The 56035-nt window shown below is 73.7% G+C and carries 50 protein-coding genes and 2 pseudogenes (2 of these 52 only partly in view); 23 read left to right on the forward strand and 29 right to left on the reverse strand.

What is annotated here, in order from left to right:
• From ACIGEZ_RS29525 to ACIGEZ_RS29560, 8 genes are all read right to left on the reverse strand, one after another.
• Window positions 1–353, reverse strand: the 5' portion of a protein-coding gene (locus tag ACIGEZ_RS29525; RefSeq protein WP_399836958.1) for an acyl-CoA dehydrogenase family protein. It extends 793 nt beyond the left edge of the window; only the first 353 of its 1146 coding nucleotides appear in the window; it begins with the start codon at window positions 351–353; its stop codon lies off the left edge, out of view.
• 96 nt (window positions 354–449) lie between these two features.
• Complete coding sequence (locus ACIGEZ_RS29530) at window positions 450–1310, reverse strand: sulfurtransferase (protein WP_399836960.1); 861 nt, start codon at window positions 1308–1310, stop codon at window positions 450–452.
• Window positions 1311–1347: 37 nt separating this feature from the next.
• The gene (locus ACIGEZ_RS29535) at window positions 1348–2544 is read right to left on the reverse strand and encodes an MFS transporter (protein WP_399836963.1); all 1197 of its coding nucleotides are present in this window, start codon (window positions 2542–2544) and stop codon (window positions 1348–1350) included.
• A gap of 119 nt (window positions 2545–2663) precedes the next feature.
• Entirely contained in the window at window positions 2664–3914 is a 1251-nt protein-coding gene (locus ACIGEZ_RS29540; protein WP_399836966.1) for a styrene monooxygenase/indole monooxygenase family protein, read from the reverse strand.
• Entirely contained in the window at window positions 3911–5047 is a 1137-nt protein-coding gene (locus tag ACIGEZ_RS29545) for an LLM class flavin-dependent oxidoreductase (protein WP_399836969.1), read from the reverse strand. Before ACIGEZ_RS29545 ends, ACIGEZ_RS29540 begins: the two co-directional genes overlap by 4 nt.
• Before the next feature lie 100 nt (window positions 5048–5147).
• On the reverse strand, window positions 5148–5993 hold the full coding sequence (locus ACIGEZ_RS29550) for a TauD/TfdA dioxygenase family protein (RefSeq protein WP_399836972.1): 846 nt from the start codon (window positions 5991–5993) through the stop codon (window positions 5148–5150).
• A 12-nt stretch (window positions 5994–6005) separates the two neighbouring features.
• Window positions 6006–6998 carry an L-tyrosine/L-tryptophan isonitrile synthase family protein gene (locus ACIGEZ_RS29555; protein ID WP_399836975.1) on the reverse strand — a complete coding sequence of 331 codons (993 nt, stop codon included), beginning with the start codon at window positions 6996–6998 and terminating at the stop codon, window positions 6006–6008.
• A gap of 209 nt (window positions 6999–7207) precedes the next feature.
• Window positions 7208–8554, reverse strand: coding sequence for an aminotransferase class V-fold PLP-dependent enzyme (locus ACIGEZ_RS29560; protein WP_399836977.1), 1347 nt, complete (start codon window positions 8552–8554; stop codon window positions 7208–7210).
• A 353-nt stretch (window positions 8555–8907) separates the two neighbouring features.
• Between ACIGEZ_RS29560 and ACIGEZ_RS29565 the strand changes: the two genes are divergently transcribed.
• Window positions 8908–9876, forward strand: coding sequence for a LysR family transcriptional regulator (locus ACIGEZ_RS29565; protein ID WP_399836980.1), 969 nt, complete (start codon window positions 8908–8910; stop codon window positions 9874–9876).
• A 234-nt stretch (window positions 9877–10110) separates the two neighbouring features.
• Here the strand turns inward: ACIGEZ_RS29565 and ACIGEZ_RS29570 are convergent.
• A pseudogene (locus tag ACIGEZ_RS29570) lies at window positions 10111–11178 on the reverse strand (MFS transporter); the annotation flags it as partial.
• A gap of 257 nt (window positions 11179–11435) precedes the next feature.
• On the opposite strand from ACIGEZ_RS29570, the gene ACIGEZ_RS29575 reads away from it, so the two are divergent.
• The 6 genes and pseudogenes from ACIGEZ_RS29575 (at window position 11436) to ACIGEZ_RS29600 (ending at window position 18305) form a co-directional block, all read left to right on the forward strand.
• Window positions 11436–12203 carry a GntR family transcriptional regulator gene (locus ACIGEZ_RS29575; RefSeq protein ID WP_399836983.1) on the forward strand — a complete coding sequence of 256 codons (768 nt, stop codon included), beginning with the start codon at window positions 11436–11438 and terminating at the stop codon, window positions 12201–12203.
• A 34-nt stretch (window positions 12204–12237) separates the two neighbouring features.
• Window positions 12238–12465, forward strand: coding sequence for a ferredoxin family protein (locus ACIGEZ_RS29580; RefSeq protein WP_015038198.1), 228 nt, complete (start codon window positions 12238–12240; stop codon window positions 12463–12465).
• Window positions 12466–12479: 14 nt separating this feature from the next.
• On the forward strand, window positions 12480–13835 hold the full coding sequence (locus tag ACIGEZ_RS29585) for an ABC transporter substrate-binding protein (protein ID WP_399836986.1): 1356 nt from the start codon (window positions 12480–12482) through the stop codon (window positions 13833–13835).
• On the forward strand, window positions 13832–14698 hold the full coding sequence (locus tag ACIGEZ_RS29590) for an ABC transporter permease (protein WP_399836989.1): 867 nt from the start codon (window positions 13832–13834) through the stop codon (window positions 14696–14698). The genes ACIGEZ_RS29585 and ACIGEZ_RS29590 overlap by 4 nt, the downstream gene beginning before the upstream one ends.
• Window positions 14695–15453: an ABC transporter ATP-binding protein gene (locus tag ACIGEZ_RS29595; RefSeq protein WP_399836992.1), complete on the forward strand. Its 759-nt coding sequence runs from the start codon at window positions 14695–14697 to the stop codon at window positions 15451–15453. The genes ACIGEZ_RS29590 and ACIGEZ_RS29595 overlap by 4 nt, the downstream gene beginning before the upstream one ends.
• 48 nt (window positions 15454–15501) lie before the next feature.
• Window positions 15502–18305 (forward strand): annotated as a pseudogene (locus ACIGEZ_RS29600) (fumarate reductase/succinate dehydrogenase flavoprotein subunit).
• 9 nt (window positions 18306–18314) lie between these two features.
• On the opposite strand, the gene ACIGEZ_RS29605 reads toward ACIGEZ_RS29600, so the two are convergent.
• Window positions 18315–19169, reverse strand: coding sequence for a DMT family transporter (locus ACIGEZ_RS29605; RefSeq protein WP_399836994.1), 855 nt, complete (start codon window positions 19167–19169; stop codon window positions 18315–18317).
• 153 nt (window positions 19170–19322) lie between these two features.
• Here ACIGEZ_RS29605 and ACIGEZ_RS29610 point away from each other — a divergent pair, with 153 nt between their 5' ends.
• Window positions 19323–20438, forward strand: coding sequence for an AI-2E family transporter (locus ACIGEZ_RS29610; protein WP_399836997.1), 1116 nt, complete (start codon window positions 19323–19325; stop codon window positions 20436–20438).
• Here ACIGEZ_RS29610 and ACIGEZ_RS29615 read toward each other — a convergent pair.
• Window positions 20427–21314 (reverse strand): EamA family transporter, encoded by an 888-nt coding sequence (locus ACIGEZ_RS29615; protein ID WP_399837000.1) that lies wholly within the window; start codon window positions 21312–21314, stop codon window positions 20427–20429. The genes ACIGEZ_RS29610 and ACIGEZ_RS29615 overlap by 12 nt on opposite strands.
• Window positions 21315–21384: 70 nt before the next feature.
• On the opposite strand from ACIGEZ_RS29615, the gene ACIGEZ_RS29620 reads away from it, so the two are divergent.
• Window positions 21385–22239 (forward strand): LysR family transcriptional regulator, encoded by an 855-nt coding sequence (locus ACIGEZ_RS29620; protein ID WP_399837003.1) that lies wholly within the window; start codon window positions 21385–21387, stop codon window positions 22237–22239.
• A gap of 28 nt (window positions 22240–22267) precedes the next feature.
• On the opposite strand, the gene ACIGEZ_RS29625 is transcribed toward ACIGEZ_RS29620, so the two are convergent.
• The 8 genes from ACIGEZ_RS29625 to ACIGEZ_RS29660 form a co-directional block, all read right to left on the reverse strand.
• Window positions 22268–23182 (reverse strand): PhzF family phenazine biosynthesis protein, encoded by a 915-nt coding sequence (locus ACIGEZ_RS29625; protein WP_399837006.1) that lies wholly within the window; start codon window positions 23180–23182, stop codon window positions 22268–22270.
• Window positions 23172–24371, reverse strand: a complete 1200-nt coding sequence (locus ACIGEZ_RS29630; protein ID WP_399837009.1) for a CaiB/BaiF CoA transferase family protein — start codon at window positions 24369–24371, stop codon at window positions 23172–23174. Before ACIGEZ_RS29630 ends, ACIGEZ_RS29625 begins: the two co-directional genes overlap by 11 nt.
• Window positions 24372–24423: 52 nt before the next feature.
• Entirely contained in the window at window positions 24424–26349 is a 1926-nt protein-coding gene (locus tag ACIGEZ_RS29635) for a helix-turn-helix domain-containing protein (protein WP_399837012.1), read from the reverse strand.
• 101 nt (window positions 26350–26450) lie between these two features.
• Window positions 26451–27284, reverse strand: a complete 834-nt coding sequence (locus tag ACIGEZ_RS29640) for a 3-hydroxybutyrate dehydrogenase (RefSeq protein WP_399837015.1) — start codon at window positions 27282–27284, stop codon at window positions 26451–26453.
• A 55-nt stretch (window positions 27285–27339) separates the two neighbouring features.
• A complete protein-coding gene (locus ACIGEZ_RS29645; protein WP_399837017.1) occupies window positions 27340–27822 on the reverse strand; it encodes an NUDIX hydrolase in 483 nt (160 codons plus the stop codon).
• Between the two features lie 115 nt (window positions 27823–27937).
• Window positions 27938–29629 carry an apolipoprotein N-acyltransferase gene (gene lnt, locus ACIGEZ_RS29650; RefSeq protein ID WP_399837020.1) on the reverse strand — a complete coding sequence of 564 codons (1692 nt, stop codon included), beginning with the start codon at window positions 29627–29629 and terminating at the stop codon, window positions 27938–27940.
• Window positions 29630–29704: 75 nt separating this feature from the next.
• Window positions 29705–30280, reverse strand: a complete 576-nt coding sequence (locus ACIGEZ_RS29655) for a hypothetical protein (protein ID WP_399837021.1) — start codon at window positions 30278–30280, stop codon at window positions 29705–29707.
• 59 nt (window positions 30281–30339) lie between these two features.
• On the reverse strand, window positions 30340–31125 hold the full coding sequence (locus ACIGEZ_RS29660; RefSeq protein WP_399837024.1) for a glutamate racemase: 786 nt from the start codon (window positions 31123–31125) through the stop codon (window positions 30340–30342).
• Between the two features lie 58 nt (window positions 31126–31183).
• On the opposite strand from ACIGEZ_RS29660, the gene ACIGEZ_RS29665 reads away from it, so the two are divergent.
• The 5 genes from ACIGEZ_RS29665 to ACIGEZ_RS29685 all read left to right on the forward strand — a co-directional run bounded on the left by ACIGEZ_RS29665 (window position 31184) and on the right by ACIGEZ_RS29685 (window position 37317).
• Window positions 31184–32407 (forward strand): glycosyltransferase, encoded by a 1224-nt coding sequence (locus ACIGEZ_RS29665; protein WP_399837026.1) that lies wholly within the window; start codon window positions 31184–31186, stop codon window positions 32405–32407.
• A gap of 278 nt (window positions 32408–32685) precedes the next feature.
• On the forward strand, window positions 32686–33192 hold the full coding sequence (locus ACIGEZ_RS29670; protein ID WP_399837029.1) for a DUF6643 family protein: 507 nt from the start codon (window positions 32686–32688) through the stop codon (window positions 33190–33192).
• Window positions 33193–33229: 37 nt separating this feature from the next.
• Window positions 33230–34054: an MOSC domain-containing protein gene (locus ACIGEZ_RS29675; protein ID WP_399837032.1), complete on the forward strand. Its 825-nt coding sequence runs from the start codon at window positions 33230–33232 to the stop codon at window positions 34052–34054.
• Window positions 34055–34153: 99 nt separating this feature from the next.
• Entirely contained in the window at window positions 34154–34759 is a 606-nt protein-coding gene (locus ACIGEZ_RS29680) for a hypothetical protein (protein WP_399837035.1), read from the forward strand.
• A 149-nt stretch (window positions 34760–34908) separates the two neighbouring features.
• The gene (locus ACIGEZ_RS29685) at window positions 34909–37317 is read left to right on the forward strand and encodes a right-handed parallel beta-helix repeat-containing protein (RefSeq protein WP_399837037.1); all 2409 of its coding nucleotides are present in this window, start codon (window positions 34909–34911) and stop codon (window positions 37315–37317) included.
• On the opposite strand, the gene ACIGEZ_RS29690 is transcribed toward ACIGEZ_RS29685, so the two are convergent.
• Window positions 37287–39698, reverse strand: coding sequence for a hypothetical protein (locus ACIGEZ_RS29690; RefSeq protein WP_399837040.1), 2412 nt, complete (start codon window positions 39696–39698; stop codon window positions 37287–37289). The genes ACIGEZ_RS29685 and ACIGEZ_RS29690 overlap by 31 nt on opposite strands.
• Before the next feature lie 159 nt (window positions 39699–39857).
• On the opposite strand from ACIGEZ_RS29690, the gene ACIGEZ_RS29695 reads away from it, so the two are divergent.
• The 3 genes from ACIGEZ_RS29695 to ACIGEZ_RS29705 are packed head-to-tail and all read left to right on the forward strand — an operon-like array spanning window position 39858 to window position 41767.
• Window positions 39858–40781 (forward strand): DeoR/GlpR family DNA-binding transcription regulator, encoded by a 924-nt coding sequence (locus ACIGEZ_RS29695; protein WP_399837043.1) that lies wholly within the window; start codon window positions 39858–39860, stop codon window positions 40779–40781.
• Complete coding sequence (locus tag ACIGEZ_RS29700; protein ID WP_399837046.1) at window positions 40778–41212, forward strand: SRPBCC family protein; 435 nt, start codon at window positions 40778–40780, stop codon at window positions 41210–41212. Before ACIGEZ_RS29695 ends, ACIGEZ_RS29700 begins: the two co-directional genes overlap by 4 nt.
• Window positions 41213–41266: 54 nt before the next feature.
• Window positions 41267–41767 carry an SRPBCC family protein gene (locus ACIGEZ_RS29705; protein WP_399837049.1) on the forward strand — a complete coding sequence of 167 codons (501 nt, stop codon included), beginning with the start codon at window positions 41267–41269 and terminating at the stop codon, window positions 41765–41767.
• On the opposite strand, the gene ACIGEZ_RS29710 is transcribed toward ACIGEZ_RS29705, so the two are convergent.
• Window positions 41727–42848: a PLP-dependent cysteine synthase family protein gene (locus ACIGEZ_RS29710; RefSeq protein ID WP_399837052.1), complete on the reverse strand. Its 1122-nt coding sequence runs from the start codon at window positions 42846–42848 to the stop codon at window positions 41727–41729. The two genes, ACIGEZ_RS29705 and ACIGEZ_RS29710, sit on opposite strands and share 41 nt — an antisense overlap.
• A 203-nt stretch (window positions 42849–43051) precedes the next feature.
• Here ACIGEZ_RS29710 and ACIGEZ_RS29715 point away from each other — a divergent pair, with 203 nt between their 5' ends.
• Both ACIGEZ_RS29715 and ACIGEZ_RS29720 read left to right on the forward strand, forming a co-directional pair.
• Window positions 43052–43330: a hypothetical protein gene (locus tag ACIGEZ_RS29715; RefSeq protein WP_399837053.1), complete on the forward strand. Its 279-nt coding sequence runs from the start codon at window positions 43052–43054 to the stop codon at window positions 43328–43330.
• A 262-nt stretch (window positions 43331–43592) separates the two neighbouring features.
• Window positions 43593–44126 carry an ATP-binding protein gene (locus ACIGEZ_RS29720; protein WP_399837056.1) on the forward strand — a complete coding sequence of 178 codons (534 nt, stop codon included), beginning with the start codon at window positions 43593–43595 and terminating at the stop codon, window positions 44124–44126.
• 21 nt (window positions 44127–44147) lie between these two features.
• Here the strand turns inward: ACIGEZ_RS29720 and ACIGEZ_RS29725 are convergent, their stop codons facing one another.
• The 4 genes from ACIGEZ_RS29725 to ACIGEZ_RS29740 form a co-directional block, all read right to left on the reverse strand.
• On the reverse strand, window positions 44148–44516 hold the full coding sequence (locus ACIGEZ_RS29725; protein ID WP_399837058.1) for a DUF6083 domain-containing protein: 369 nt from the start codon (window positions 44514–44516) through the stop codon (window positions 44148–44150).
• Window positions 44517–44733: 217 nt separating this feature from the next.
• Window positions 44734–47283 carry an FtsX-like permease family protein gene (locus ACIGEZ_RS29730; protein ID WP_399837061.1) on the reverse strand — a complete coding sequence of 850 codons (2550 nt, stop codon included), beginning with the start codon at window positions 47281–47283 and terminating at the stop codon, window positions 44734–44736.
• Window positions 47280–48053, reverse strand: a complete 774-nt coding sequence (locus ACIGEZ_RS29735; RefSeq protein WP_399837063.1) for an ABC transporter ATP-binding protein — start codon at window positions 48051–48053, stop codon at window positions 47280–47282. The genes ACIGEZ_RS29730 and ACIGEZ_RS29735 overlap by 4 nt, the downstream gene beginning before the upstream one ends.
• Window positions 48050–48349, reverse strand: a complete 300-nt coding sequence (locus ACIGEZ_RS29740; protein ID WP_399837066.1) for an SHOCT domain-containing protein — start codon at window positions 48347–48349, stop codon at window positions 48050–48052. Before ACIGEZ_RS29740 ends, ACIGEZ_RS29735 begins: the two co-directional genes overlap by 4 nt.
• 161 nt (window positions 48350–48510) lie before the next feature.
• On the opposite strand from ACIGEZ_RS29740, the gene ACIGEZ_RS29745 reads away from it, so the two are divergent.
• Both ACIGEZ_RS29745 and ACIGEZ_RS29750 read left to right on the forward strand, forming a co-directional pair.
• Window positions 48511–49131 (forward strand): TetR/AcrR family transcriptional regulator, encoded by a 621-nt coding sequence (locus tag ACIGEZ_RS29745; RefSeq protein WP_399837069.1) that lies wholly within the window; start codon window positions 48511–48513, stop codon window positions 49129–49131.
• 12 nt (window positions 49132–49143) lie between these two features.
• The gene (locus tag ACIGEZ_RS29750; RefSeq protein WP_399837072.1) at window positions 49144–49728 is read left to right on the forward strand and encodes a DUF4865 family protein; all 585 of its coding nucleotides are present in this window, start codon (window positions 49144–49146) and stop codon (window positions 49726–49728) included.
• A gap of 90 nt (window positions 49729–49818) precedes the next feature.
• Here the strand turns inward: ACIGEZ_RS29750 and ACIGEZ_RS29755 are convergent, their stop codons facing one another.
• Together ACIGEZ_RS29755 and ACIGEZ_RS29760 are read right to left on the reverse strand one after the other, a co-directional pair.
• Window positions 49819–50643: an SAM-dependent methyltransferase gene (locus ACIGEZ_RS29755; protein ID WP_399837075.1), complete on the reverse strand. Its 825-nt coding sequence runs from the start codon at window positions 50641–50643 to the stop codon at window positions 49819–49821.
• Between the two features lie 10 nt (window positions 50644–50653).
• Window positions 50654–51886 carry an ROK family protein gene (locus ACIGEZ_RS29760; RefSeq protein ID WP_399837077.1) on the reverse strand — a complete coding sequence of 411 codons (1233 nt, stop codon included), beginning with the start codon at window positions 51884–51886 and terminating at the stop codon, window positions 50654–50656.
• A gap of 160 nt (window positions 51887–52046) precedes the next feature.
• On the opposite strand from ACIGEZ_RS29760, the gene ACIGEZ_RS29765 reads away from it, so the two are divergent.
• Both ACIGEZ_RS29765 and ACIGEZ_RS29770 read left to right on the forward strand, forming a co-directional pair.
• A complete protein-coding gene (locus tag ACIGEZ_RS29765) occupies window positions 52047–53327 on the forward strand; it encodes an MFS transporter (RefSeq protein WP_399837080.1) in 1281 nt (426 codons plus the stop codon).
• 70 nt (window positions 53328–53397) lie between these two features.
• A complete protein-coding gene (locus tag ACIGEZ_RS29770) occupies window positions 53398–54147 on the forward strand; it encodes a maleylpyruvate isomerase family mycothiol-dependent enzyme (protein WP_399837196.1) in 750 nt (249 codons plus the stop codon).
• A 14-nt stretch (window positions 54148–54161) separates the two neighbouring features.
• Here the strand turns inward: ACIGEZ_RS29770 and ACIGEZ_RS29775 are convergent, their stop codons facing one another.
• Both ACIGEZ_RS29775 and ACIGEZ_RS29780 read right to left on the reverse strand, forming a co-directional pair.
• Window positions 54162–54827 (reverse strand): response regulator, encoded by a 666-nt coding sequence (locus ACIGEZ_RS29775; protein ID WP_399837083.1) that lies wholly within the window; start codon window positions 54825–54827, stop codon window positions 54162–54164.
• Window positions 54824–56035, reverse strand: partial view of a sensor histidine kinase gene (locus ACIGEZ_RS29780; RefSeq protein WP_399837085.1) — the 3' portion only. 63 nt of this gene lie beyond the right edge of the window; only the last 1212 of its 1275 coding nucleotides appear in the window; the start codon falls outside the window, past its right edge — the gene reads right to left on this strand; the stop codon is at window positions 54824–54826. The genes ACIGEZ_RS29775 and ACIGEZ_RS29780 overlap by 4 nt, the downstream gene beginning before the upstream one ends.

Genomic DNA, 56035 nt, shown 5'->3' on the forward strand with positions numbered 1-56035 from the left:
GGGCCGCTCGGCTTGAGGGTGCCGCTGATCAGGGCGTCGGGGTCGGCGCCCCACACGTCGTCCTGGGCCTGTTCCGGGAAGAGCGCGACGCACCAGCTGTTGCCGTTCCACAGCGAGGTCAGCCAGCCGGCGCCGCCGTCGATCGCGGCGACGGCGGAGGCCAGTTCGAGGTGGGTGCGGAGCGACGCCTCGCCGCCGCCGTACCGCTTGGGCGTGGCGGTACGGAACACGCCGGTCTCCTGCAACGCCGCGACGCTGTCGTCGGACAGCCTGCGGTCGGTGTCGGCCTGGGCGGCGGCAGCGGTGAGTTGCGGCGCCAGGGCGGCGACGGCGGTGAGGACGTCGGAGCTCATCGCGGACCTCTTCCGGGTGGGGCCGCACCCCGTACGGGGTGCGGCGGTTCGGTTGTCTCGTGCTGTCTCGTTCCCTGCGGGGGGGGTGGTGCGGGCCTACTGCGGGGCGTCGCCGCGGACGACGGGCACGCCCATCAGGGAGCCGTACTCGCCCCAGGAGCCGTCGTAGTTCCTGACGTCGGGCCAGTCGAGCAGCTCGCTGAGGACGAACCACGAGTGCGCCGACCGGGCGCCCACCCAGCAGTAGGTGATGGATCCGCGCCCGGGGTCCAGGTCGCCGTAGATCCGGGCCAGTTCGGGCCCGGCCTTGAAGGCGCCGTCCTCGTCGAGGACGGCCTCCCAGCCGAGGTTGACGGCGCCGGGCATGTGGCCGGCGCGCTGGGCGACGTCGTGCGGGCTGTTGCCCGGTGTGAAGGCCTCGCCGGCGAAGCCGGGCGCGAAGATGCGGCCGGCGTACTCGTCGGGGGTGCGGACGTCGATCAGGTTCTTGGTGCCGATCGCGGCGAGCACGTCGTCGCGGGTGGCCCGGATCGAGGGGTCGGGCGTGGCGGCGCGGTAGGCGGTGGCGGCGCGGACGGTCTCCTCGGCGGTGAGCGGGAGGCCGTCGCGCTGCCACTTCTCCCGGCCGCCGTCGATCAGCTTCACCGAGCGGTGCCCGTACAGGCGGAAGTACCACAGGGTGAGGGCGGCGAGCATGTTGGAGTTGAGCGAGTAGAGGATCACCGTGTCGTCGTTGCCGATGCCCTTCGCGCTCAACAGCCGTTCGAACGCGCCGCGGTCGATGACGCCGAGCCGTACGCCGTCCTGGAACTCGTCCCACCCGATCCAGACCGCACCGGGGACGTGACCCTTGCGGTAGTCGGCATCGCTGTTACCGGTCTCGACGAACACCGTTCCCGGCTCGTCGAGACGGGCTGCCGCCCACTCTCCGGTGACGACGACGGATTCACGGGGCATGGTGCGCTCCTTTGCGGGTGGGAGGACGCGGGCGTGGTCAGGCCACCGAGACCTCGGCGTCGGGACCGGGCTTCGGGGCGGCCGCGGCGGTGCGGCGGTCCCGCTGCCAGGCGAACAGGCAGGTCAGGATGCCGAGTACGGTGATGCCGGCGGCCACCGGGTAGATGTCGCGCAGCCCGAGGCTGTCGGCGTCGATGATCCGGCCGCCGAGCCACGAGGCGAGGGCCGCCGCGAGCTGGTAGGCGGAGGAGTTCACCGCGAGTGCCAGCGTGGGCGCCTGCGAGGCGGTGCCCATGACGCGGGCCTGGGTGCCGGGCACGATGGAGAAGCCGAGCGCACCGAGCAGGAACACCATGATCGCGGAGCCGACGAGGCTGGCGCCGACCGCCCACATGCCGAGCAGGGCCGCGGTGAGGCCGGCGAGCAGGCCGACGAGCGAGGGCATCAGGGCGCGGTCGGCCAGCCAGCCGCCCGACAGGTTGCCGACCGTCGCGCCGACGCCGTACACCAGCAGCAGGATCGGCACCGCGGAGTCGCTGAAGCCCGAGATGTCGGTGAGCAGCGGGGCGAAGTAGGTGAAGACGATGAGCAGGCCCGCGTTGCCGACGACGGTGACGAGGATGGCCAGCTGGACGGGGGCCTTCTTGAGCACCCTCAGTTCGCCGAAGGCCGAGGTGCTCGTGTCGTTGGCGACGTCGGGCACGAAGCGGGTGACCATGATCAGGCCGAGGGCGCAGATGATCGCGATGGCGACGAAGGTCGCGCGCCAGCCGAAGCTGTTGCCGACGAAGGTGCCGAGCGGGGCACCGAGGATCATCGCCAGGTTCATGCCCAGGATCAGCTTGGACACGGTGGAGGCGGCCTTCTCCGGCGCCACGGTGGAGACGGCGATGACGATGGCGTTGGCGAAGAACGTCGAGGTCACCAGGGCTGTGATGAGCCGGGCGACGAGGGCGACGCTGTAGACGGGGGCGATGGCGGAGAGGATGTTGCCGATGACCGCGATCACCAGCAGGACGAGGATGAGCTTCTTGCGGGGGTACTTGGCCGTGAGGGCCGTCACCACCGGGCCACCGAAGATCATGCCGATGGCGTAGGCCGTGACGAGGAGACCCGCCGCCGGAATGGAGACGTCGAGCCCTTGGGCCACATCGGGCAGGATCCCGGCCACCACGAACTCACCCGTGGTGATGCCGAAGACGCACAGCATCAGGGACAGAAGACGGATTGACATTTTCCCTCACATCGAAATCAGTGGTTCGCTGCCGGCCGGCTGGGGGGAGGCCTCATGGTTCCGGGGCAGGTAGCGCGTAGGGGGAGGCGGGGCGCGGCCGGTCCTGGCCGGCGCGGCGTTCAGTCATGGGCCACGTCCGCGCCCGCGCGTCCGTCGTCGGTGCAGCCGGCGACGAAGGCCTCGGCGCCGCCCGGGTCGGACAGCACCGCCCACATGGCGACCGGGTCGTGGAAGCGGCTGACGAACGCGTCCGCGATCCGCTTGTCCGCGGCCGCCCGGCCGAACAGGCCCTGGACGTGCGGCGGGGGCGGCGCGAGGAACGCGTTGCTCCAGTCGACGACATGGCGGGCGTGGTCCCACAGCCGGTCCGAGGCGTCCTGGCAGAACGTGGCGTCGAGCGGGCCGTCGGCCGCGGCGATCAGGTCGGCGAGGGCGAAGGCGGTGTGCGAGCCGAGGTTGGCGCCCTGGGCGGTGAGCGGGTCGTTGGTGATCCACGCGTCGCCGATGGCGAGCGCGCAGGTGCCGTCGGCGAGGGCCGCCCAGCCGCGGCGGACGACCGGGGTGACGCCGCCCTGGGCCAGCTCGCCCGGCGCGATGAGGCCGAAGCGGTCGGTGTCCACGCGTTCGCGCAGGCTCGGCGCGTGCTCGGCGAGCAGGCGCAGCACCTCGCGCAGGAAGCCGGCCGGGTCGGCGTCGGCGTCCAGGTGGGCGGGCGCCTCCAGCGGGCCGCCGGGCACCGCCTCGAAGGCGAGGACGTGCGCCGGGCCGAGCCGGGAGAGGAAGGGGATCCGCAGGATCTCGCCGATCCCGGGCAGGAAGTGGATGTCCAGGGAGTGCGGCACGTCCTCGTGGATGCCGTGGTAGAAGCCGCTTGCCAGGATGCGCTGCGGGCCGGTGTACGGCGAGCGGGCGGCGTCCGCCGGGAACACGTCCCGCATGGACCGGTCGCCGTTGGCGACCACGACCAGGTCGTGCCGGCGGGCCGCCTCGTCGAGGCCGACGGGTCCGACGACGGCGTCGCCGCCGCGCCGGGTGAACTCGCCGAACAGGTGCGGCAGATAGAGGCGGAAGTCCACCACGCTCGACGGCGGGGTCAGCGCGGCGGCGAACTCCAGCTGCCCGCCTTCGCCGTGGAGGGTGATCTGCCAGCTGTGCACCCGGGCGTCGTCGGACTTCCAGGCGTGGACGCCGAGTCGTTCCTCGCGCGCCTGCGTCGGGGCGAAGCGGGCGGGGAAGTTCCTCGGCCGTGCGGCGGCGAGCTCCTCGGCGGTGTGCGCCGAGTACAGGGTCACCGGGATGTCGAGCTGCTGGAGGCGCAGGGCGAGCTGGAGCCCGGAGATCCCGGAGCCGATGATGCCGATGCGGGTCATGCCGTCACCTGCCCCGCGGCGGAGTCCGCGCCGAGTTCGCCGGCCAGCCAGGCGATGCTCTCCACCGTGTATCCGGCGGCCTCGGGCGAGGCGAGGGCGGACGCGGGGATCAGCACGGGCAGGGTCATGCCGGCCTCGGCGAGTTCGCCGATCCGGTCGCGCACGGTCTCCCGGCTGCCGACGATCGCGAGGTCGGTGACGAGCGCGTCGGGCACCACGGCCAGGGCCCGCTCGACCTCCGCGCGGGTCAGCCGGTGCGGCAACAGGTGGGAGAGCCCCTGGTAGTCCGTGCCGAAGGGGTGGGTGACGCCGTACTCGCGCCACTGCGCGGCGCCGGCGTGCAGCGCCAGGTACCGGATCGCCTTGGCCTGGCACAACTCCCTGGCGGCCTCGTCGGTCTCGGCCACCACGATCGGCACGCCGCCGGCGGCGACGATCCGGTCCGGGTCGCGGCCCGCGTCCTCTGCGGCCTCGCGTACGACGGCGAGCCTGCGGGCGTACTCGGCCGGGGACATCAGGTCCGAGGGCAGCCAGCCGTCGCCGTAGCGGCCGGCGAGCGCGGTCATCCGCGGGCCGCTGCCGCCCACCCAGAGCTCGGGGACGCCGCCGTCGGGTGCGCGCAGGTCCATGACGGCCTGGTCGAGGGTGAAGAACTCGCCCTCGAAGTCGTAGGGGCCCTTGCTGTCGAAGAACATCCGCAGGACGCGCAACGCCTCTTCGACGCGGGCCACTTGGCGGTCCGGGCGGATGCCGTAGGGCTGGAGGTTCTCCTGCGCGCCGGCGCCTATGCCGATGATCGGCGGCCGCTCGGTGAACTGGGCGAGGGTGAGCGCGGTCTGGGCCAGGACGGCAGGGTGCCTGCGGTGCGGGTCGGTGACACCGACCGCGAGCCGTACCGGCCCCGCCCCGGCGGCGAAGTTGCCGAGGACGGTGGCGAATTCGAGCGACAGGTCGGGGGTCGGGAGGACCGCCCCCAGATAGCTGAAGTCGGCGTCCCACGCCTGGCGCGGAAAGACGTTGATCAAGTGGTCGAACACGAGGAACGTGTCCATCCCCGCGGTGCGCGCGAGGTCGAGCAGTCCCCGACCGCCGTCGACCGGCCCGACGGCGTCCCACGCCAGTCCCACCCTCATACCCCGCTCCTCACGGCCGTGTTGTCGCGTTGCTCTGGTCGGCGCCGCCGGCCCCGGTGCTGGTTCACCGGGGGCGGCGGCGCGGTCTCCGGGTGCGCGGTCAGATGACCTCGACGCGCTGGAGGTGTCGCCTGGTCGGGCCGCTGAAGGCGTTCCGGCCGTGGATGAGCGAGAAGTTGTCGGCGATGAGGATGTCGCCGGCCTGCCAGTCGTGGTCGTAGCAGTACTGCGGCCGGTGCACGCGCTCGGCGAGGTCGGCGAGGAAGCCGTCCGCCTCGGCCGGGTCGACACCGTGCACCTCGACGTGCACCGGGTTCTTGTACGTCTCCTCCGACAGCGGCTCGGCGAACCGCAGCACCGGGATGCCGGTGGCGGGGTGCTGGGACACGAGACGCTCGGTGACCTGGCCGCCGTAGTGCACGACCTTCTCGGTGGAGTACGTCATGCTGACGCGGCTCCAGAGCTCCCGGGTCGCGTCGTCGGCGTCCTGGTAGACCCGGGAGGTGTCGGAGAAGACGGTCTCCCCTCCGACACCGGGGGTGACGTCCAGGCACTGGAAGAAGAACCAGCGGGGGTCCGCCTCGACGAAGGCGCCGTCCCAGTGGAAGGGCACGTCGCCGCTGTCGAAGAGGTAGTTCTTCGGGTTCTCCTCGACGACGAGGTCGACGACGTCACCGGGCTCCCACTTCAGGACCTCGCCCCACTGCCGGCAGTAGTCGGCGAACTCCTGCTTGGCGAGCAGCTGGAAGCCGCGCAGGACGACGACCCGGGACTCGACGGTCCAGCGGGCGAGCGTGTCGACCGGGATGTCCTCGATCCTGGCGCCGCCGCCGATCGCCTGCACGACGCGGCCGAAGGGGCGCAGCGGGGTGTGGATCAGCTTGGTGGTCTCGGTGGAGCCGCACGGGTAGCTCCGGTCGGCGGGCTGTGACACCGAATTCGACAAGGGATCGCCTTCCTACGTGGTGAGGGCCGACTGGGGGGCGACGAAGTGGCTCGGTCGGCCATTGCGCCAGACGAGGGAGGCCTCGGCCTTCTCCGCGTCCCATTTCTTGACCAGCGAGAGCCGGTTTCCGTCGTCGAGCACGACTCCGTGCCACGGCGTGAGCCAGGCGTCCCGGGTCCGCAGCAGCCGGACGCCTATCTTCTTGGAGTGCGGCGACTGCGGGTGGATGGAGAGCCGAATGGCCTCCGGGAACCGCTCCGCGACGACGTTGCTCCAGGCATTGCTGCGACTGATGGTCTGGTAGGCCCGTTCCTTGGACTCGTTGCGCAGGGCCGTCCTGGAGACGTTCTCGCCCTTGACGCCGACAGCGTCCTCGAACATGAACCGGTGGATTCCGTTGAACAGGTTCCGGGTGGCGCTGTCGTTGCGGACGCTTTCCTTCAGTTCCTCGACCGAAGGGGCGTAGTCGTCCTCCAACACCTGACGCAGTCTCGGGTAGTCGAATCCCCCGAATGCGTCGTCGAGCCCGTAGAGGTCGAGCGAGGACCAGTTGGCGGCCTCGATCATCTCGGCCAGCCTGAGCCGGTAGTTGGTCACCGCCTCGTCGGTCACGCCGACGACGTCGCCGAAGACGTGGCCGTCGGAGCAGATGGTGATCCGCGCGCCGGACGGGTGGAAGTGCTTGATGTAGTCGCACAGCGCCTGGAGGCAGCCCAGACCCATGTACTCGCCGAGGTCGGGCAGGTCACCCAGCACCTTGGTGCGGTTGGGCGACTTGGCCGGGAAGGCGGGCAGGACGAGGTGTATCGGCTGCGCCTGCCGTATGAAGTGGTCCAGCTTGGCCCGGTGCTCCTCGAGACACTCCTTGCAGGGCGCGGCTATACAGACCTCTCCGTCGACTCTCTCGCCGCCTGCTTTCTCGGTCCGCCGGAAGTGGTACAGCAGCTTGACGATCTTGTCGGATAATTCCGCGGAAGAAACGTCCCCGGTCGGGTACGCACTCAATTCGACTCCCCCGTCGCTTGGTAAGTGACACCAGAAATGGGAATGAAGAATCGCAGACGAATCCGATTCGCTTCACCCCCGGGACGCAGCCCACACTTCCACACGCCCGAGCGGGCCCGCAACAGTCGACCGATTAGATACGAGCGAGGACCGATAAAGGAAGTCTTATGGAACCCGAATTCCCCTCGGTTGCTCGGGGCAATTGCCAGTCAATGCAGGAACTCGGGCGCCGAGCGGGGGTCCGGCGCCGGCGCCCAGCCCTCGTGGTCGCGCCGGTAGGTCCACCGCGGTCCGTCGCGCAGCAGCTCGGCCAGCGCCGTGAGCAGCCGCTCGACGTGTTCGGCGGTGGTGCCGAGGCCCACGCTGGCCCGCAGCGCGCGGGCGTCGCCCCCGGCGCCGCCCACGAGTCGGTGCACGGCCTGGTGGGCGCAGAAGGCCCCGTACCGGATGCCGATCCCGTGCTCGGCGGCGAGCGCGGCGGCGATCAGCTCCTGGTCGACCGGCCCGCCCGACCGGTCCGCGACGGTGAACGAGACGACGCCGACTCTGGGATGGTCGGGACCCCACATCCCGAGCACCCGCACTCCGGGGAGCTCGGCCAGGCCCTGGCGCAGCCGGTTGGCGAGGGCCTTCTCGTGTCCGACGACGGCGTCCCAGCCTGCCGCGGTCAGGGTGTCGCAGGCGACGGCCATCGCGTGGGCGCCCACCACGTTCGGGGAACCCGCCTCGTGCCGGTGGGGCAGGTCCGACCAGGTGACGGTCTCCACCCCGGCGTCCTCCGCCACGCGCGCGGTCGCCCCGCCGCCCGCCAGGTACGGCTCGGCGTCGGCCAGCCAGTCGGGCGCGCCCACCAGAGCGCCCGCGCCGAAGGGGGCGTACAGCTTGTGCCCGGACAGCGCGACCCAGTCGACACCGAGGGCGGTCGCGTCCAGTGGCCGGTGCGGGACCAGTTGCGCGGCGTCGAGGACCACCCGGGCGCCGTGCCGGCGCGCGGCCGCGGCCAGTTCGGCCACCGGCCACACCTCGCCGGTGACGTTGGAGACGCTGGTGAGGACGACCAGACGCGGCCCCTTGGGCGTGGCGGCGAGCGCGTCGTCGAGCTCGCGCAGCGCGTCCTCGGGCCGGGCCGGCACCCCGAGCCGCCAGACCTTGGCGTCGCCCCAGGGCAGCAGGGCGGCGTGGTGGTCGGCGGCGAAGCGGAACACGGTGGTGTCGGGTGGCAGGGCGCGGCCCAGGAGGTTGAGGGCGTCGGTGGTGTTGCGGGTGAAGAGGACGGAGGCGTCGGGCGCGGCGCCGGCGAAGCGCCGTACGGAGGCCCGTGCCTGCTCGTAGACCCGGGTGGAGACCCGGGAGGTGAAGCCGGAGCCGCGGTGCACGCTGCTGTACCAGGGGAGCAGCCGGTTCACCGCGTCGCGGACGGCGGTCAGGCACGGGGCGCTGGCCGCGTGGTCGAGATGGGCGTACGGAACCTGTCGTCCGTCGACCAGCGGTACGGGCAGACCGGCGCCGACGACGCCCGGAATCCGCTCCGTCGGCGCGTCCACAAATGAGTCCATTAACATACCGACCCTCCAATGCCATTCATTTGGCACGGCTACTCGTCTTGCACAGAACTGTCGCAATGAACGCAAAGAGATTTTCAACGCGCACGATTGAGTGAGCCGTCGGAAGGGTGTATGGGCAGCCCCGTCCGGCCGCCGGCGGAGATCGGATCCACCCCCGCACCGTCACGTGATCGAACGATCCACGGCCGGACTAGGCCAAGCAGAATGGCTCGAACAGGTGACTCGCCCCCGTGCCCCGCGCTAGAGTGGTGGTCCATGCTGCCATTTGCGCAGCGACTCGGTCAACGGTTTATCGATTAGGCATGTGCAGGCAGCGTTAAATAAAACATTATGAATCTAGGGGGATGCTGGCCATGGAGGACCCGACTCTTCACCAGCTGCGACTGCTGCTCACTCTGGCCGAGGAACTCCACTTCAAGCGGGCGGCCAGCAAGCTGTACCTCACCCAGCCCGCGCTCAGCCAGCAGATCCGCTCCCTGGAGCAGCGGCTCGGCGTGCAGTTCTTCGCCCGCACCAGCCGGCGGGTCGAACTGACCGCCACGGGCAAGGCGTTGCTGCCGTTAGTCAAGCAGGTCGTCGACGCGACCGAGAACCTGCGCAACGCGGCCTCCCGTTCGGCGATCGGCGACACCCGGCTGCGGCTCGGCGTGTGCGAGAACGTCGCCCCGCTGGAGGCCACCCGCAGCGTGCTCGGCGCGATCAGCGGCCTGTACCCCTGTCTGGGGCCGGAGATCCACGTGTTCGACTTCGCCGAGCAGATGACGGCCCTGGAGAACGGCAAGATCGACGCCGCGTTCGTGTACCTCCCGGTGCCCGAGGGCCTGCACAGCGAGCCGCTGACGACCGAGCCCCGCCTGGTCGCCGTGGCGAGCTCCGATCCGCTGGCCCGGCGCTCCTCGGTGAGCCTGGCGGACCTGGCCGATATTCCGGTGGTGAGCCTGGCGTCGGACATGTTCAAGGCCGGCCGGGACTTCTGGGCGGCCGACCCCCGCCCCGACGGCTCCGCGGTCCGCTACACCGACCACCACGTCAGCCGCTTCGAGTCGCTGCTCTCGATGGCCTCCTTCGGCGGGGCCATCGCCTTCGTGCCGTCCGTGGCGGCGCGCCTCTACCCCCGCCCGGACCTGCGCTACCTCCAGGTGCGCGACCTGCCGGACTGTACGCTCGGCGTGGTCTGGCCCGCGACGGACCACGCCAAGCCGCACATCACCGCGCTGCGGGACATCGCCAGACAGGTCCACAGCCAGGCCGTGCTCGCGGGCAGCGTGCAGAACCTCACCCGGCTCCTCGAACTGGAGTCGACCTACTGCTGACCCGTGGGCCTCCGGTCGACCAGCAGCCCGCCGGCCAGTCCCGCCAGCAGCAGCCCGCCGACCCCCCCACCAGAGCGTGGTGGAGTAGGCGCCCAGCACCGCCCTGCCGACCGATTCGGTGCCCGGAAGGTAGTCCGTCAGACGGGCGGCGAGGATGCCGGCGAGCAGCGCCAAGCCGATCTCCCCGCCGACCTGCACGGCCGTCACGACGGTCGCCGCCGCCCCTCCGGAGCGCCGCGGGCCGGGCGCGGCCGCGCTGGTGGGAGCGGTCGCGACGGCGTACAGCGGCATGAAGGCCACGCCGCTGCCGAAGCCGGTCAGCAAGAGCCCCGGCAACTCCTGCGACACGTACGGGCCGGAGGCGTCGAGACCGGTCAGGAGCAGCATCCCGAGCGCGGCGACCGCCGACCCCGCCGCGATCAGGATCCGGGGCGCGACGCGGTGCAGGAGCCGTGCGGACACCTGAGTGGCGCCGACGGCGAGGGCGACGACCAGGGGAAGGAGGAGGACTCCGGTCATCATCGGGGCCTCGCCCCGCACGCTCTGGAGGTGGAAGGTCAGGGCCGGGAGTTCGACGACGACGCCGGCTCCGGCCAGGGCCAGGGCGAGCAGGCTGCCGGCCCGGCTGCGGTCCCTGAGGAGGTCAGGGTCCAGGAGCGGATGCGGCGTCCTGGTCTGCCACCACAGGAAGGCCACGAGCAGCAGCACCCCGCCCACGACGAGGCCGAGGACGAGAGGGACGGTCCAGCCGAGCGGCTCGGCCTTGGTGAGCCCGTAGGTGAGCGCGGCCAGTCCGCCGCAGCCGAGCAGGACGCCGGGTGCGTCGCAGCGGGCACCGGTGCGGCCCGCACCGTCGTGCACCAGGGTGAGGGCACCCACCAGTACGAGGACGGCCACGAGGATCTCGGCGAGCAGGGCGGCGCGCCAGCCGAGGGCTTCGGGCAGTGATCCGCTCGGGAGCGTCGCGAACGCCACGCCTCCGCCGGCGACGGCGGTGTAGATCCCGAAGGCCCTGCGGCGCTCCTTCGGATCGGTGAAGCCGGTGGTCACCAGGGCCAGGCCGGCGGGTGTCACCAGGGCGGCGAAGACGCCCTGCAGGGCGCGGGCCACGACCAGCAGGGTCTCGCCGCCCGGGGCGAGGCTGGCGAGGCCGGAGGCCACGGCGAGGCCGGCCAGGCCGACGACCAGGGCCCGTTTGCGCCCCATGAGGTCCGCGAGGTGGCCGCCGGGCAGCAGGACGGCCCCGAAGGCCAGGGCGTACGCGAGGTAGAGCGTGTTCAGCGCGTCGGAAGCGAGTCCCAGATCGGCCTGTGCGGTAGGGGCCGATCCGGGCCGGGTCGTCGGCGATCAACTGGTCCACGAGAGCGAAGGATAGTGCAACTCTCCTTGCCGGGTCAGGCCGTTGACGGTACCGCGGGTGTCCACCTGGTGGGAAGCATGGTGGCGGATCTTGCCGCTCCCCCGAGAAAGCCGCAGGTCACAGCGGTGCGGAGGGAACGTCAGGTGGCGCAATACTGTGGCAACACCATCGGCGGCCGCTCCCCGGTACGTTCCGGGACATGCCAGCCGAACCCGCCCCCGCCTCTCCGCCCGTCGCCGCCGCGCGCCGGCGACGGCTCCGTGCGGACCGGGCACGGCAGCTCGCCGACCTGCTGCGGCACCAGATCCTGACCGGGGGCTTCCCCGGCGGCGTCCTGCCCCTGGAGGACGTCATCGCCGCGGACTACCGGGCGAGCCGCAACACCGTACGGCAGGCTCTCGACCTGCTGCGCGGCGAGCAGCTCGTGGAACGGCAGCCCGGGGTCGGGACCGTCGTGGTGTGCGAGAAGTACCCGCACGGCCTGAACCGGCTCCAGGGCCTCGCCGAGACCCTGCACGAGCACGGCCGGGTCACCAACGAGGTCCGCAACCTCGGACCGGTCGCCGCTCCCGGTCCGGTCGCGCACCGCCTCGGCCTGCCCGAGGACGCCGACGTGCTCTGTGTCGAGCGGCTGCGGCGCCTGAACGGACTGCCGCTCTCGCTCGACCTGTCCTATCTGCCCATGGACGTCGGGGCCGAACTCCTCGGCTGCGACCTGGAGAACACGGACGTGTTCCGGCTCCTCGAAGCGCTGACCGGCGGCCCGCTGGGCCATGCCGAGATCACCCTGGAGGCCGTCAACGCCGACGCGCACTCCGCCGCCGTGCTCGAGGTCCCGCGCGGGGCGGCCGTCCTGATGCTGGAACGACTGACCTGTCTGCCCGGCGGACGGCCGGTGGACCTGGAGTTCATCCGGTTCCGCGGCGACCGCATCACCATGAGCGGCGTCCTGCACCGCTCCCTCTGAGCCCTCCCTCCTTCCCCCCTTCCTGGAGACAGCCATGCCTCTGGTCCCCCAGCGCGCCGACGTGCCCGTGACCATCGACGAGTCGAAGTGCATCGACGGCTGCACGCTCTGCGTCGACATGTGTCCGCTCGACTCGCTCGCGATCCGCGAGGCCGACGGCAAGGCGTACATGCACGTCGACGAGTGCTGGTACTGCGGCCCGTGCGCGGCCCGCTGCCCCACCGGCGCGGTCACCGTCAACATGCCCTATCTGCTCCGGTGAAAGGCCCCACTCCCATGCCCGGCAAGAAGATCACCCCGCTCCTCCCCCTCGCCCTGCTGCTGCCGCTGGCCACCGGCTGCGGCGGCGCGGCCGACGCCGACGACCCGGCGGGCCAGGGCGGCGCGCGCACGGTCACGGTCACCGTCGGCTACCAGTCCAAGACCATCAACACCGTCACCGCGGGCACCCTGCTGCGCTCCCTCGGCTACTTCGAGGAGGAGCTCGCCGCCCGCGGCAGGAAGGACGGCGTCACCTACGAGGTGGAGTGGCAGGACTACGCGACCGGCGCGCCGATCACCGCGCAGATGACGGCCGGGAAGATCGACATCGGCTCGATGGGCGACTACCCGCTGCTCATCAACGCGGCCCGCGGCCGGCAGCTGAAGCAGCCGACCCGCCTCGTCTCGGTCACCGGCTACAACCTGCGCGGCGGCCTCAACACCGTGGTGGTCGCGCCCGGTTCACCGCTGAAGTCATTGTCCGACCTGCGCGACAGGAAGGTATCCACCAGCGTCGGCTCGGCCGCCGACGGCACCCTCGTGCGGGCCCTGCAGCAGGCGGGCATCGATCCGGACAAGGGCATCCGCAAACTCAACCAGCAGCCCAGCGTGGGCGCTTCGGCCCTGAACGCGGGCAGCGTCGACGCCCTGTCCCAGTTCGTCGCCTGGCCCGGCCTGCTCGCCTTCCAGGGCCGCGCACAGGCCCTGTACGACGGCGCCGAGCTGAACCTGCCGACCTTCCACGGGGTGACCGTCCGGGAGAAGTTCGCCAAGGAGCGGGCCGGAGTCCTCGACGACTTCCTGAAAGCCCAGCGTCGCGCCACCGACTACCTGCGCACCCGGCCCGTCGAGGCGGCCGAGTCCGTCGCCAAGGAGACCGGGCTCCCCGCCGAGGTGGTCTACCTCTACAACGGCGCCAACGGCATCGCCACCTTCGACCCGCAGCTGCGCCCCGAGCTGATCGCCGCGCTGAAGCAGGACGTGCCGGTCCTGAAGGCGGCGAGGCTCGTCGGCGACGTCGACGTGGACGCCTTCGTCGACCGGGCGCCGCTGGACCGCGCCGCCGAGGCCCCCGCGTACCCGAAGACCGCCGCCGCGCGGTCCGAGCTGTGGCTGAAGGGCAGCGCCACCACCCGGGGCTTCGCCAGCCCCAAGGAGCTGCTCAAGGCGGTCAAGGGCGCCCAGGTGCGCGCCGCTTACGTGCCCGACGCGGTGACCGGCACGCTGTGGTTCGCGGACCGGGCCGTCTGGGTCGCCGACGGGACCGATCTGCGGGCCTTCGTCACTCCGGCCGGCGCCCGGGCGTACGCCGCCGCCCACCCCGGCTCCCGGATCGTCGACTACGCGACCGCCCAGGGCCTCGCGTCATGAGCGCCGGCCGGCGCCTGGTCCGGGCGCTCTCCCTCGTCGCCGCACTCGGCCTGTGGCAGCTGCTGACCGTCTACGACGTCAACCTGTGGCTGCGGTTCGAGCAGTTCCCCACGGTCGGCGAGGTCGCCGCCGCCTTCGCGGACCGGGTCGGCACCGACGCGTACCTGCAGGACCTCGGCCACAGCCTGCGCCGGATCACCATCGGCTTCCTGCTGGCGACGGTGCTCGGCATCGCGGTCGGCACGGCCGTCGCCCGGTCCCGGTGGGCCGCCGACCTGCTCGGCCCGATCCTGGAGGTGGCCCGGCCGGTGCCCGCCATCGCCCTGGTGCCGGTCGCGATCCTGCTGCTGCCGACCAACGAGCAGGGCATCGTCTTCATCACCGCCACCGCGGCCTTCTTCCCGGTCCTCGTGTCGACCCGGCACGCGGTGCGGGCGCTCGTCCCGGTGTGGGAGGAGGCCGTGCTCACCATGGGCGGCGGACGGCTGCGGGTGCTGTTCGCGGTGGTGGTGCCCGGCGCCCTGCCGGGCATCTTCGGCGGCCTGTCGGTGGGCATCGGCGTCTCGTGGATCTGCGTGATCTCCGCGGAGATGATCTCCGGCGAGTACGGGGTGGGGTACCGCACCTGGCAGGACTACACGGTCGTCGACTACCCCGGGGTCTTCGTCGGCATGGCCACCATCGGCGCCCTCGGCTGGCTCACCTCCACCGCGGTCGAGATGCTCGGCCGCCGCGTCACCCGCTGGCTGCCGCAGCCCGCGACCGGCGCCCCGAGGCCGGCGTTCCGGCGCGCCGCCCGGCGGGCGGCGCCCGCCCCCGTGCCCGTACCCCCACCCGTACGCGAGAAGGAGCCGGTCACGTGAGCACCGCACCCCCGCCCGCCGCGGTCGCCCCGCCCTCCGGCGCCGAACTGACCCTGCAGGGGGCCCGGATCGGCCACCCGGGCGGTGCCGCGGTGCCGGCCGGCGTCGACCTGCGGATCGCGCCCGGCGAACTCCTCGCCGTGGTCGGCCCGTCCGGCTGCGGCAAGTCCACCCTGCTGCGCACCCTCGCCGGACTGCTGCCCCCGCTCGACGGCCGGGTCGGCCAGGACGGCGAACCGGTCGAAGGCCCCGCGGCCGACCGGGCGCTCGTCTTCCAGCACGACGCCCTGCTGCCCTGGCGGACCGTCCGCGCCAACGTCGAACTCCCCCTGGCGATCCGCCGCGTCCCGCGCGCCGAACGGCGGCGCACCGCCGCCGACTGGCTGGACCGGGTCGGCCTCGCCGGCCACGCCCACAAGCTCCCGCACCAGCTGTCCGGAGGGCAGCGGCAACGCGTCCAGCTGGCCCGAGCCCTGGCCGGCCGGCCCCGCGCGGTCCTCATGGACGAACCCTTCGGCGCGCTCGACGCGCACACCCGGGCCGGCATGCAGGACCTGCTGGTGGACATCCTGCACGGCACCGGCGCGACCGTCGTCTTCGTCACCCACGACGTCGACGAGGCCCTCCACCTCGGCGACCGGGTGGCGCTACTCCCCTCCGGCCGGGTGCTCGACGTGCCGCACCCACGGCGGCGCGAGGCCCGGCAGGCGGCCGCGACGGCCGAACTGCGCCGGCACATCCTCGACTCGCTCTGAGGGTCCCGCCCGGGACCCCGCCGAGCACCTCCTTCCGAAAGGCAGCCCATGGACACGGCCGACACTGCGGTGGACACCCCCCTCGCCATCCCCGCCCTCTCCGACGCGACCGAGCTGACCTGCGACGTCCTCGTCATCGGCGGCGGCACGGCCGGCACCATGGCCGCGCTGACCGCCGCCGGACGCGGCGCGGACGTCCTGCTCCTGGAGAAGGCGCACGTCCGGCACTCCGGCGCGCTCGCCATGGGCATGGACGGCGTCAACAACGCGATCATCCCGGGCCGGGCCGAGCCCGACGACTACGTCGCCGAGATCACCCGCGCCAACGACGGCATCGTCGACCAGTCCACCGTCCGGCAGACCGCCACCCGCGGCTTCGACATGGTCAGGCGCCTGGAGTCGTACGGGGTGAAGTTCGAGAAGGACGAGCACGGCGAGTACGCCGTCCGCCAGGTGCACCGCTCCGGCTCGTACGTGCTGCCGATGCCGGAGGGCAAGGACGTCAAGAAGGTCCTCTACCGGCAGCTGCGCCGCCGCGAGATGCGCGAGCGGATCCGGATCGAGAACCGGGTGATGCCGGTCCGCGTGCTCACCCATCCCGGGGACGGCCGGGCGATCGGGGCGGCCGGCTTCCACACCCGCACAGGGGAGTTCGTGACCGTCCGGGCGGGCGCGGTGATCCTGGCCACCGGCGCGTGCGGCCGGCTCGGCCTGCCGGCCTCCGGCTATCTGTACGGCACGTACGAGAACCCCACCAACGCGGGCGACGGCTACGCGATGGCGTACCACGCGGGCGCCGCCCTCACCGGCATCGAGTGCTTCCAGATCAACCCGCTGATCAAGGACTACAACGGGCCGGCCTGCGCCTACGTCGCCAACCCCTTCGGCGGCTACCAGGTGAACCGGCACGGCGAGCGGTTCGTGGAGTCGGACTACTGGTCGGGACAGATGATGGCCGAGTTCGCGGCCGAACTCGCCTCCGACCGGGGCCCGGTGTACCTCAAGCTCAGCCATCTCCCCGAGGAGACCATCGGCGCCGTCGAATCGATTCTGCACACGACCGAGCGGCCCACCCGCGGCACCTTCCACGAGGGCCGGGGGCACGACTACCGCACGCACGACATCGAGATGCACATCTCGGAGATCGGTCTGTGCGGCGGGCACTCGGCCTCGGGCGTACGGGTGGACGCGCACGCCCGCACCACGGTCCCCCGCCTGTACGCGGCCGGTGACCTGGCCGGGCCTGCGTACCGCACAACTACATGATCGGGGCGTTCGTCTTCGGCGACCTGGCGGGCGAGGACGCGTCGCGCTACCGGGCGTACGAGGGCGAGCTGCCCGCGGACCAGCTGGCCGCCGCACACGAGCTGGTCTACCGGCCGCTGCGCAACCCGGCCGGACCGCCGCAGCCCCAGGTGGAGTACAAGCTGCGGCGCTTCGTCAACGACTACGTGGCGCCCCCGAAGTCCGGCGCGAAGCTCTCCCTCGCGGTGGAGGCGTTCACCCGGATGGAACGGGAGATCGCCGGGATGGGGGCGCGCACCGCGCACGAGCTGATGCGGTGCGCGGAGGTGTCCTTCATCCGCGACTGCGCGGAGATGGCGGCGCGCGCCTCACTCGCCCGCACCGAGTCCCGCTGGGGCCTCTACCACGAACGCCTCGACCACCCCCGGCGCGACGACGCCGACTGGCTGCACCACCTGGACCTGCGCAAGTCCCGGTCCGGAGCGATGGAGTTCACGGCCCGGCCGGTCGAGCCGTACGCGGTCCCGGTGCCGGAGTACACCCCGACGGCGGGGCCGGAGCGGTGGCTCGGCGAGGTCGCCCTGGAGCCGACGGCCACGGCGGGGCCACGGGACGCGGCGCCGGCGGCACGCGCGGGCGGCGGAGCCGCGGCGACGGCGGGGCGCGGACCCGGGGCGACGGCCGGGCAGTCCCCCGACGTCCCCGTGACCGGCGGCCCGGGTTCCGCCGGCCCGAGCCCCGCGCTCCTGCGGCTGCTCGCGCTCGCCGAGGAGTCCCCCGACCTGGAGGCGCTGCGGCCCTATCTGACGGAAGCCGACCCGGCGGTGCGGGCGGTCGCCGTGGCCGCGCTCGCCGAGACCGTGCCGGCCGGGGCCGGGGTCGCGCTCGCCGAGCGGCTGGGGGACCGGACGCCGTCGGTGCGGCACGCCGCCGCTGCCGCTCTGCGCGAGCTGGTGGAAGTGCTGCCGGCCGAGGCCGGGTTGGGCGAGGGCCTGCGGGCGGCGCTCGGGGTGGCCGACCCGGTCGTGCGGTCCGCCGCGCTGGAGGTGCTGCGCGTGCTGCGGCTCGGGGACGCGGCGGTGTACGCCGCCGCGCTGGCCGACGCGGACATCGACGTCCGTATCCATGCCGTACGGGCTCTGGTGTCCGTGGATGCCGTGGCGGAGCTCGCGGTGGCGGCGGCCGATCCGGCCCGGGAGGTGCGGGTCGCGGTCGCCCGCGGCCTCGCCGCCGTACACGCCCCGGAACCGGCGCCACTGCTTCCGCTGCTCGACGACGCCGACCCCCTGGTGAGGGGCGCCGCCCTCGCCTCGCTCGCGACCACCGGCTGCCCGCCGCCGTACGACGGGGCCGCGGCCGGGGCGCTCGACGCGTCCGCCTGGCAGGTACGGGCCGGCGCGGCGACCGCGCTCCGGGCCGCGCCGGCCGGCCGGGCCGTGCCCGCCCTCGCCAAGGCGCTGGCCGACCCGAACGCGGACGTCCGCAAGGCCGCCGTCCTCTCCCTGCTCGCGCACCGCGACGCGGCCGAGGCCCGTGCCGCGCTGGCCACGGCCGTCGCCGACCCGGACGCGGACGTGCGCGCCCACGCCGCCCGGGCGCTCGCCTGATCCGGCTTCCTACGACGCGCTGACCCCGCTGCGGGCCAGCGCGAACACCCCGAGGACGATGAGCGCGACGCCCGCCAGCTGGGGCAGCAGCCACCAGCCGGACCGTACGTGCTCCTCGTACAGCAGGACGCCGAGGGCCAGGCTCACCGTGGCGTCGCCGAGGGTCAGGGCGGGCTGTGAGGCGACGAGCGGCCCGCCCTGCATGGCGTGTTCGAGCAGCAGGAGGGCCGCGATTCCGGCCACGCAGAAGGCGTAGGTCTGCCAGGCGGTCAGGAACGCGGCGAGCCCGCCGTCGGAGAGGATGTGCATGGACGTCTTCATGAGGGCCGCGGTGAGCGCGTAACAGATCGCCGTCGCGGCGCCGAGGCAGCCGGCGCGGGCCCGCCCGGCCGGTCTGCGCAGTCCCGTCGCCGCGAGCGCCACCACGGCGACGGCGCAGGCCACCAGGGCCGGAACCCAGCGGTCGAGCTCCACATGGGTGCGGTTGCCGGTGGGCGAGGCGGCGAGCAGCGCCGCCCCGAGTCCGGCGACGACCGCCGCGACCGCCGCCCACAGCCGGGCGGGCAGTCGTTCGCGCGTCATCAGGGAGGCGATCAGCAGCGCGAGGGGCAGTTCCAGCACGAAGAGCGGCTGGACGAGCGCCAGCGGTCCGGTCGCGAGGGCCGCCGCCTGCCCGACCCCGGCGGCGATCACGGCGAGGATGCCCGCGAGCCACAGCGGGCGGCGCAGCAGATCGAGGATGAGACCGGGCCGGAAGGAGTCCGACTGGGGGACGGTGAGCGCGGCGCGGCGCTGGAGCACCGTGGCGAGCGCGTTGCTGAACGCGGCGAACAGCGAGAAGAGGACCGGCAGGACGACGCCCATCCCCCGATCCTCTCCGGGGTGACGGCCGTCCGGGTGGCGACACCGGCCACCGCCCGTACGGAGGACCCGGTCGGGCCAATGCCGGGTGATGGTCCGGGCGAATGTGGGACCTCGGGCGTGGCCCGGCGCCGCCGGGGTGGTACGTCGTCGACCATGCAGCCAGCCACGCCACCGCCGGTGGTCCCGTTCCTCCGCACGGCCGCCGCCTACGCGTGGCGGCTGCTCGTCGTCGGCGGCCTCGTCTACGCCCTGTTCGCCGTGCTCGGGCGGTTCCACGAGATCGGTGTGGCGGTGTTCCTCGGTCTGGTGATCACCGCGCTGCTGCGGCCGGTCGCGAACCTCGCCGCGCGCGGCATCCCCCGGTCGCTGGCGGTGACGATCACCATGCTGGGCAGCATCGCCCTCGTCCTCGGCGTGCTCGCGCTGGTCGGCGAGGCGGTGGCGGGCGAGCGGACGACGCTGGTGCGGGAGTTCCGCGAGGGCGTCGACCGGATCGAGCGCTGGCTGGAGGAGCCGCCCTTCCGGGTGAACCCCGAGGCGCTGTCGGACCTCCAGGCGAAGATCACCCAGTTCCTGTCCGACCACAGGTCGACGCTGGTCAGCGACGCGGTGAGCGGGGCGCACCATCTCGTGGCGGTGCTGACGACGCTCGCGCTCGCCCTGTTCACCGCGGTGTTCTTCATCCACTCGGGGGACCGGCAGTGGGCGTGGTTCCAGGAGCAGTTGCCGCGGTCCGTGCGGGGGCGGGTGGAGACCGGCGGGCGGGCGGCGTGGCGGACGTTCACCGGGTACACGCACGGCATCGTGCTGGTGGCGGCGACGAACGCGGTCCTGGTCGGGCTCGCGCTGTGGCTGCTGGGGGTGCCGCTCGCGGTGCCACTGGCGCTCCTCGAGTTCGCGGCGGCGTTCGTTCCGCTGATCGGCTCGCCGGTCGCGCTGGCGGTGGCCGCGGTCGTGGCGCTGGCGTCGAAGGGGCCGCTGGTGGCGGCGATCGTGGTCGGGCTGATCGTGGTGATCGGCCAGATCGAGGGCCATCTGCTGCATCCGCTGGTCATGAGCTGGGCCGTACGGCTGCATCCGCTGGTGGTGGCGATCTCGGTGATCGCCGGTTCGATCGCGGCAGGGATCGTCGGGGCGGTGGTGGCGGTGCCGCTGGTGTCGGTGGTGTGGTCGGTGTACACGGCGTTGCGCAAGGCCCGCGGGGCGGCGGAGGACCCGCCGCCCGGCCCTGCGCCGGAGGTGGCGGGGCCGCCGGGCTCAGCGGCGTGAGCCGGCGAGGCTGAGGACGTTGGCGCCGACGACGGCTCCGATGGCGGCCGCCTCGATCCAGCCGAGCCGCTGACCGAGCCCGATCCAGCCGACCAGGGCGGCGAGCACGGGGTTGACGCTCATGAAGAGGCCGAAGGCGGCGGCCGGCACGTGCCGCAGGGTGAACAGGTCGACGAGGTACGGGACGGCCGAGGCGAGGACGCCGGCGGCGACGGCGTACCCGAGGGACGCGGCGGTCGGCGGATGGCGCAGCACGACCGCGAGCCCGACGGGCAGGAACATGACGGCGGACAGCGTCGCCGCGGCCGCGCTGCCCTGCGCGCCGGGGACGCGGCGGCCGACGGTGCGGTTGAGCATGATGTACGACGCCCAGCACACCGCTCCCAGGAGGCCGAAGCCCATGCCGACGTAGTCGGTGGAGGGCTGGGGTCGCATGAGGGTGATGACACCGGCGGCCGCGATGACCGCGCAGCAGGCGTCGACGCGGCGGCGGGTGGCGGCCAGGGCGATGGCGAGCGGGCCGAGGAACTCCAGGGTCACGGCGAGGCCGAGGCCGACCCGGTCGATGGCCGTGTAGAGGGAGAGGTTCATCGTGCCGAAGACGATCGCGAGCAGGATCACCGGGCGCCACTGGCTCCAGGTGAAGTCGCGCAGCCGGGGCCGTCCGACGGCGAGCAGGACGGCGGCGGCGACGTACTGCCGGACCGCGACGACGCCGACGGGTCCGAGGACGGGGAAGGCGAGGGAGCCGGTCGCGGCGCCGATCTGGTTGGACAGGCCGCTGCCGAGCATGGCGGCCACACCGGCTGGGGACGTGCGGCGCGGGGACTCGGTCTGCGTCGTCGCCGGGGCGTGGCCGGCGGGGGCGGGATGCATGGGCCGATCGTCGGGGCCGAACGGTGCTTGCGCAAAATGCATCGCCGGATCGCATCTATACGATGGAGTCATGGATGTGGAACTGCGGCAGCTGCGCTGTCTCGTCGCGATCGTCGACGAGGGCACCTTCACCGACGCCGCGCTCGCGCTCGGGGTCTCGCAGGCCGCCGTCTCCCGGACCCTCGCCTCGCTCGAACGAACGCTGGGGGTACGGCTGTTGCGCCGCACCTCGCGCTCGGTCGCCCCGACGGCCGCCGGGGTGCGGGTGGTCGCGCACGCCCGGCGGGTGCTCGCCGGGGCGGACGAACTGGTCCGGGAGGCGACGGCGGGGCAGCACGTGCTGCGGATCGGTTACGCCTGGTCGGCCCTCGGCCGCCACACCCCGGCGTTCCAGCGCGGCTGGGCGGCCGCGCACCCCGCGACGGAGCTCCACATGGTCCGGGTCAACACGGCGACCGCGGGCCTCGCGGAGGGCTCGTGCGACCTGGCCGTGCTGCGCAGGCCGCTGGAGGACCGGCGCTTCGACTCGGCCATCGTGGGCCTGGAGCGGCGGCTGTGCGCGATGGCCGCCGACGACCCGCTGGCCAGGCGCCGTTCGGTCCGCCTCGCCGACCTCAGCGGCCATACGCTGTTGATCGACCGGCGTACGGGGACGACGACGCCGGAGCTGTGGCCGCCGGACTCCCGGCCGGCGACGGAGGAGACGTACGACGTGGACGACTGGCTCACCGCGATCTCGACCGGCCGCCGCATCGGCATGAGCGCGGAGGCCACGGCCAGCCAGTACGCCCGGCCCGGGGTGGTCTACCGCCCGGTGCGCGACGCCGAGCCGGTCGCCGTGCGGCTCGCCTGGTGGCGCGACGACCCGCATCCCTCCGCCCAGTCCGTGATCGAGCTGCTCAGCGCGCTCTACCGGGCGGCCTGACGGACCATCGGGGTCGTGACGGACCGTTTCAGCCGAGCACCTGGGCGGTGCCGCCCAACAGGATCCGGGGTCCGGGCCGGCCCGGACCGGGATCCTCGGTGAGCGTGGCGGTGATCCTGGCGGGGCTGCCGAGCGCATCCCCCATGTCGACGGCGAGGTCGGTGACCTCCCGCCCGGCGAGGTGGGCGGCGAGGCAGGCGGTGCTGTTGGCGTTGGCGATGTCCTCCGGGACCCCGATCGAAGGGGCGAACATGCGGGCCGCGAGCGAACCCGTGGACGAGGGCGGGGAGTACACGTAGGCGCCGAGCAGTCCGAGGCGGTCGCAGGCCGCACGCAGCCGGTCGAGGTCCGGGGTGAGCGCGGCGAGCGCGGAGCGGGACGACACGGGCACCAGGATCCGCTCGCGGCCCACCCCCGCCACCCGTACCGCCTGGCCCGGCTCGTCGGGTGCGAGTCCCAGGGCGGGCAGCACGAGGGCGCGTTCGGCGGCGGACGGATCGCGGAGGGCGACCGGTCCCGGGTCGAAGAGCCCGGTGCCGCGGTCACCGTCGACGCGGGCCCGGCCGGGGAAGGAGCGCCCTGCCGTGCGGAGCGTGGCCCGGTAGGGCTCCGCGGCCGAAGTCCCGGCGCCGGCGCCGGCCCCCGAGCCCGAGCCGGCGCGGGCTCGGGCTCGGGCTGCGAGGAGGACGAGGGCGGCGACGGTGCCGTGACCGCACGCCGGGAGCTCCCCCTCGGCGGTGAAGAACCGCAGGTCCACTATCGGTTCGGGAAGGCCGTCGTGCACGCGCGCGTACACGGCGTGCGAGACGCCCCACTCGACCGGCACCCGGCGGCGTTCCGCGTCCGTCAGCGGCGCCTCCTCGACGACCACCGCCGTGGGGCTGCCGCCGGTGCCGTCGCGCTGGCAGGCGCGGACGAGCCCGACGGTCGGGTCAGAGGGCACGGCCGGCCCGCAGCGTCGCGATGTCGGCGGCCCCGTAGCCGAGTTCCGCCAGGATGCTCTCGGTGTGCTCGCCGACGGCCGGCACGGGGTCCATCCGCGGGGCGGTGCCGGCGAGATCGGCCGGGGGCAGCAGGGCCGGTACGCGGGCGCCGCCGGGGATGCGCACGTCCCGCCAGCGGTCCCGGGCGTCGAGCACCGGGTGCTCGAGGAAGGCGGCCATGTCGTTGACCCCGGCGTTGGCGATGACCGCCTCGTCGAGGAGTTTGCCCGCCGCGTCGCTGTCGAGCTCGGCGAACCGTTCCGCGACGATCGCGTCGATCTCCTCGCGGTGCGCGACCCGGTCGGAGCCGGTGGCGAAGCGCGGATCGTCGACGAGCTCCGGCCTGCCCAGGAACCGCTCGCACAGGGCGGCCCATTCGCGCTCGTTCTGGATGGAGAACAGCACCTCCTTGCCGTCGGCGGCGGTGAAGGCGCCATAGGGGGCGATGGTGGCGTGCCGGGTGCCGACGCGCGGGGGCTGGGTGCCACCGAAGCGGGTGTAGTAGGCAGGCTGGCTGACCCACTCGGCGAGCGCCTCGAAGAGCGAGACCTCCACCGCCCGGGCCCTGCCCGTGGTCGCGCGGGTGAACAGGGCGGTGAGGATGCCGGTGTACGCGTACATCCCGGCGGCGATGTCGGCGACCGACACCCCGGCCCTGGCCGTGCCGTGCTCGTTCCCGGTCAGCGAGACGAGGCCGGTCTGACACTGCACCAGGAGGTCGTACGCCTTGCGGTCGGCCCACGGGCCGCTGGTGCCGTACCCGGAGACGGTGCACGCGATCAGCGACGGGAACCGCTCGGCGAGCGCCTCCGCGCCGAGGCCCATGCGGGCGGCCGCGCCGGGCGCCAGATTCTGCACGAACACGTCGGCCTCGCCGAGCAGTCGCTCCAGGACCTCGCGTCCCCCGTCCGTCTTCAGGTCGAGGGTGATCGACTCCTTGGACCGGTTGAGCCACACGAAATAGCTGGACTCGCCGTGCACGGTGGTGTCGTAACGGCGGGCGAAGTCGCCCTCCCCGGGCCGCTCGACCTTGATCACCCTGGCTCCGAGGTCGGCGAGCTGCCGGGTGGCGAAGGGGGCCGCCACGGCCTGTTCGAGGCTGACGACGGTGATGCCGGCGAGCGGCAGGTCTGCGGGGAGTCCGGTCATCGGGCGACCTCCAGGTGCGGTGCTGTTCGGTGCTGTTCGGCCGGGAGCCCGGTCAGCGTATGACGGCGGCCGAAAGGGCGTGCAGCCGCAGGGCCAGCTGGATCTCCAGGGCGCGGGCCGGGGACTGCCAGTCGGGTCCCAGGAGCCGGCCTATCCGCTCGACGCGCTGGGCCACGGTGTTCACATGGACGTGCAGGTCGTCCTTGGTACGGGCGGGGCTCATCCCGCTCGCGAAGTAGGCGTCCATGGTGCGCACCAGGTCGGTGCCGCGGCGCCGGTCGTAGGCGACGACCTGGCCGATGGTGCGGTCGACGAAGCCCTCGATGTCCCGGGTGTCGGCGAGCAGCAGACCGAGGAAGCCCAGGTCCTCGGCGGCCGCGCCCTCTCCCTGGCGGCGCAGCAACCGCAGGGCGTCGAGGCAGCGGCGGGCCTCCTCGTACGCGGGGGCGACCCGCTCCGGGTGGGCGAGGGGGTCCGTGAGCGGCGCGGAGGCGCCGACGGTGACCGGCTCGCGCAGGGCGCCGCCCAGGTGTTTCGCGGTCTGCCGGGCCAGTTCGGCGGCGTCCTCGCCGGGGCCGAGGGGCAGCAGGAGCACCATGCCCCCGTCGCGGGCCGAGGCGAGGCCGTGCCGGGTGGCCGCCAGATGGGAGGCGGCCGAGCTCAGCCGCTGCCGGTCGGCACTCTCCCGGCCGGCCGCCTCCGGCTCTCCGCAGGCGCCGGAACCGGTCCCGGCGCCTGCGGCCGCTTCCGCGCCGGCCCGGTCGATGCGGGCGGCGAGCACGACATGGGGCGCGTCGGTGTCGGTCCGCAGCCGGGCGGCACGCTCACGCAGGAGCCGGCGGTCGCGCTCCGGCGCGTCGAGGAGGTCGTCGAGCAGCTCGCCCCGCACCCGCTGCTCGGCTTCGCCGGCGGAGCGGCGCGCGAGCAGCAGCAGCGAGGTCACCAGGGCGGCCCGCTCCAGCGTGCGCAGGTCGACGGGGTCGACGTCCGGACAGCCGCGCAGCACGAGGGCGCCGAAGGTCTCGCCACCGGCCGAGACGGCGGCGATCCAGTCGTCTCCGTCGCGTACGGCGTGGCCCTCGGCCGGCCTACCGGACCCCTGCCGCTCCTCCGTGAACTCGACGGTGCCGCCGAGCACTTCGGAGACGGCGGCGGCCACGTCGTGCACCCCGCCGCCGTGCAGCACCAGTTCGGTGAGCCGGTCGTGGACCTCCGAGGCCCGTTCGATCACTCCGCTGTGCTCGCGGATGATGTCGTTGGCCCGCTCCAGCTCGGCGAGTGCGGAACGCGTCTCGGCCAGCAGGTTGGCCGTGTCGATGGCGACGGCCGCGTGGGCGGCGAGGGACCCGAGCAGGGCGACCTGCTCCCGCTCGAAGACCCGGGCCCGCCGGTCGGCGGCGAAGAGCACGCCGATGACCTGGCTGCCGAGGGTGAGCGGCACCCCGAGGATCGCGACCAGGCCCTCGTCGCCGACCGCGCTGTCGATGGGCTCGGTGTGCCGGAAGCGCTCGTCGCGGAAGTAGTCGTCGGTGACGTAGGGCCGGGCGGTCTGGGCGACGAGCCCGCCGAGGCCCTCCCCCATGCCGAGCCGCACCTGCTGGAACCGGGCCGAGACCGAGCCCTCGGTGACCCGCATGTACGTGTCGCCGCGCACCGGGTCGTTGAGGCTGAGGTAGGCGACCTCGGTGCCCAGCAGGGAGCGGGCGCGCTGCACGATCGCGCGCAGCACGTCGTCGAGGTCGCGCAGACCCGCGAGGTCGTGGGCGGTCTCGAACAGCGCGGAGAGCTCCGCCTCGCGCCGCCGCCGGCCCTCCAGCTCCGCCCTGACCCGCAGGGCCAGCAGCTTGGCCTGCTCCAGCTCGGCCAGCACCTCCGGCCCCGCACCGCTCGCACGGGCGAGCAGCACGGGCCGGTCGTACGCCTCGGTGGCGGCGCCTCGGGCGAGGAGGTCCAGGTAGACGGCCTGTTCGTGGGTCATGGTCACAGGGATACCTGCCGTACGGGGGGTCGCACCAGCCCTGTGGACAACCGCCTGTGGACAACGGACACGCGCGGACCGGCCCGATCCGCCGGACCTGCCTAGTGGGCCGTCCAGCCCCCGTCCATCGTGAGCGAGGCACCGGTGACGAACGACGCCTGCGGTGTGCAGAGGTACAGCACGGCCTCGGCGACCTCGTCGGGCTCGATGAGCCGCTTGAGCGCCGAGTCCTTCAGCAGCACCTCGGACAGCACCCGCTCCGGCGGGATGCCGTGCGCGGCGGCCTGGTCGGCGATCTGCCGCTCGACCAGGGGCGTGCGCACATAGCCGGGGTTGACGCAGTTGGAGGTGACGCCGTGCGGGGCGCCTTCGAGGGCCGCGGTCTTGGAGAGGCCCTCCAGACCGTGTTTGGCGGCCACATAGGCCGACTTGAAGGGCGAGGCGCGCAGCCCGTGGACGGAGGAGACGTTCACGATACGGCCCCAGCCGCGCGCGTACATCTCCGGAAGCGCGCCCCTGATCAGGCGGAACGGCGCCTCCAGCATCACGGTGAGGACGGTGTGGAAGACCTCGGGCGGGAACTCGTGGAGGGGGCGGACGAGCTGGAGTCCGGCGTTGTTCACCAGGATGTCGGCGCCCGCGGCCGCCGCCTCCGCGGCGTCGAGGTCGGTGAGGTCGAGCAGCCGCGGCTCGACCGCGCCCGTCAGCCCCCGGGCGGCTTCGGCCAGCTCGTCGAGCCCTTCGGCGGCCCGGTCGACGGCTCTGACCCGGGCCCCCGCGGCGGCGAGCCGCAGCGCGCAGGCGCGGCCGATGCCGCCGGCCGCACCGGTGACGAGCGCGGTGCGCCCGGAGAGGTCGAGGGTGACGGCCCGGGGTACGGGCCGGGGCGCGAGGGCCTGGGCCGGTACGGGACCTGATGTGGTGGGGGCGCTCATGCTCCGCACCCTATGAAGCGGCCCACCCCCGACCGATGTGTTCCCCGCCCATAGTTCAGCCCAGGGTCGTGTTGTCGAACCATGTGGGTTCGTCGGCGAGGGCCTTCTCGATCCGGAAGTTCGAGAAGCGCTTCATCTCCGGGAGCTCGTCGAGCCCGAACCAGCCGACCTCGAGCGACTCGTCGTCGTTGACCCTGGCCTCTCCCGAGACGGCCCGGCAGCGGAAGGAGACGTCCATGAACTGGCACCGGTCGCCGTTGGGGTAGACGATCGGCTTGCGCAGGGTCTGCACGAGCACGACCCGCTCCACCTCGCAGCGCACGCCCGTCTCCTCGTACACCTCGCGGACGGCGCAGGCGGCGGGCTGCTCGCCGGGCTCGACGATGCCGCCGACGATCGCCCACATCCCGTTGTCGACGCGCCGGCCGAGCAGCACCCGTCCCCGGTCGTCGAAGACGACGGCGCTCACACCCGGCAGGAAGAGCAGCTGATGGCCGGCGGAGGCCCGGATGTCACGGATGAAGTCGGGGGTGCCCATACCCCGACCCTAGATCATCTTCGGAGCCAGGGCCCAGGCCGCCCGTCCGGACCGATCGAGGGGCCGGGCGAGAGGCCGGGCGAGGGGCCGGCGACGGTCCGGCGAGCGCCCCGGATCAGGCCGCCGGGCCGCGCCGCGCCCGTACGGACCGCGCCGCCGACCAGCCGAGACCGGCCACGGCGAGCGCGACGAGCAGCGCCTCGGGCAGCGTGCCCATGCGGGTGGCCGGGGTCAGCGAGGAGCGCAGCGGCACCTTCTCGACCAGCACGTCCGGGGTGAACATCCTGGTCTCCGCCACGATCTTCCCGTCGGGCCGGATGACGGCGCTGACGCCGCTGGTGACCGGCACGACCACGCTGCGGCTGTGCTCGACGGCCCGCACCCGGGACATGGCGAGCTGCTGGTAGGTCATCTCGCTGCGGCCGAAGGTGGCGTTGTTGCTGGGCACGGTGATCAGCTGGGCGCCGTGCGTGACGGTGTCCCGCACCGCCCAGTCGAAGGCCGCCTCGTAGCAGGTGGCGAGGCCGACCCTGGTGCCGGCGAGGTCGAAGACGCCGACCTTGGTGCCGGGTCCGAAGTCGCGGCTGACCCGGTCGACGTTGCTGTTGAAGATCCGTACGAAGGGCCGCATCGGGATGTACTCGCCGAAGGGCTGCACGTGCCGCTTGTCGTACTCGGCAACCGGGCCGCCCTTGGGGTCCCACTGGATGAGGGTGTTGCGCAGCTTGCCGGTCTCGGGCGCGATGACGGCGCCGATCACGGTCGGTGCGCCGATCTTCCGTACCGCCTGGTCGATCACCTGGTAGGCGTCGGGGTTGGCGTACGGGTCGATGTCGGAGGAGTTCTCCGGCCACAGCACGAAGTCGGGCTGCGGCTCGCGGCCCGCCTTCACGGCCTCGGCCAGCTCCACGGTGCGCTTGGCGTGGTTGTCGAGGACCTGGCGTCGCTGGGAGTTGAAGTCGAGGCCGAGGCGCGGCACGTTGCCCTGGACGGCGGCCACGGTGGCGGTGCCGTCCTCCGCGACGTCGGACACGAGCGGCACGGCGGCGACGGCGCCGGCGACCGGGACGAGCACGGCGAGTGCGGCGGCGAGCAGCGGGCCGCGCGCGAGGGGCCTGACGGCCCGGGCGGTCACGGGCTCCGCCGACTCGGCAGCCTCCGTGGATTCCGTGGCCTCAGTGGCCTCCGTGGACTCCGCGTCGGCGGTACGGGCGCGGCGGCGGAGCAGGACCTGCCGCACCACCTCGTACAGTCCGAAGCCGCACAGCGCGACGGCGAAGCCGAGCACGGGGGTGCCGCCCACGGCCGCGAGCGGCAGGAAGATCCCGTCCGCCTGACCGAAGGCGATCTTGCCCCAGGGGAAGCCGCCGAACGGCATCCGGGCGCGGGCCGCCTCGCCGAGGACCCACACGGCGGCGGCGAACACCGGCCAGGCGGGAAGCCGCGACACGGCGGCGATCCCGAGCCCGGACGCGGCGACGAAGAGCGCCTCCGCTCCGACGAGCGCCAGCCAGGGCCCGGGGCCGACCTCCTCGCCGGTCCACACCAGCAGCGGCAGCAGGAAGGCGAGCCCGGCGAGGTAGCCGAGCCCGAAGCCGGCGCGCAGCCGGCGGCCGCGCAGGGTCCAGCCGAGCAGCGCGAACGCGGGCAGCGCGAGCCACCACAGGGGCCGGGGCGGGAAGCTCAGGAAGAGCAGGAGCCCGGACAGTACGGCCCCGCCGGGCCGCAGGAGCCGGCGCGGGCCGCGGGCCCGCTCCGGCGCGGCGGCGGGTTCGGGCACGTCGACGGGGGTGATGGTGGCGCTCACGTGGCGGAGTCTACGGCGCACGGCGCGCCCGACAGATGTGCGGCCCGTCTCACGCGCCGCCCGGCGGTGCGCCGCTCAGACCGCGGGTCCGGTCGGCGTCGTGGGCGCGGGCGGGGCGGGGCGGCGCAGCAGCAGGGCGCGGATGATCTGGACGCCGGACTCTGCGTCGTCGACGGTGACGGTGAAGGTCCGCCCGTCGCCGAGCCTGAGGACCAGGCCCTCCCCCCGGCGCACGATGACGGCGGTGCCCTTCTCGGGCCGCCAGCGGTAGCCCCAGCCGCCCCACTGGCGCGGGGTGACGGAGGGCGCGAAGTCGGCGCCGACCACGTGGGAGAGCGGGATGCGGCGGCGCGGTACGCCGATGTGGCCGCAGCGGACCTCCATGGCGAGGTCGTCGACGCGGACGGCGACGTGTACGAAGGCGAGCGTGCCGAAGAGCACGAGGACGCCCGCCGCCACGCAGCCGATCACGGCCATGAGCAGCGGGGCGATGCCCGAGGTCCAGGGCGATTCGACGGCCAGCGTGATGCCGAGCGCCATGCAGGCGACGCCGGCCACGGCCGGCAGCCACTGCAGGCGGTTGGTCGCCCGGCCGGTCCAGACCGTGGGCGCGGGTCCCTCGGGACCCTGGTTCGGGGAGTGGTCCCTCATGGTGACAGCCTACGTACGTTCCGCCGCTTCGGCGCCTCGGCGCAGTCGTCCGGGCACGCTCAGTGCGCGGCGGTCGCCGTCCCCAGCAGGCGCCCTTCCGCGTAGCGGAGAGCCGCGCCCGGCAGTGTGCCGGTGCGGCCGCTCAGGAGCACGGTCAGGGAGCCCGTGGGGGCCGCGGCCGGGTCTGCTTCGACCCCGATGCGGCGGAGCGCCTGTGCGGCGACTGCCCCGGCTGAGCCGTGCAAAACGACGGGGGGCGGATCGGTGCGGGCCAGGGCCGCCCGGATCTGCTCGTCGACGAGCTCGTAATGGGTGCATCCCAGGACGACGGCCCTGACGTCCCGGGGGGTGAGCGCGGCCGCCGCGGCGACGGCACGGCGTACGGCCTCGGTGTCGTCGTGCTCGACGGCGTCGGCCAGGCCCGGGCAGGGCACCTCGGTGACCTCGGCGCCGTCGGCGAAGTCGCGGATGAGCCCGCGCTGGTAGGCGCTGCCGGTGGTGGCGGGGGTGGCCCAGATGGCGACCTTGCCGCCGCCCACCGCTGCGGGCTTGATCGCGGGCACGGTGCCGATGACCGGGATACGGGGTTCGAGGGCGGCCCGGAGCGCCGGCAGGGCGTGCACGGTGGCCGTGTTGCAGCCGACGATCAGGGCGTCGGGCTCGTACGCGGCGGAGGCGCGGGCGACGGCGAGGGCGCGCTCGGTGAGGTCCTCGGGGGTGCGCGGGCCCCACGGCATGCCGTCGGGGTCACTGGAGATGACGAGATCGGCGTCGGGCCGCATACGGCGAACCGCGACAGCTGCCGGGAGCAGGCCGATTCCGGAGTCCATGAGCGCGATCTTCACCCGGTCACCCTAGCCGACCGCCCTTGCGTGCCCGGCAATCTGGGGCAGACTGCGGCGAATGAGCCTGCTTGCGTGGATCGCGATCGGTTCCCTGACCGTCTGGGGGTGGCTGCTCCTGGGCCAGGGCTGGTTCTGGCGCACGGACCAGCGCCTGCCGGCGCCCCGCGCCGCCCCTGAGCGCTGGCCGCGCGTGGTGGTCGTCGTCCCGGCGCGCGACGAGGCGGAGGTGCTGCCGCTGAGCCTGCCCTCGCTGCTGGCCCAGGACTATCCGGGGCCGGCGGAGGTGATCCTCGTGGACGACGGGAGCACCGACGGCACCGGGCGGCTGGCCGAGGAGCTGGCGCTGGCCCAGGGCGGTCTGCCGCTGACGGTGGTCTCGCCGGGCGATCCGGAGGCGGGCTGGACGGGCAAGCTGTGGGCGCTGCGGCATGGCACGGCGCTGGCCCGGGAGCGCAAACCGGAGTTCCTGCTCCTGACGGACGCGGACATCGCGCACGAGCCGGACAGCCTGCGGCTGCTCGTCGCCGCGGCGACGGGGCACGGGCTCGACCTGGTGTCGCAGATGGCCCGGCTCAGGGTGGCGAGCTTCTGGGAGCGGCTGGTAGTCCCGGCCTTCGTCTACTTCTTCTGTCAGCTCTACCCCTTCCGGTGGATCAACCGGCGGCGCCCGCTGGCGACGGCGGCCGCGGGCGGCTGTGTCCTGTTGCGGACGGAGACGGCGGACCGGGCGGGGGTGCCGGAGTCGATCCGGCAGGCGGTCATCGACGACGTGTCGCTGGCTAGGGCGGTACGGGCGGCGGGTGGGCGGATCTGGCTGGGGCTCGCCGAACGGGTGGACAGCATCCGCCCGTATCCCCGCCTCGGCGACCTGTGGCGGATGGTCTCGCGCAGCGCGTACACCCAGCTGCGCCACAGCCCGCTCGTCCTCGCGGGGACGGTCGCGGGCCTCGCCCTTGTCTATCTGGCGCCGCCCGCGACCCTGCTGGCCGGCCTGGCGACCCGGGACGCGGCGGCGGCCTGGGCCGGGGGGCTCGCCTGGGCGGTGATGACGGGGACGTATCTGCCGATGCTCCGCTACTACCGCCAGCCGCTCCGGCTCGCGCCGCTGCTGCCGTTCACGGCACTGCTCTATCTCCTGATGACGGTGGACTCGGCGGTGCAGCACTACCGGGGGCGGGGCGCGGCCTGGAAGGGGCGGACGTACGACCGGCCGGACGCCGATGCACCGAAATCGAAATCCGCACCGCAGAGCGCTTTTCCCGACACGGGGAGTAATGACTGACGCACCCTCAAGAGGAGGCGTTATTTAAAGCATGAACATGATCAGCCACCCGGAGGGCCCGACAACCTCTTTGTCGCCGCCGGTTTTCTTTACGTCCACCTGATACCCGGACCCGTGGGTAACCCCCTCCGAGCTTGGGCTTTACAAGATCAATACGCCGAAGGGTGCCCGTTTTTGTCATGTTCGATCGCATTGGGGATCGACGGCCACTCAGAACCCGTCAATCAACCGTCTTATCGGTCTCCCCATCCGGCACAAGTGGGCTTACCTTATGAGCCATGACCTCCCCGCGCTCCACCTACGGAGGCGGTTACTACACCGCGCCGTCGTTCCCCGACACCCCGATCTACGACTCGCTCGTCGCAGAGCGGGGCACGCCTCAGATCGCCCCGATCCGAGTGCCCTTCCCGTACGACACCGGCAGCTCCTTCTCCGGAAGCAGCGGCTACCTGCCGGCGCTGCCCGCGGCGCTGCCCGCCCTCCCGGCGGCACCCACCCCGCAGCACGCCCCGGCGTACGGCGGCAACAGCGGCTACGGCTACCCCCAGCCCGCGCAGCACATGGCGCCGGCCCCGCAGATGGCCCCCGTGCCACTGCAGCACGCCCCCACCCCGTACATCCCCCAGCAGCCCGTCGCCCCGCGCGGCTACCCGGCCCACCAGGCACCGCAGCAGCAGCGCCCGATGGCCACCGGCTACGAGGCGATGCGCCCGGCGGCCCCGCGGCCGGCGCCCGCGCCGTACGACGACCCGTACAACCGTCCGTATCAGGGCCGGGGGTACTGACCTTCGGAGCGGGCGCGGCGGCTGGCAGGATGGCGGTATGCCGATTCCTGTCTTGCGCTCCGTCCATGTCCACCCGGTCAAGGCACTACGCGGGTTCACCCCCGCGGAGGCGGAGGTCCAGCCATGGGGACTGGCCGGTGACCGCCGCTGGACCGTGGTGGACGCCGCGGGCAAGGTCGTGACCCAACGCCAGCACGCTCGGCTGGCGTTGGCGGCGGCCGGGCTGCTGCCGGACGGCGGAGTCACGCTGTCCGCGCCCGGCCGCGAACCGCTGACGGTCGAGGTTCCGCACCCCTCGGCCACGATCCCGGTGGACGTCTTCGGCACCGTCGTGGAGGCGGTGCCCGCCGACCCCGCGGCGGACGCGTGGTTCAGCGCCTACCTGGACAGCGAGGTCCGCCTCGTCCACATGGACGACCCGGCCCGCCGGCGGCCCGTCGACCCCGACTACGCGCTGCCGGGCGAGACCGTGAGCTTCGCCGACGGCTATCCGCTGCTCGTCACCACCACCTCCTCGCTCGACGCCCTCAACTCCCTGATCGCCCAGGGCGATCACGCCGACGAGGGCCCGCTGCCCATGGACCGGTTCCGGCCGAACGTGGTCGTCGACGGCACCGCGCCCTGGGCCGAGGACGGCTGGCGCCGGCTCTCCATCGGCGAGGTCACCTTCCGGGTCGCCAGGTCCTGCGGCCGGTGCGTGGTCACCACCACCGACCAGCAGACCGCCGAGCGCGGCAAGGAGCCGCTGCGCACACTGGCCCGGCACCGGAAGGACGGCAGCCGGCTGATCTTCGGGCAGAACCTGGTGCCCGAGGGGCGCGGAGTCGTCAAGGTGGGCGACGAGGTCCGGATCCTGGACTGACCCCGGCGTTCGACAGGCGCGGAAACCACCCCGGGGGCACACTCGTTGGAGGAGCGGTAACCGCCGACCGGCTGTCGACGAGACGAGGGGGTGCGGAGCGTGCGTGCAGCCACCGGACTCTGGCGCTGGCGGCACAACCCGCTGCGCCGGACCACGGATCTGGTCGAGGCATGGGTCGCGTTCGCGGCGGCCGTACTGCTGTGCCTCGCCGTGCCGCTGGCCGGCTGGGCGGCGGGCGTGTCGGCCAACACCACGTTGCAGCAGGCGGTGCGGATCCAGCAGCAGGAGCGCACCCCGACCACGGCCACCGTGCTGCGGACCGCGGAGCGGGCCCCCGCCGAGCCCGGCGCCGACCGCTCCGGCGAGGAACGGCTCAGACCCGCCGTGGTGGCCCGCTGGACCGCCCCCGACGGCACCCCGCGGACCGGCACCGTGACCACCACCCGGGCCCAGGCCGACCCGGGCGACCGCTTCCCGCTGTGGACCGACCGCACCGGCCGCGCCGTCACCCCGCCGATGCACCCCGAGACCGCCCGCGTCCACGCCCTGATCGCCGGGATCACCGTGGCGCTCGTCGTGGGGGTGCTCGTGGAGGTCACCCGGCGGCTCGTCGTACAACGCCTGGTGCAGCGTCGGTACGCCCGTCTCGACCGCGCCTGGGCCCAGGTCGGTCCCGACTGGGGGCGCACGGGCACGGGCAGCTGACCCGTCAGCCCGGCGGCGCCACGCGCGCTACGGTGGGGCATCGGATCCAGGATCCGGGACCCGAATACTGGATCCCGGATATTGGATCCAAAATCCGGGATCCCGGATCAGCGTCGACGCACGTCACGAGGCGGGGGCAGAACACACCCATGGCACAGGGCACGGTCCAGGTGACGCACACCGGAACGTCGCGATGGCGGCGCCGCACGGGCGAGTACGCCTCCCTCGCCGCCGCCCTGGAGGCCGCGGGAGACGGCGACGTCCTCACCGTCGCCCCCGGCACCTACCGCGAGAACCTCGTGATCCAGCGGGCCGTCACCCTGCGGGGCGGCGACGGCGCCATCGGCTCGGTGCGGATCGCCCCCGCCGACGGCGTACCGCTGACCGTACGGGCCTCCGCCACCCTCCAGGACCTGCACATCGAGGGGCAGGACGCGGCCGCCCCCGCACTGCTCGTCGAGGACGGCACCCCCGAGCTGCTCGACCTGCGGATCGCGACCCGCTCAGCCGCCGGCATCGAGGTCCGCGGCGCGGCCCGGCCCACCGCCCGCCGCTGCACTGTCGACAACCCGGCCGGCGTCGGCATCGCCGTACTCGACGGCGCCGGCGGGGTGTTCGAGGAGTGCGAGATCGTCTCCGCGGGCCAGTCCGGCGTCTCCGTTCGCGGCGGCGCCCACCCCCGGCTCGAACGCTGCCGGATCCACCACGCCTCCGGCGCGGGCATCGCCGTCAACGGCGAGGGCAGCGGCCTGGAGGCGGTCGGCTGCGAGGTGTACGAGATCAAGGGCACCGGCCTGCAGATCGCCGACCGCGCCACCGCCCACCTCGCCGACTCCACCGTGCACCGCACCTCCGCCGACGGCATCACCCTCGACACCGACGCCGTACTCACCCTCTCCGACTGCGACATCCACGACATCCCCGAGAACGCCGTCGACCTGCGCTCCCGCTCGGTCCTCACGCTGACCCGCTCCACGGTCCGGCGCTTCGGCCGCAACGGCCTGTCCGTCTGGGACCCAGGGACCCGAGTCGACGCCAACCAGTGCGAGATCCACGACAGTACGGGCGACTACCCGGCCGTCTGGGTCAGCGACGGCGCCACCGCCGTCCTCGACTCCTGCCGCGTGCACGACGTGCCCGACGCCCTGTTCGTCCTCGACCGCGGCTCGCGCGCCGACGTCGTCGACAGCGACCTGTCCCAGGTCCGCAACACGGCCGTCTCCGTGAGCGACGGCGCCACCGCCCAGCTCGACGACTGCCGCATCCGGGAGGCCTCCACCGGCGCGTGGTTCCGCGACCACGGCAGCGGCGGCACCCTCGGCGGCTGCACCATCGACGCCGTACAGACCGGCGTCATCGTCACCAAGGGCGCCGACCCCACCATCGAACGCTGCACCGTCACCTCCCCCGCCGAGGCCGGGTTCTACGTCTCCGCCGAGGGCCGCGGCTCCTTCCACGACTGCCGGGTCACCGGCAGCGGTGGCTACGGCTTCCACGTCATGGACGGCTGCCGCACCACCCTGCGCAAGTGCCGTACGGAGCGCTGCGCGCGCGGCGGTTACGAGTTCCCCGAGGAGGGGCCGGTCGCCGAGGACTGCACCAGCGACGAGAGCCAGCTGCGCACCGCGCCGGAGGCCGGCGACGTGCTGACGGCGACCCGCTCCGGCGGCCTGCTCGGCACCGTCCCCGCCCCCCGCGCCCACGCCGCCGCTCCCCCGGCCGCGCCCGCACCCGAACCTGCCACCGCCCGCCCCTCGCAGGAGGTGCTCGGCGAACTCGACGCCCTGGTCGGCCTGGAGAGCGTCAAACACGAGGTGCGCACCCTCACCAACATGATCGAGGTGGGCCGCAAGCGCCAGGAGGCGGGCCTGAAGGCGGTGTCCGCACGCCGCCACCTCGTCTTCACCGGCAACCCCGGCACGGGCAAGACCACGGTCGCCCGGCTCTACGGCGAGATCCTCGCGTCCCTCGGTGTCCTGGAGCGCGGCCATCTGGTGGAGGTGTCCCGGGTCGACCTGGTAGGCGAGCACATCGGCTCGACCGCCATCCGCACCCAGGAGGCCTTCGACCGGGCCCGCGGCGGCGTGCTCTTCGTCGACGAGGCGTACGCCCTGTCCCCCGAGGACTCGGGGCGGGACTTCGGCCGCGAGGCGATCGACACCCTGGTGAAGCTCATGGAGGACCACCGGGACGCGGTCGTGGTGATCGTCGCCGGGTACACGGCGGAGATGGAGCGCTTCCTCACCGTCAACCCCGGTGTGGCGTCCCGTTTCTCACGGACCATCACCTTCGGCGACTACGAGCCGGAGGAGCTGCTGCGGATCGTCGGGCAGCAGGCCGAGGAGCACGAGTACCGGCTCGCCGACGGCACCGGCGAGGCGCTGGTGAAGTACTTCACGGCGCTGCCCAAGGGCCCCACCTTCGGCAACGGCCGTACCGCGCGCCAGACGTTCGAGTCGATGGTGGAGCGGCACGCGGGCCGGGTCGCCGCGCTCGCGGAGACGAGCACGGACGACCTGACCCTGCTCTACCCGGAGGACCTGCCCGAACTTCCCTGACCCGCCGGCCTGTTGCCGCGCTGCCGGGGCAGCGCGGGCGGCAGCCGGTCCAGGAGCGCGGAGCGGGCCGTGGCGAAGGCCGGGTCGGCCTGGTAGTCGGAGTGGCCCAGGATCGGCTCGGGCAACGGGTGCTCGCGGGTGCGCCCGTACGCCACGGGGTCGAGGAGCACCGGGTGGTCGGCGGCCGGCCGGCCGGCCTCCGCCGCGACGCGCACGGGCCCGCCGATGGGGTCGGTGGCCCGGTGGAGGTTGCTCCAGCAGTGCACCGTGCGGTTCAGGCCGCGCAGTGCCTCGGGGCCGAAGTAGGCGGGGAACCAGCGGCCGTAGAGGCGTTCCAGCGGGGAGCCGTACGTGAGGAGGGCGACCCGGCCGCGGGTTGCGGGCGGCAGCTGCCAGACGGCTGCGGCCGCGAGGACGCTGCCCTGGGAGTGGCCCGAGATCACCAGCCGGCCGCCGGTGCCGCGGGTCCAGGAGCTCATCCGCCAGGTGAGGTCGGGCACGGCCCGTTCGGCGTAGCAGGGCGGTGCGAAGGGGTGGGCGGCGCGCGGCCAGAAGGTGCCGACGTCCCACAGGATGCCGATGGTGCGGCGCGCCGAGGGGTCCTTGTAGGCGCGGCGGCCCCAGGTGACGAAGAGCAGGAAGCCGAAGCCGATCATCCAGGAGCCGAGCGCCTGGGCGGCGGTGGCGGTGGACGCGATCGCCGGGTGGGCGCCGTCGAAGGCGCGCCCCGGCACGTTGCCGCTGGCCCAGGCCCCGGCGACGGAGGCGGCGCCGAGGAGCAGGGTGGCACCCGAGATGACGCCGACGAGCAGGGGCGCGGAGTCGGTGAGCCCGGCGCGGGCCCGGCCGGCGGCGATCTGGCCGGTGCGGACGGGGTCGGGGTCCCCGGCGCCGTAGTCCGCCTCCACGTCGGCCCGCAGGCGGCGGGAGGCGAGCGCGGTGCGGGCGACGAGCAGGGCGCCGGGGAGGAGGAGCAGCAGGAGCAGTACGGGGATGACGGAGGCCTGCCAGCTGAGCAGCACGGGCGGTCCGATGATGAGCCCCTCGCCGGTGCCGGGGGTGCCGGGGCCGTCGAGCCAGTCGGCGACCCGCTGGGCCACGCCGCCGGACATGACCCCCCCGAGGGCGCAGGCCAGCATGGCGACGGCGGGCCCGCCGAGCCCGTACAGGGCGGTGCGCGGGTCGCGGTGTGGCCGGTGGAGCAGCAGGGCGACCACGCCGAGGGCGACGACGAGTCCGCCCTGGGCGAGGGTGAGGGTGCCGAAGAGGGCGTCGCCGGGCAGGGTGCCTGCGGAGGCCCAGCCGGGGCGGGACCAGCCGGTGTGCAGGGCGGTCAGGGCGAGGAGGAGCAGGGAGGTGGCGGGCAGCCAGGAGACGAGGGCGCGTTCGATCCTGAGGTCGAGCCGGTACTCGCTGCGGCCGCGGCGGCAGACCACGACCACGACGACGACCGCGAGGACCGTGATCGCGCCCTGCACGACCCAGCCGAGCGCCTCGCGCAGCGAGCCGTCGGGCGCCCGGTCATCGTGCCCCGCGGCGGCCGTGGCGAGGGCGGCGGCGACGGTGAGGAATCCCGCGGCGGTGTGCGCGGCGCGCAGCCGGGCGACGAGCCGGCGGCCGTACCAGAAGCCGGGCCGGCCGAGCGCGGGCCGCAGCTCGGTGGCGGGGGCGGCGTCGGCGGCCTCGGTGTCGGTGGCTTCGGTGTCGGCTGCGTCCGCCGCGGGGGCGGGTGCGGGCTCCATCTCGTAACCCGTGGGCGGGCGCTGGGCCTCGTACGCGCTCCAGGTCCGGTTGGACAGGTACCAGAGCAGCCCGACGAGGGCCGTGGGGACGACGGCCGCGAGGGCCAGGCGGCGTCCGGGCTGCGACCACCAGCCGCCCCGCTCGGCGGAGAGGAAGCCCAGCCAGGAGCGCTGCCCGGCGCAGGGAGCCGAGCCGGCGCACTGCCAGGCCGTCAGGTCGAGCGCGACCTCGCAGGCGGCCGCCGTGAGCAGGACCGTGAGGGTGAGCGCGACGAGCCGGACGATGACGCCGTACAGCCGTACGAGCCGGGCGCGGCCCTGGGCGGGCGGGCGCATCCAGTGGGCGAGGTTGGCGACCATGAACGGCAGGAGCAGCAGCCACAGGGCGCGGGCACCGTTGCCGGAGGTGAGGTTGGACCAGCAGTACGCCTCGGGGACGGGTCGCTCCGCGTACCGCTCGGGGTGTTCCTCGGCGTCGACGTCGTCCCTGCGGCGGTGCATCGCGGCGGTCCGGTCGCCGGTGACCCGTACCGTGCGCGGGTCGTCCAGCATGTCGGCCGCGGTGGCTCCGCCCACGCCGTGGACGAGCAGTTCGAGCGCCGCACCCCCGCTCTTCGGGTCGGGTGTGGCAGGGGACACTTCGGTGACTCGCTCTCTGAGTGGGAGGATTCGACGGCAGGCACCAGGATCGCGGACGGGCGTGCCCCACGGCACGGCCCTCACGGAATCCGACACCCCTTCTCCTCTTTTCCCCTTTTCCTCTTCCCCTGTCCCCTTCGGAAAGGACCGGCCCCGGCGGTGAGTGACAATCAGAACCTCCTCGCGGAACAGCGGCGCGCCCTGATTCTCGACGAGGTGCGGCGGCGCGGAGGCGTACGGGTCAACGAGCTGACCCGCCGTCTCAACGTCTCCGACATGACGGTCCGCCGGGACCTGGACGCGCTGGCCCGGCAGGGGGTGGTGGCGAAGGTGCACGGCGGCGCGGTGCCGGTGGTCGAGGCGAGCACGCATGAACCCGGGTTCGAGGCGAAGTCGTCGCTCGAACTCGGCGCCAAGGAGGAGATCGCCCGCGCGGCCGCCGGCATGGTGCGGCCGGGCACGGCGATCGCCCTTTCGGGTGGTACGACGACGTACGCGCTGGCGCGCCATCTCCTCGACGTGCCTGACCTGACGGTGGTGACGAACTCGGTGCGCGTCGCGGACGTCTTCTACGAGGCGCAGTACGCGGGCTCCGGCGGGGAGGCCCGGCCGGGTGCGGCGACGGTGGTGCTCACGGGCGGGGTGCGCACTCCGTCGGACGCGCTGGTGGGCCCGGTGGCCGACCAGGCGATCCGCTCGCTCCACTTCGACGCGCTGTTCCTCGGGGTGCACGGCATCTCGGTGGAGGCCGGTCTTTCGACGCCGAACCTGGCGGAGGCCGAGACCAACCGGCGGCTCGTGCGCTCCGCCCGGCGGGTGGTGGTCGTCGCGGACCACACCAAGTGGGGGACGGTGGGTCTGAGTTCCTTCGCGACGCTGGACGAGGTGGACGCCCTGGTGACGGACCGGGGGCTGACGGCGCGGGTGCGCGAGGAGATGGCGGAGCATCTGCCGGGTCTTGTGGTGGCCGGCGAGGAGGGGCCGGAGGGCGCTGAGGGACCGGAGGGCACGGATGGGTCTGAGGCCACGGAGGGGCTGGAGGGCACCGGCGAGGGCGCAAGGAGCGTGGAGGAGCCGGAGTGAGCCGGTTCCGGATCGAGCGGACCGTGCCGCTGCCGCCGGCCGAGGTGTGGCGGCGGCTCACGGACTGGCCGGCGCACGGCGCGCAGGTCCCGCTCACTCGCACCAGGGTCCTTGACCCCGGCCCGAACGCGGTCGGCACCCGGTTCACGGCGCGGACCGGACTGGGACGGTTCGCCTTCGACGACCCGATGGAGGTCGCGGTCTTCGACCCGCCGGCCGAGGGCCGGGCGGGGGTGTGCCGGCTGGTGAAGCTCGGGCGGGCGGTTCGGGGTTCGGCCGTGTTCGAGGTGTTCCCCGACGGGTCCGGGACCCGGGTGGTGTGGGACGAGGAGCTACGGCTCCGGGGCGTGCCGGCGGTCCTCGATCCCGTGCTGAGGGCGGTCGGGCGGGTGCTGTTCGCACGGGCGCTCGACGGACTGCTGCGTAACTGACGGTTTGTCAGCTACGGTGGAGGGCCGACGACCGCCCGACGAGAGGTACGGCCCATGGCACGCCGACTCCGGCCGGTGGAGCTCGACTTCACCGAGACCGCACCCCTGCGCCTGGTGTTCACCACCGAGGTCGCCGCCCCTCCCGCGGCGGTCTACCGGTCCCTCGCGGTGGAACTCGCCAGCACCCCGGCCTGGTTCACCGCGATCACCTCCGCGACGCCGACCGACGGCGGCGCCGGCCGGACGATACGGCTGCGCGGCGGGGTCGAGTTCCGCGAGACGATCCTCGCCACCGACCCGGCGGCGCGCTACGCCTACCGGGTCGACGAGACCAACGTGCCCGGCGTGTCCGCCCTCCTGGAGGAGTGGGCCCTCTCCCCCGCGGCAGGCGGCACCCGGGTCCGCTGGACCATGGCGCTCGACGGCAACGGAGCCTGCCGGCTCACCATGAGGCTGGCCCGGCCGGGCGTCGGCAGCTCCTTCCGGAGCGCCATGCGCAACCTGGAGCGGCGGCTCACTCCGGCCAGACACCCGTCGCCAGGAACTGCTCGATAGCGGCGCTGTACGGCGCGATGTCCAGGCCCTGCGAGGCCAGCCAGTCGTCCGAGTAGTACTTGTCGAGGTAGCGCTCGCCCCCGTCACAGATCAGGGTGACGACACTGCCGGTGCGGTGCTCGGCGACCATCTGGGCGACGATCTTGAGCGCGCTCCACAGGCCGGTGCCGGTGGAGCCGCCCGCCTTGCGGCCGATCGCGCCCTCCAGGGCGCGGACCGCGGCCACGCTCGCCGCGTCGGGCACCTTCATCATCCGGTCGACGGCGCCCGGCACGAAGCTCGGCTCCATCCGGGGCCGGCCGATGCCCTCGATGCGGGAGCCGCAGTCGGACGTGGCGTCCGGGTCGTGGTGGGTCCAGCCGTCGAAGAAGCAGGAGTTCTCGGGGTCGGCGACGCACACTCTGGTGTCGAACTGCATGTAGTGCACGAAGCGGGCGATGGTCGCCGAGGTGCCGCCGGTGCCGGCCGTGGCGACGATCCACGCGGGCTCCGGGTAGCGCTCCAGCTTCAGCTGCTGGTAGATCGACTCGGCGATGTTGTTGTTGCCGCGCCAGTCGGTGGCCCGCTCCGCGTACGTGAACTGGTCCATGTAGTGGCCACCGGTGCGCTCGGCGAGCGCGGCGGCCTCCTCGTACATCTTGCGCGAGTCGTCCACGAAGTGGCACTGCCCGCCGTGGAACTCGATCAGGCGGCACTTCTCGGGGCTCGTGGTGCGGGGCATCACGGCGATGAAGGGCACGCCGATCAGCTTGGCGAAGTACGCCTCCGAGACGGCGGTCGAACCGCTGGACGCCTCGATGACCGGGGCGCCGGGGCGGATCCAGCCGTTGCACAGGCCGTAGAGGAAGAGCGAACGGGCGAGGCGGTGCTTGAGGCTGCCGGTCGGGTGGGTCGACTCGTCCTTGAGGTAGAGGTCGATGCCCCAGCTGTCGGGGAGCGGGAAGCGCAGCAGGTGGGTGTCGGCCGAGCGGTTGGCGTCGGCGTGCACCTTGCGGACGGCCTCCTTGAGCCAGGACCGGTAGCCGGGGTCGCTGCGGTCGACGTCGACGGTGGCCATGGCGATGTTGTCGGTGCTGGTCATCCGTGCCTCTCCTCGGGATGGGTGGAGGGTTGCCCCACTCCCTCGACGATACCGCCCCCACCTGCACAAATGTTCGCTTTGAGGGCCCATAGGCGTGCCTTGCAGACGGGTGTCGCGCGGGCCTCCCGGGAGGTGTGCTGGTGCCCGTGCCGGTGGCCCGGCACACTGGGGTGAGACTGCTTGCGCGAAGGGGGCGGAGCGAGATGGCGGAACCGGAGTTCTCGGCCACGGGCGTGCGGATCGACCGCTGGCCCAGGTCGCTGACCCGCGCGGGCGAGGTCCGCATCGAGGACGGGCGGCTGTCCCTGCTGACGAGTTACGGCAGCGAGATCGACAGCGCGCCGGTCGGCAAGGTCAGGGCGGGCCGCCCATGGTTCGCGAAGCCGGACGAGACGGTCGCGACCGTCAACGGCACGCGCTACCGCCTCTCCGGCTCGGAGCGACTGCTCGAGGCGCTGAAGCGGGCGACGACACGGCCGTGACACGGGACGGCCGCGCCCCTGAACACGCGACGGCCACGCCCCTGACCGCGCGACGAGCGCGGTCCTGGCCGGGACACGGAACGGCCCTGACCTGGAGCGGGTCGCCGCGAGTTGCAGCACTGTCACCACTGGTTCACTCTGGAACCACCTCACCGAGGGTTTACCGGCGGTGACGCTGCGACCCAGCCCACCGCCGTGCCACACCGCATGCCAGATCCGAATCTCCGTCTTCTTCCGGACCTCACTTCGGGGAGTCGCAGCCGTGATCAGCGAGCCCAGCAGGTACTGCACGGTGGAGCTCCAGGCCGTGCCGTCGCGGATCGGTCAGGTCCGCAGAATCGTTTCGGCGCATCTGCGCCATTGGCAGCTCGACGCATTGATCGACCATGCCACGCTCGGTGTCACCGAGCTCCTGACCAATGTTCACCGGCACGCACAGCCGGACAAGACCTGCACCGTGGAGGTCGAGCTCCTGCTCGACCGCCTCACCGTCTCCGTCCGTGACAACGACCCCCGGATACCGGGCGTCGCCGAACCGGACGCCAAGGGCGACGAGTTCGCCACCTCGGGCCGCGGCCTGGCCATCATCGAGGCGATGAGCGAGAGCTGGGGTGTCCGCCCCCACGGCGACACCGGCAAGGCCGTCTGGTTCACCCTCCAGGCCCCGCCCTCCCCGGTCGCGATCGTCCCCCGCTCCCAGAGCGCCGTCTACGGGGCCACGACCGACGGCCCGCTCGTCACGGCGGCCACCGGAGTCCTGCGCGAGCAGGGCCTGCTCGACACGCTGGCGCGCTGAGGCCCGCTCCCGGACGGTCCGTCACGCGGTCCGGTCGCAGGGCACGTTCTCCAGGAGGACGAGCGCCGGGCAGGCCATCCGGTGCGGTACGAGGCAGTACGCCCCCCGCGCGGGCTCGGCCCCGCCACCGTTCCAGGCACGGCCGTCGGGATCCACGTACCAGCGTTGCCTGACGGGCACCGCGTGCGCGGGCAGCCGCGTATCGGGTTCGAGCAGCACGTACGCACCGTAGTAGGTGGGCCGCCGATCACAGACACGCCCGCACGACGGGCAGACCGGTGGCGCGGGCGGCGCCGGGGCATCGGCGCCCTCGTCGCGGGCCTGTGCGCGGTCGTCCTGCTCCCATGCGGGTGGGTCGGCCGGCTGACGTGGTGCGTCGTGTTCCCCCATAGGCCGAGGGTCGGCGCTGCCGGCGCCCCACGGTAGAGCGCGAACCGGGCACGGGCCACGGTGACGGACGGTGCGCCCCGCACCGTGTGCCGCCCCACGAGCCGTACCGCCATCGCCCCCGCCCCACACGTCACGGCCGGGCGACGGCTCCGGCGTGGCCCCCTCCTTCGCGCGCCGTGACGCCGTCACCCGGTCAGGCCGTCACCCGGTCAGGCCGTCACTCCGTCGCGATCGCCCGCAGCACGTCCAGGCGGGCCGCTCGGCGGGCCGGGCGCCAGGCGGCGGCGACGCCCGCGGCGAGGCCGACGAGGGCGACGGCCACGAGCTGGACCGGCGGCAGGGCGAAGGCGAACGCGCTGTCGCTCGCGCCGTCCGAGGCGCGCACCAGGACCCAGCCGAGGAAGCCGCCGAGCAGCAGCCCACCGGTCGTGCCGAACGCGGCCACGAGGACGGACTCCCAGCGGACCATGGCCCGCAGTTGGGAGCGGGTCTGGCCGACCGCGCGGAGCAGGCCGAGTTCACGGGTGCGCTCGTGGACGGCGAGGGTCAGCGTGTTGGCGATGCCGAGCAGGGCGATCAGGACCGCGAGGGCGAGCAGCGCGTAGACGAGGGTCAGCATCATGTCGATGCCGGCCGCCGACGACTCGGCGTACTCGTCGCGGGTCTGCACCTCGGGGTCGCCGTACCGCTCCGCGACCCGCTCCACGGCGGCCTTGCCCGCGTCCGCGGAGACGCCGTCCCGGAAGCCGACGGCGACCAGCCGGTCGGCGTCCTGGGTGCGGTGCGGGGCCCAGGCCTCGCGGGTGAGGACGTAGTCGCCGGCGAGTTCGGACTGTTCGTAGACGGCCTTGACGGTGAAGGTGCGCACGGTGCCGTCGGCGAAGCCCAGTCGGGCGGTGCTGCCCGGGCCGAGCCCGTACCGTTCGGCCTCGGTGGACGCGACGGCGATCCCGTCCGTCCCGAGCCCGTCGAGCGAACCCCGTACGGTGCCCAGATCGAAGCTGCGGCCGAGCGCCGCGGGGTCGGTGACGGTGAGCTCGCGGCCCCGGCCGTCCACCTCCGCGACGCCGCGACCGAGCCCGACGGCGGTCTCCACCTCGGGCAGCGCGGCGACGGCGGGGGCGAGCCGCGGGCTGATCCCGCTGCCGCCGGCGCCGAAGGACGGCGTACTGATGGCGACGTCGCCCGCGAAGGAGTGCGAGACCGTCTGGTCCATCGTCGCCTTGAGCGAGGACCCGAAGACGGTGAAGAGCGACACGACGGCCACGCCGATCATGAGCGCCGTGGCCGTGGCGGCGGTCCGCCGGGGGCTGCGCAGGGCGTTGCGGCGTGCGAGACCGCGGTTGGCGCCGCGCAGCGGGCCGCCGAGGAGCCGGATCGCGTACGAGGAGGCCACCGGCCCCAGGACGACGAACGCGGCGAGCGCGAGCACCGCCCCGGCCCCGGCCAGCCACAGGGACGGCGTGGCGAGCACGCCGACCAGCACCACGCCCACGGCCAGGGCGAGGAGCCCGGCCCCGGCGACGGTGCGGGTGCGGGAGGCGGCGGAGTCGTCGACGGCCGTCTCGCGCAGCGCGGCGAGCGGCGCGGTGCGCCCGGCGCGTACGGCGGGCAGCAGGGCCGATCCGACGCAGACGGCGAGTCCGACGGCGAACGGCACCGCCAGGGACACCCCGCTGATCACCAGGGACCCTTCGGGGAACGGGAAGCCGATCGCCGGGAAGAGGGCCTGGAGCCCGGCCGCCACGCCGATGCCGACGAGCAGTCCGGCCGCGGAGGCGAGCAGCGCGACGGCGACCGCCTCGGCGAGCGTCATGCCGACGATCTGGCGGCGGGCGGCGCCGAGGGCGCGCAGCAGGGCGTTCTCGCGGGTCCGCTGGGCGACGACGATGGCGAAGGTGTTGTGGATGGAGAAGACGGAGACGAGCAGGGCGACTCCGCTGAACACCAGGAGGAAGGTGGTGAAGAGGGTGAGGAAGCGGCCGGAGATCATCTCGTTGCTCTCGTCGGTGGCCTGCTGTCCCGTGATGGCCTCCACTCCCTGCGGGAGTACGGGGCTCAGCGCGTCGACGAGTTCCTGCTGGGACGTACCGGGTCCGGCGCGGACGAGGACGGCGGAGGCTTCGCCGGCCTTGGGGGTGAGGTACTTTTCGGCGTCGGCGCGGGTCAGGCCGGTGTAGGTGACCTGGCCCATGCCGTCCTCGCCGCCGAAGGTGGCGAGGCCGACGACGGTGACGCGTACGGGGTCGGGGGTGCGCAGGACCGTGGTGCTGCCGAGGGTGAGGTGGCCGGTCTCGGCGGCGCCGCGGTTGACGACGACCTCGCCGCTCTTCTGCGGGGCGCGGCCTTCGGCGAGCGCGTACGGATTGAGTTCTGGATCCTGGATCCAGTTTCCGGCGAGGGTGGGCGGGCCCTGGCCGCCGATGGGCCGGCCGTCGGATCCGATGAGCTGACCGGCGCCCTCGATGCGGGGGGCGGCGGCGGCGACCGCCGGGACCTGGGCGATGCGGTCGGCGAGTGCGGCGTCGACGGGGCTGCGGGTGCCCTGTGCCTCGCCGGTGACGGTCACGACGCTCGTACTGCGGACGACGGCGTCCGTGCCGCTGTTGGCGTTGCCGAACAGGGTGTCGAAGCTCGCCCGGAGGGTGTCGCCCATGACGAGGGTGCCGGTGAGGAAGGCGACGCCGAGCACGACGGCGACGAAGGTGCCCAGGAAGCGGCGCCGGTGGGTGCGGAGCGAGGCGAGACTCAGTCGGAGGGTGCTCATGTCGCCGCTCCCCTGCTGTCGAGGGATTTCATCCGATCCAGTACGAGATCGGATGTCGGATATTGGATCCGATCGACGAGACGCCCGTCCGCGAGGAACACGACCTCGTCGGCGTGGGCGGCGGCCACGGGGTCATGGGTGACCATGACGACCGTACGACCGGTCTTGCGCACGGTGTCGCCGAGCAGCCTCAGCACCTCCTCGCCTGAACGGGAGTCGAGGTTGCCGGTCGGTTCGTCGGCGAAGACGACGTCCGGACTGCCGGCGAACGCCCGGGCGACCGCGACGCGCTGCTGCTGGCCGCCGGAGAGCTCACTCGGCCGGTGACGGAGCCGGTCACGCAGCCCGACCGCGTCGATCAGGGTGTCCAGCCAGGCCCGGTCGGGGGCGCTGCCCGCGAGGTCCAGAGGCAGGGTGATGTTCTCGGCGACGGTGAGCGTCGGCAGCAGGTTGAAGGCCTGGAAGACGAAACCGACCCGCTCCCTGCGCAGCAGGGTGAGCCTGCGGTCGTCGAGCGCGGACAGGTCGGTGTCGCCGATGAGGGCCGAGCCGGAGGTGAGGGTGTCGAGTCCGGCGGCGCAGTGCATGAGGGTGGACTTGCCGGAGCCCGAGGGCCCCATGATCGCGGTGAAACGTCCGACCGGGAAGTCGACGCTCACCCCGTCCAGGGCCCTGACCTCGGTGTCTCCGCCGCCGTAGACCTTGACCGCGTCGACGACGCGGGCGGCGGCGGGCGGGCCGGATGCGGTCGTACCCGTGGCGGTGGTCATGACCGCCGCCCCTTGCCGTCTGTGTTGATACGGCCGAACTGCTCCTCGAGGACGGTCAGCCGGCGCCAGTACTCGTCCTCGTCGATCTCACCGGCCGCGAACCGGTGACCGAGCAGCGCGATCGGCGACTGCTCGTCGACCCGGGAGGCGGTGGGGCCGCCAGGCCCGCCAGGACCGCGGAAGCGGTGCCAGCCGAAGCGGCGCAGGACGGTGACGACAGTGATGATCACGGCCGCCCAGACGAGCGGGAAGAAGAGAATCCACGGGCCGGGGCCCGCGTGGGCGAGAGTGTTCATCGTGGGTCAGCTCCTCGTGGCCGTTGTTCTCGATGCGTCGAGCGTCGCTCCGAAGGGGCCCGTGCGTCGTCGTACGGCCGTTGGCTTCGCACGTACGACACAGGGAGTAGGGCGGGCGCGGGCCGTACCCCGCCCGCCTCCTCGACTCTGTACCTACTGGTATGTACAGTGAGGGCATGAGCACGAGCGCCAACGCGAGCACGCCAGAACGCCTGATCGAATCCACGCGCGAGCTGCTCTGGGAGCGCGGCTACGTCGGCACCAGCCCCAAGGCGATCCAGCAGGCCGCCGGCGCGGGCCAGGGCAGCATGTACCACCACTTCACGGGCAAGCCGGACCTCGCCCTCGCCGCCATCCGCCGCACCGCCGACGAGATGCGCGCGGTGACGGAGCAGGTGCTCGGCGCCGAGGGATCGGCGTTCGCGCGGATCGAGGCGTACCTCCTGCGCGAGCGCGACGTGCTGCGCGGTTGCCCGCTGGGACGGCTGACGATGGACCCCGACGTCATCGCGAGCGACGAGCTGCGGGCGCCGGTGGACGAGATGCTGGCCTGGCTGCGCGGCCGGCTCGCCGAGATCGTCCAGGAGGGCCTGGCCGGCGGCGAGTTCGCCGCGGGGCTGCGGCCGCAGGAGGTGGCCTCGACCGTGGTCGCGACGGTGCAGGGCGGCTACGTGCTGGCCCGGGCGTCCGGCTCCCCCGCGGCCTTCGACACGGCGGTACGCGGCCTGCTGGCACTCCTGTCCCCCGGCGCACCGGTCACGCCCGCCTCCCCCCGACCCTGAGGAGCACGTCCCATGCATGCCATGCAGTACGACATCACCCTGCCCGCGGACTACGACATGGAGATCATCCGCAAGCGGGTCGCGACCCGGGGACATCTCCTGGACGACTTCCCGGGCTTGGGCCTCAAGGCGTACCTGATGCGGGAACGGGAGGACGGCTCGCCGGTGAACCAGTACGCGCCGTTCTATCTCTGGGCCACGCCGGAGGGGATGAACTCCTTCCTCTGGGGCCCTGGTTTCCAGGGCATCGTGAACGACTTCGGCCGCCCCGTCGTACAGCACTGGACGGGCCTCGCGTACGAGGAGGGCCCGGCGGCCACGCACCCCCCGCGCGGGGCGACCCGCCGCCGAACGGCGCTGGCCCCGGATCTCTCACCCGTCGAGGCGGTGACGGAGGCGGTCACGACCCACGCCCAGGAGGCGCGTGCGGAAGGCGTGGTGGCGACGGCCCTCGCCGTCGACCCCCGCCATTGGGAGCTCCTGACCTTCACCCTGTGGGCCCACACGGAGCCCCCCGCCGAGTCCGGCGAACGCTTCCAGGTACTCCACCTCTCGGCACCGGGCCGGTCGGGGCTCGGCACGGGGCGCCTGTGGTGAGCGCGGGCGGCGGGATCCGGGTGGGGCACGACTCGTGGCCGTGCCCGACCCGTTGATCCGTTCGGGGGCCGGATGGCTCCCGGCCTTCGGTCAGTCGACCGGCACCAGCGTCAGGTACGCCATGCCGAGGACCCTTCGGTAGGCGAGCCACGAGGAGCGCTGGCGGTCGACGCGGGCGCGGGTCTCGGGGGCCAGGGAGTGGTCCGGGTGGGCGGCGAGCCAGAGTTCGGTGGCGTGGCGGTAGCCGGACTCGAACTCCTCCCACTCCTCCGCGCTCGCCGTCTCGATCCAGGCGGGGCGGAAGCCCGCCTCGATGGCGAGGTCGACGAGGGCGTCGAGCTGGAAGTGGTCGTCCACCGTGGCGCCGGGCCAGATGGTGGCGAGCTCGGCGTCGGTGGGGGTGCGCTGCCAGAAGCACTCGCCGAGGACGACACGGCCGCCGGGGCGTACGAGACCGCGCAGGGCGCGGAGAGCGCCGGCCAGGTCGTGGGGCAGGGCGGGGTCGCACAGGGCCTGGCTCGAGCCCAGGCACAGCACGGTGTCGGCGGGGCCGTGGGCGGTGTCGAGGGCCGACTCCTCGACGTACTGGACGCGTTCGGCGAGGCCGCGTTCGGCGGCGAGGCGGCGGCCGTGGGCCAGGTCGTCGGCGTTGATGTCGATGCCGGTGCCCTTGGCGCCGGGTACGGCGGCGAGGACGCGGAGCAGCAACTCGCCCCAGCCGCTGCCTATGTCGAGGACCGTGCCGGGTGAGGTGGCGGCGAGGCGGTCGACGAAGCGGGCCGCCCTGGCCTCGGAGAGGGGGCCGTGGAAGACGAGACCGCTGCCGGGGGTCGGGGGCAGGTCGGCGGCTGCGTCCGCGCCGCGTGCGGGACCCGTGCTCGTGGCGGGGTCGGTGCTGGTGTCCGTGTCGATCATGAAGCTGAGCCTAGTCGGCGTGCTCCGTGCCGACCAGGGCTTTCAGGGGGTCGTCGAGCACGGGCTGCCAGGCGAGTTCGGCGGCGCCGACCAGGCTGTTGTGGTCGAGGGTGCACGGGAGGATGGGTACGCCTCCGCTGCGACCCCACAGGCTGCGGTCGGCGACGACGGCGCGAAGGCGGCTCGGGTCGGCGTCGAGGAGTTCGCGGTGGAGCCCGCCGAGGATGATCCGGTCCGGGTTGAGGATGTTGACCAGGCCGGCGAGGCCCAGGCCCAGGCGGTCGATCAACTCCTCTGTGGCGGCGCGGACTCCGGGGTCGTCGCGGTGGTCGCGGAGCAGGTCGCGGGCCTGCTGGAGCAGGGAGACCTCGGGGCCGGGCGCGCGGCCGGCGACGGTGAGGAAGGCGAGCGGGTCGGTCTCGACGTCGAGGCAGCCGCGGGAGCCGCAGTGGCAGGGGCGGCCCTCGGGGTTGACGGTGAGGTGACCGACTTCGAGGGCGAGGCCGGAACTGCCCGTGTGCAGGCGGCCGTCGAGGACGAGGGCGCCGCCGACACCGCGGTGGCCGGTGGCGACGCAGAGCAGGTCCTTCGCGCCGCGGCCGGCGCCGTGGCGGTGTTCGGCCAGGGCCGCGAGGTTGACGTCGTTGCCGGTGAAGGCGGGACCCTCGATGCCGGCGGCGCGGATCTGTTCGGCGAAGATCTCGCGTACCGGAGCGCCGGCCGGCCAGGCGAGGTGGAGCGGGTTGAGGGCGGTGCCCTCGGGCTCGGCGACCGCGGAGGGCGCGGCGAGGCCGGCGCCGACGCAGCGGCGGCCGGTCTCGCGGAGCAGGGCTGCCCCGGCGTCGACGACGGCGCCGAGGACCTGGGCGGGGTCGGCGGAGACGGTCACGCAGCCGGGCGCGGTGGCGACGATGGTGCCGCCGAGGCCGACGAGGGCGGCGCGGAAGCCGTCGGAGTGGACCTGGGCGGCGAGGGCGACGGGGCCCTTCTCGTCCACGGCGAGGCGGTGCGAGGGCCGGCCCTGCGAGCCGGCGGCGGCGCCGGGGTTGGAGTCGACCCGGATGAGGCCGAGGGCCTCCAGCTCCGCGGCGACGGCGCCGGCGGTCGCGCGGGTCACGCCGAGCTCGGCGGTGAGCACCGCCCGCGTGGGCGCCCGGCCCGTGTGCACCAGCTCGAGTGCGGGTCCGAGCGCGCTGCGCCCCCTGTCCAGTCGGGTACGGGTCGTCGTCGCCTTGCCGTTCATGTGGGCGAGTCTCCCATGATCGCCCCCTCCGGGGTCCCCGGCACCCACCTTTGGCCGGGTCCTGCCGCCCCGCACGGGCCCGCCGCTCCCACGGCCCTGCCCGCCACCTTCCCCGCTCCCCGCCTTGAATCCAGTCCCCCGCCACCCCTATCCTGAGTTTGTGCCGCTACTAAACAAAGTCCGAACGGCCGCCACCGGGGGATTCCGCGGAGACACCGCTTCCCTCCCCCTGGCCCGCCTCCGCACCGCTCTGACCCTGTTCTTCGCCCTCGACGGCTTTCTCTTCGCCGGCTGGGTGGTCCGCATCCCGGCCATCAAGCAGCAGACCGGCGCCTCCGCCGGTGACCTCGGTCTCGCGCTGCTCGGCGTGTCCGCCGGGGCCGTCGTCACGATGACACTCACCGGCCGCCTCTGCCGGCGCTACGGCAGCCACCCCGTCACCGTCGTCACGGCCGTCCTGATGTCGGCGTCTCTCGCCCTGCCCCCGCTCACCCGCTCCCCGCTCTCCCTCGGCCTCGTCCTGCTGGTGTTCGGCGCCGCGTACGGCGGGATCAACGTCGCCATGAACAGCGCCGCCGTCGATCTCGTCGCCGCGCTCCGCAGGCCCGTCATGCCGAGCTTCCACGCCGCGTTCAGCCTCGGCGGCATGCTGGGCGCCGGGCTCGGCGGACTGGTCGCCGGCGGCGTGTCGCCGACCGCGCACCTGCTCGGGCTCACGGTGGCCGGGCTGCTCCTGACGGCCGCCGCCGGGCCCGTACTGTTGCGGCACCCATCCCCCGCCCCGCCCGAGTCGCTCCCCGCGACCCCGGCCACACCGGACACACCGGCCACACCGACCGCACCGACCGCACCGACGAAGCCCACCGGGCCGGACGCGCGGCCCGCCGGTTCACGCCGGGCCGTGCTCGTCTTCGGCGTGATCGCGCTGTGCACGGCGTACGGGGAAGGCGCGCTGGCCGACTGGGGCGCCCTGCACCTCGCGCAGGACCTCACGGCGCACCCGGGCCTGGCCGCGGCCGGGTACTCCCTCTTCGCCCTGACCATGACCGCCGGCCGGCTCTCCGGCACGGCCCTGCTCGAACGGCTCGGCCAGACCCGCACCCTGGTCGCGGGCGGGCTCACCGCCGCCGCCGGCATGCTGCTCGGGGCGCTCGCCCCGACCGTGTGGGCCGCGCTGCTCGGCTTCGCCGTCACCGGGCTCGGCCTCGCCAACATCTTCCCCGTCGCCATCGCCCGCGCGGGCGCCCTCGCCGGACCGAGCGGCGTCGCCACCGCCTCCACGCTCGGATACGGCGGCATGCTCCTCGGCCCGCCGTCCATCGGCTTCCTCGCCGACTGGTTCTCGCTGCCGGTCGCCCTCACGACGGTCGCCCTGCTCGCCGCCGGGGCCGCCGCCATGGGGTACGCGTTCCGCGACACCCGTACCCACCGGGGGAATTGAGCAGCACGACTCAGACCGTGCGCCGGCCGCGTGGTCGCCCTCTGACGTCATAATCCGTGTCATGGACACCCTGAGCATCGACGCCCACATCGACGCCCTCGACGCGGCCGGCAAGGCCCTCCTGGTCGCCGCCGCCGCGGCCGGGCCGGACGCCGAGGTCGTGACCTGCCCGGGCTGGCGGGTCCGCGACCTGCTGCGGCACACGACGATGGTGCACCGCTGGGCGACCGCCTTCGTCGCCGAGGGCCTCACCTCGTACCGCCCGGACGGCGGGGAGACCGGTCTCGACGGCGACGCGCTGCTCGCGTACGTCCGCGAGGGCCACGCCCGGCTCGTCGGCGCCCTGCGCGAGGCCCCGGCCGGCCTGGAGTGCTGGACCTTCCTGCCGGCGCCGTCGCCGCTCGCGTTCTGGGCGCGGCGGCAGGCGCACGAGACGACGGTGCACCGCGCCGACGCCGAGTCCGCGCTCGCCGCCGGTCCCGGCTCGGTGGACCCGGTGCTCGCCGCCGACGGGATCGACGAGCTCCTGCGTGCCTTCCACGGCCGCGACCGCAGCCGGGTGCGGACGCCCGAGCCGCGCACCTTGCGGGTCCGTGCCACCGACACCGGGGACGTGTGGACCGTACGGCTGTCCCGGGACGCGCCCCGTACGGAGACGACGGCGGACGGGCCGGCCGACTGCGAGCTGGCCGGGTCCGCCGGCCGGCTCTACCTGACCCTGTGGAACCGGCTTCCGTACGAGGACGAGGCGCTGGCCGTGACGGGCGACGCGTCCCTCGCCCGGCTCTGGCGGGAGAACTCCGCCGTCACCTGGTCCTGACCGGCCGGACCCGCTCAGCCCAGCCAGCCGGGGCGGACCAGGCCCGACTCGTAGGCCAGGACCACGAGCTGGGCCCGGTCGCGGGCGCCGAGCTTCACCATGGTGCGGCTCACGTGGGTCTTGGCCGTGAGCGGGCTGACGACCAGGCGGCGGGCGATCTCGTCGTTGGACAGGCCGATGCCGACGAGGGCCATCACCTCCCGTTCCCGCTCGGTGAGTTCGTCGAGCCCCCTGGCCGTGGCCGGCGGCTTGGAGCGGGCCGCGAACTCCTCGATGAGGCGGCGGGTCACCCCCGGCGAGAGCAGTGCGTCGCCGTCCACCACGGCGCGGACGGCGCGCAGGAGTTCCTCCGGTTCGGTGTCCTTGACGAGGAAGCCCGAGGCGCCGGAGCGGATGGCCTCGAAGACGTACTCGTCGAGTTCGAAGGTGGTCAGCATGACCACCCTGACCGCGCCGAGCTCCGGGTCGGCGGTGATCTGCCGGGTGGCGGCGAGGCCGTCGAGGCGGGGCATCCGGATGTCCATCAGGACGACGTCCGGGCGCAGTTCCCGCACGCGGGCGACGGCCGCCTCGCCGTCCGCGGCCTCGGCCGCCACCTCGATGTCCGGCTGGGCGTCCAGGAGCGCGCGGAAACCGGCCCGTACCAGCGACTGGTCGTCGGCGAGCAGAACACGGATCACGGGGACTCCTCGGGGCGGACGGGGAGGACGGCGTGCACCCGGAAGCCGCCGTCCGGCCGGGTGCCCGCCTCGATCGTGCCACCGAGGGCGGCGGCCCGCTCCCGCATTCCGGCCAGCCCGTTGCCGCTGCCGCCGGCGTCGCCGCCGGTGGCCGGGCCGTCGTCGTCGATCCGCAGGTCCAGGGCGGCCGGCCGGTAGCCCACGAGGATCCGGGCGGTGCGCGATCCGGAGTGGCGCACCACGTTGGTGAGCGCCTCCTGCACGATCCGGAAGGCGGCGAGCTCCGTGCCGGGCGGCAGCCGTCTGCGCCGGCCCTCGGTCTCGGTCCTTACGGTGAGGCCGGCGGCAGCGGCCTGCTCGACGAGTTCGGGGAGGCGGTCGAGGCCGGGCGCGGGGGCCCGGGGCGCGTCGCCGGGGGTACGCAGGGTGTCGAGCACCTGTCGTACCTCGCCCAGCGCCTCCTTGCTGGCCGCCTTGATGGTGGTGAGGGCGGTACGCGCCTGGCCGGGGTCGGAGTCGAGGAGGGCGAGGCCCACACCGGCCTGGACGTTGATGACGGAGAGCGAGTGGGCGAGGACGTCGTGGAGCTCGCGGGCGATCCGCAGCCGTTCCTCGTCGGCCCTGCGGCGCTCGCCCGCGGCGCGCTCGGCGCGTTCCCTGGCCCACTGCTCGCGGCGGACGCGGGCGAGTTCGGAGGCGGCGAGGATCGCGACGACGAACGCGGCGACCGGGAGCTCCTGGCCCCAGGGGGCGGGGCCGTCGCCGTCGGGCGGCAGATAGCGGTACAGCCAGTGCGCGAGGAGCAGATGGCCGGCCCAGAGCAGGCCGAGCGCCCACCACGTGGCGCGGCGGTGGCCGTGGACGACGGCGGCGAAGCAGGCGACGGCGACGGTCACGAAGACGGGGCCGTACGGAAATCCCGCCGCCAGGTACGCCAGGGTCAGCGCCGACACGCCGAACACCACCGGGACGGGGTGGCGGTGGCGTAGCAGGAGCAGGGCCGCGCCGAGCAGGAGCAGGGTGCGGCCGAGGGCGTCGAGGGCGAGGCGGTCGGGCTGGTTCCGGGCGGCGAAGCCCGTACCGACCACGACGAAGACGGCGACGAGCAGCGTGGAGCGCCAGGGCAGCCCGGCACCGGGCTCACGCGCGGCCCACCCCCACGGCCCGCCGTGACCGGCGCCACCACGGAAGGGCCCCCGGCGCCAGGG

This window comes from Streptomyces sp. NPDC085481, from assembly GCF_044541845.1.
Lineage (GTDB): Bacteria > Actinomycetota > Actinomycetes > Streptomycetales > Streptomycetaceae > Streptomyces.

What these genes read in the sequence shown, in the direction of transcription:
- ACIGEZ_RS29530 (WP_399836960.1), bottom strand. Translation starts at nt 1,310, where the DNA reads ATGCCCCGTGAATCCGTCGTCGTCACCGGAGAGTGGGCGGCAGCCCGT.
- ACIGEZ_RS29535 (WP_399836963.1), bottom strand. Translation starts at nt 2,544, where the DNA reads ATGTCAATCCGTCTTCTGTCCCTGATGCTGTGCGTCTTCGGCATCACC.
- ACIGEZ_RS29540 (WP_399836966.1), bottom strand. Translation starts at nt 3,914, where the DNA reads ATGACCCGCATCGGCATCATCGGCTCCGGGATCTCCGGGCTCCAGCTC.
- ACIGEZ_RS29545 (WP_399836969.1), bottom strand. Translation starts at nt 5,047, where the DNA reads ATGAGGGTGGGACTGGCGTGGGACGCCGTCGGGCCGGTCGACGGCGGT.
- ACIGEZ_RS29560 (WP_399836977.1), bottom strand. Translation starts at nt 8,554, where the DNA reads ATGGACTCATTTGTGGACGCGCCGACGGAGCGGATTCCGGGCGTCGTC.
- ACIGEZ_RS29565 (WP_399836980.1), top strand. Translation starts at nt 8,908, where the DNA reads ATGCTGGCCATGGAGGACCCGACTCTTCACCAGCTGCGACTGCTGCTC.
- ACIGEZ_RS29575 (WP_399836983.1), top strand. Translation starts at nt 11,436, where the DNA reads ATGCCAGCCGAACCCGCCCCCGCCTCTCCGCCCGTCGCCGCCGCGCGC.
- ACIGEZ_RS29580 (WP_015038198.1), top strand. Translation starts at nt 12,238, where the DNA reads ATGCCTCTGGTCCCCCAGCGCGCCGACGTGCCCGTGACCATCGACGAG.
- ACIGEZ_RS29585 (WP_399836986.1), top strand. Translation starts at nt 12,480, where the DNA reads ATGCCCGGCAAGAAGATCACCCCGCTCCTCCCCCTCGCCCTGCTGCTG.
- ACIGEZ_RS29590 (WP_399836989.1), top strand. Translation starts at nt 13,832, where the DNA reads ATGAGCGCCGGCCGGCGCCTGGTCCGGGCGCTCTCCCTCGTCGCCGCA.
- ACIGEZ_RS29605 (WP_399836994.1), bottom strand. Translation starts at nt 19,169, where the DNA reads ATGGGCGTCGTCCTGCCGGTCCTCTTCTCGCTGTTCGCCGCGTTCAGC.
- ACIGEZ_RS29610 (WP_399836997.1), top strand. Translation starts at nt 19,323, where the DNA reads ATGCAGCCAGCCACGCCACCGCCGGTGGTCCCGTTCCTCCGCACGGCC.
- ACIGEZ_RS29615 (WP_399837000.1), bottom strand. Translation starts at nt 21,314, where the DNA reads ATGCATCCCGCCCCCGCCGGCCACGCCCCGGCGACGACGCAGACCGAG.
- ACIGEZ_RS29620 (WP_399837003.1), top strand. Translation starts at nt 21,385, where the DNA reads ATGGATGTGGAACTGCGGCAGCTGCGCTGTCTCGTCGCGATCGTCGAC.
- ACIGEZ_RS29630 (WP_399837009.1), bottom strand. Translation starts at nt 24,371, where the DNA reads ATGACCGGACTCCCCGCAGACCTGCCGCTCGCCGGCATCACCGTCGTC.
- ACIGEZ_RS29635 (WP_399837012.1), bottom strand. Translation starts at nt 26,349, where the DNA reads ATGACCCACGAACAGGCCGTCTACCTGGACCTCCTCGCCCGAGGCGCC.
- ACIGEZ_RS29640 (WP_399837015.1), bottom strand. Translation starts at nt 27,284, where the DNA reads ATGAGCGCCCCCACCACATCAGGTCCCGTACCGGCCCAGGCCCTCGCG.
- ACIGEZ_RS29645 (WP_399837017.1), bottom strand. Translation starts at nt 27,822, where the DNA reads ATGGGCACCCCCGACTTCATCCGTGACATCCGGGCCTCCGCCGGCCAT.
- ACIGEZ_RS29655 (WP_399837021.1), bottom strand. Translation starts at nt 30,280, where the DNA reads ATGAGGGACCACTCCCCGAACCAGGGTCCCGAGGGACCCGCGCCCACG.
- ACIGEZ_RS29665 (WP_399837026.1), top strand. Translation starts at nt 31,184, where the DNA reads ATGAGCCTGCTTGCGTGGATCGCGATCGGTTCCCTGACCGTCTGGGGG.
- ACIGEZ_RS29670 (WP_399837029.1), top strand. Translation starts at nt 32,686, where the DNA reads ATGACCTCCCCGCGCTCCACCTACGGAGGCGGTTACTACACCGCGCCG.
- ACIGEZ_RS29675 (WP_399837032.1), top strand. Translation starts at nt 33,230, where the DNA reads ATGCCGATTCCTGTCTTGCGCTCCGTCCATGTCCACCCGGTCAAGGCA.
- ACIGEZ_RS29685 (WP_399837037.1), top strand. Translation starts at nt 34,909, where the DNA reads ATGGCACAGGGCACGGTCCAGGTGACGCACACCGGAACGTCGCGATGG.
- ACIGEZ_RS29705 (WP_399837049.1), top strand. Translation starts at nt 41,267, where the DNA reads ATGGCACGCCGACTCCGGCCGGTGGAGCTCGACTTCACCGAGACCGCA.
- ACIGEZ_RS29710 (WP_399837052.1), bottom strand. Translation starts at nt 42,848, where the DNA reads ATGACCAGCACCGACAACATCGCCATGGCCACCGTCGACGTCGACCGC.
- ACIGEZ_RS29715 (WP_399837053.1), top strand. Translation starts at nt 43,052, where the DNA reads ATGGCGGAACCGGAGTTCTCGGCCACGGGCGTGCGGATCGACCGCTGG.
- ACIGEZ_RS29725 (WP_399837058.1), bottom strand. Translation starts at nt 44,516, where the DNA reads ATGGGGGAACACGACGCACCACGTCAGCCGGCCGACCCACCCGCATGG.
- ACIGEZ_RS29730 (WP_399837061.1), bottom strand. Translation starts at nt 47,283, where the DNA reads ATGAGCACCCTCCGACTGAGTCTCGCCTCGCTCCGCACCCACCGGCGC.
- ACIGEZ_RS29735 (WP_399837063.1), bottom strand. Translation starts at nt 48,053, where the DNA reads ATGACCACCGCCACGGGTACGACCGCATCCGGCCCGCCCGCCGCCGCC.
- ACIGEZ_RS29740 (WP_399837066.1), bottom strand. Translation starts at nt 48,349, where the DNA reads ATGAACACTCTCGCCCACGCGGGCCCCGGCCCGTGGATTCTCTTCTTC.
- ACIGEZ_RS29745 (WP_399837069.1), top strand. Translation starts at nt 48,511, where the DNA reads ATGTACAGTGAGGGCATGAGCACGAGCGCCAACGCGAGCACGCCAGAA.
- ACIGEZ_RS29750 (WP_399837072.1), top strand. Translation starts at nt 49,144, where the DNA reads ATGCATGCCATGCAGTACGACATCACCCTGCCCGCGGACTACGACATG.
- ACIGEZ_RS29755 (WP_399837075.1), bottom strand. Translation starts at nt 50,643, where the DNA reads ATGATCGACACGGACACCAGCACCGACCCCGCCACGAGCACGGGTCCC.
- ACIGEZ_RS29760 (WP_399837077.1), bottom strand. Translation starts at nt 51,886, where the DNA reads ATGAACGGCAAGGCGACGACGACCCGTACCCGACTGGACAGGGGGCGC.